This is a genomic window from Arthrobacter sp. 10T425 (genome assembly GCF_056393985.1).
Genome location: NZ_JBFTGZ010000024.1, coordinates 1 through 41,564 on the forward strand (window position 1 = coordinate 1; position 41,564 = coordinate 41,564).

A 41,564-nucleotide genomic window follows, 5' to 3' on the forward strand; every position below is an offset into this window, starting at 1 on the left:
AATGTACTGGGCACGTTCGGTGCCTTGTTCCTGAATCAGGGTATCCAGGGACTCCAGCCATTCGGCGGTCTCTTCCGGATCACGATCAGGCAGCTGGTTTGTCAACCCGCTGAGGATATGGGAGGTATCTTCTCCTGCAGCCACGTCCACCTCACTCTTCATCGTTGAATGGTGATCAATATTTTTCATTATGTGAAAAAACTTTCTTGCATTTCGAGATTATCGAGAGAGGCTGGGACGCGTCAACATCAGCGGCGCATCACCGCGGCCCGGCAGTCACAATCGGTTGGAAGGTCGGTACACAAAGCAACGCGGGGTCAGATGCGGCCCATAAAGCCGCCCGGCATCGGCCGTATCTGACCCCGCGTTGCCTTGGCGGTCAGGCTTAGGTGAGCAGCCTGCCCCACCGCGGGGAGAGCAGCGGGGCGCCGGCCATTTTGAGGCAGTGCCACAGGGTCACGGCCACCGAATCGAGCACGGGAACGCCCATGGCCGCCTCGATTTCCTCCGCGATGTTGGCACCGTAGAGATTGGTGCAGAGGTACACGAGCGCGTCCGGGTTCTGTGCCGCGAGTTCCAGGGATCCGGGCCGCATCTCGGCGTCGGAGACCCGGGCGAATGATTCGTTGTCGCTCAGGCCGAGGAAACGGTGGTCAAGTGTTTTGATCCCGTCCCGTTCGTAGGACGCCACGATCCGTTCGTTGACGTCCTCCGTGTACGGGGTGAACAGCCCGATCCGCTCGGTGCCGAAGGACCGGAAGGCCTCCATGTAGGCCAGTGTGGAGGTGGTGGCGGGAATGCCGGTGGCGTCCTGTATTCCCTTGACGAGTTCGCGGTCGTGATCGGCGCCGAGCCACGATCCTGAAGTGCCGTTCCACGCGATGACGTCGACGTCGGCGGTCGCCAGGATCTCGGCGGCAGCCCGCATTGCCGGGGCATCAAATTGCCGGTCGGAGGAATCGTCGAGGGCGATCCGCGTGACCTGGATCCTGGCGAAGTGGATTGTCACGTCGTCGCGGTCGCCGAGGATCCGGTAGCTTTGCGGCTCGAGGCAGGTGTTGGAGGACGGCACGATCATGCCGATACGGGTGGGGCGGGTTGCGGAAGGCATGGGTGCTCCTAGCGGGCAGCGGGGTAGACAGCGGCGGGGGCGGGGGTGGCGCTGACGGGGGCGGTGGCCGCGGCCGCCTGGTGCTCGCGGAAACCGTTTCGGGCCACAAACTGGCCCACGGGGCCGGGGTCATGGAAGCCGCCGGCGTCCAGCACGACGCGTCCGGCGGACACCACGACGGCGGGCCAGCCGGCGAGCGTCCTGCCGTCGAACGGCGAGAAATCCGTTCCCATGTGCAGGGCAGCGCCGTCAACGGTGAGTTCCTGTGCGGGATCGAAGACGACGAGGTCGGCGTCGTACCCTGCTGCGATCGTTCCCTTGCCCGGCAGGGCGTTGATCCGGGCCGGACCGGCGGCGAACACTTCCACGAAATCCTCCACCCGGGCTGCCCCGCCGGTGGCGTCCATCATGGCGGTGAAGGTGACAGGCATGCGGGTTTCCACTCCCGGCAGGCCGTGCGGCATGGCGCGGATGTCATCGGATCGCTCGCGTTTTTGCGTGAGGTCGTAGCAGGAGTGGTCCGAGGCCACCGTGTGGATGGCTCCGGCGGCAAGCCGGTCCCGCAGCGCGGCGACGGTCTCGGGGCTGCGCATCGGCGGGCAGCAGGCGTACCACTCGGGGAAGGAGGTGCCGTAGACGGTGTCGTCCAGGGTGAGGTAGTGCGGGCACGTTTCCGAGAAGGCGTCCATTCCGTGGCTGCGGGCCCCGGCGACGAGGTCTACGGCCCCCGGCGTGGACTGGTGCACAAAGTAGACGGGAGCGTTGGTGTACTCGGCCATCGCCAGGGTCTCCTTGACCGAGATCTCCTCCGCGAGTTCGGGCCGGGTCCGGTGCAGGTGTTCGATGCCGATGCGGCCGTCGTCCGCATGCTGCTGGGTGCAGTCGGCAATGATGGGATCGTGTTCGGCGTGGATGTAGGTAAGGCCGTCGAGCCGGACCATCTCGCGCATGACCTTCAGGATGGTGTCCCCGTCGGCCATGGTGGTGCCCCGGTTCGTAGTGTACATCTTGACCGAACGGACACCTTCGGCGGCGAGCTGTTCGAGCTGCCACGGCACAGTCTCGTCCCACTGGACCACCGAGCCGTGCAGGGCGACGTCGCAGCGGGACTCGCGTGCCAGTTCCTTCTTGTGCAACACCGCGGCCAGCGGGGTCTCGCGGGCGTCGCGGGGGATGCCGAAGTCGATAATGGTGGTGGTGCCGCCCCAGAGGGCAGCGGTGGATGTTGTCCGGTAGTCGTCCAGGGTACGGAACCGTCCGGTTACTTGGGCGACATGGCAGTGGCCGTCCACGCCACCCGGAATCACCAGCTGGCCGGCGGCGTCGATGGTCCTGGCGGCAGCGGGGACCGGCTCAGAAGCGTCCACGAGCTGGACGATCGTCCTGCCGTGCACCACGACGTGCACATTCTGGCGGCCGAAACTGTTGACCACGGTGCCGTTGGCAATGACAAGGTCTGGGGTGTGGGACATCGTTGTCCTCCTTCGAGAAAGAAAATTAGTGGGACGGTGCGGGCAGCCGGGTGGCGTGCTGCGCCGTCGTGAGGGCGGCATCGAGGTTTTTCGAAAGCCCCTTGCGGGCCTTGACCGGTGGCGGCGCGAAGGCGCCGGCCCGGTGCGGACCGGACTGGAGGTTGACTACGGACTGGGCCATCTGGATGCCAGCGGAAATGCCGTCCACCACGGGGACGGGGATCTGGCCTTCAAGCTCGCGGGCAAGTCCGGCGAGCGGCGCGCCGGCGAGGATCACAACGTCGGCCCCGTCCTCGGCGACGGCCTGGCGGCTGAGCGCCAGCAGGGTCTCCTTGAAGTCCTGCTGCACGGAACCGATGCCGTTGAGGCTCTCGTTGATGGAGCGGATCGAGGCCAGCCGGCCGGCGAGCCCGAACCGTTCAACGCAGTCCAGATACCAGGGCCGGATACGGTCCGAGATGGCGATGATCGAGAACCGGTGCCCCTGCAGGGCGGCGGCGCAAAGTGCCGCCTCGGTAATTCCGATGACGGGGACGTCGGCGAGTTCCTTCAGCGCCGGCATCCCTGGGTCGCCGAATGCGGCGACCACCACGCCGTCGACGCTGGCGCCGTCGCGAGTGTACTCTGCGATGATTTCGGCGACGGCACCGGCGGCGATCAGCGATTCAAAGCGGGTTTCGATGTATTCGACGCCGTGGCCGGCGGTCCGGACTACCAGTTCGGTTCCGGGCGAGGCTGAACGCCGGGCTTCGGATTCGATCAGCGAAGTGACATCGTTGCTGATGTTGGGGTTGATGACAAGGAGTTTCATTACTTCTTCCGATGAAGGTCGGGTTCCGTCCGGCGGAAATTCTCCGGAAACTGTTCCCGGTATTTGTCGATGTGCGACGCCGACTGGGCAGCCGCCCGGTCAGGGTCACCGCTGGCGATCGCGGTGTAGAGCGCCCGATGTTCTTCGATGAGTTCGGGGAGGTCGCTCACATGCCGGAACAGCCAGTGCATCCGGCCCTGGAGGGGTTCGAGCGCCGATTTGAGGAAGCCGTTGTTGGCGATCCGGGTGATGGCATCGTGGAATTCGCTGTTGGCCCGGTGGGCGTCCATAATGGCGCCCTTGGCTAGAGAGAGCTCGGCCACGTCCAACAAGGCTTCCAGCGCACTGAGGTCCTCCGGTGTGGCGCGGGCCGCGGCCAGCCTGCAGGCCAGCACTTCGAGCGACTGGCGGACGTCGAAGAGATCCTCCACGTCTTTGGGGCTGAGCGAGCTGACTTCGGCCCCGCGAGCGCCGCGGTCGCTGACCAGGCCTTCCTGGCGCAGCATTCGCAGCGCCTCGCGGACCGGGAGGCGGGAGACGTTGAATTCGGCGGCGAGGTCGCGCTCCACCAGCCTGGTGCCGGGAACGTAGTGCCCTTCAAAGATCCTGTTGCGGAGGGTGTCCCGGACAGCCTCCCGGAGGGGGCGTTCCTTGTCCTGGGTTTCTTCTGCGGTAAGCATGGTGCTCCATTTCGGGTTCTTTATGGCACTGCGTTCCCGGCTTCGGGAACTGGTGTTTCGTGGCCTAGCTTAGACAGGGAGCCGCTTGTTGTAGTTCAGGGTCAGCACGGATGCGCCCATGATGATCGCGGATCCCACGAAGTACAGCAGCGCCCAGGTGTATGAGCCGGTGGCACCGACGATCAGGCCGACCGCGATCGGGGTGACGAAGCCGGAGATGTTGCCGCTGAAGTTCATCGCGCCGCCCAGGACGCCGGCGTTGGTCCGGCCACCCAAGATCGAGGGGATGCTCCAGAAGAGGCCCACCCAGCGAAGGAAGAACATGACGACGGAGAGTAGGACTACCGCCGTCGTCGGGTCGGCAACGACGGTGACACCGACAAGGCCGCCGATCACTACGACGCTGGAGGTGCCCAGGAGGGTGCGCATGACGCGGTTGGCCGAGGCGCCAGATGCCCGCCATTTGTCGGCGATGGTGCCGCCGAGGATTTCGCCGACGAAACCGGCGCCGAAGATCACGAACGTGGACCAGCCGATGGTCTTCAGGTCAAAGCCCTTGGCCTGGGCCAGGTAGAGCGGGCCCCAGGTGAGCAGGCCGTAGAAGACGCCGTTGAAGCCCAGCCAGCCGAAGCACATGGCCCAGAAGGAACGGAACTTCAGGTAGGGGAGCAGGGCGCGCTTGCCCTTGCTGCCGTCGAGCTCGGCTTCGGCGTCCTCGGCGGCGTGGGAGGCCTCGATGTACTCGGCCTCGGCGTCGTTGACTCCGCGGTGCTGGCGGGGGTTGTCCCGGACGTACCACCAGACGGCGAGGCCCATGAGGACCGTGGCGGCGCCGGCGATGATGAAGGAGCTCCGCCAGCTGCCCGTCGAGGCGATCAGGCCTGCGATGAGGATGCCGCCGAGCCCGGCGCCCAAAGGGGCTCCGGCGTCAAGGATGGTGGCGCCGCGGCCGCGTTCCGATTTGTGCATCCAGATGGCATTCAGTTTTCCGCCGGCCGGCATGACCCCGGCCTCGGTGACGCCGATGCCCAGGCGGGCGATGAACATGCTGACAAAGCCTCCGGCCAGGCCGGAGGCCGCCGTTGCGGCGCCCCAGCCGACGCAGGACGCGGTCATCACCTTGCGGGGGCCGAACTTGTCGATCAGCCAGCCGACCGGGATCTGCATGAGGGCGTAGGTCCAGAAGAAGGCTGAGAGCAGGAGGCCCACGAGCTCCGGGGCCATGTTGAATTCCTTCTGGATGATGGGCAGGGCAACAGAGATGGATCCCCGGTCGATGTAGTTCACGGACACGAGGACCAGCAGGAGTAGGAACATTTTCCATCGGACATTCGTGCGCCGTTGCACGCCGTCCTTGGAGCTTGTGAGGTCATCGGGCTGTACTGCTGTTTCGGTATTTGGAAGAGACACAACTTCTCCTTGATAGAGAGTAAACATGCCGGCAGGTGATGGGGGATTTGTTTGAGGGTCAGGATGCCGGAGTGTGGGGCGTCCTGTGCGCGGGCCGTGTGTCGATCGCAGCGGTTGATAGGGCTGATGTCAGCGCTGACATCAGGTTCGGATCAGGTGCAGAATCTGGGAGGGCGGGGCCCGGTAAGCTTTCTTGTTTTGGGATCCCGATTTGGGATCCCAAAATTCAGATTAGGAGTGACGTGGGCCACTGTCAAGGGTCATGGGCCGGCTGGGCCGGTTCGCCGCGAAAATGTCGTTTGTGACTGGCCCTGGGGTCCGGGCGGGCTGCGCCGGAACATGGCCGCGCCGGAACATTGCTGCGCCGGAACATGGCTGCGCCGGCCACCAGGCAGGGAGGCCTGTTCCGGGAGCGGTGCCGGGGCCGGTAGGGGTGTGACGTGGTGCTGGCAGCCGGTCTTGGCTGCTCCGGACTTAGCTGCCCCGGTAGGTGGAGTAGGCGAAGGGGCTCAGCAGAAGCGGGACGTGGTAGTGGGCCTGCGCTTCGGACACCGCAAAGGTCAGTGTGACTTCGGGGAAGAAGGTCTCGGTCCCGGCGGCCGCGTAATAGGCTCCGGTATCGAAGCCCAGGCGGTAGGTGCCGGAGCCCAGGCTGTCGGGGCCGAGTGACTTGACGCGGCCGTCATCGTCAGTGGCGCCGGCCGCGATCCTGACCCAGCGTTCGCCGTCGAGCATGTCCAAGGTGACTGCGACGCCTGCGGCGGGCTTGCCGGAACCCGTGTCCAGAACGTGGGTGGTGACGTGGGAAGTGCTCATGCGCCTATCAGTCCTTCGAGTCGGAGTACCGCGATTTCGCGCAGCTGCTGGCCGATGACCACTTGTTCTTCTTCGGGAGTGTGGGCGAGCCGGGCGTTGAGGGCGGCCAGGATCTCCTCGCGGCTCCGGCCGGCCGCGCGGATCAGGAAGACCTGGCCGAATTTCTCTTCATAGCTCCGGTTCCCTGCGGCGATGGCTGCGGCGACGGCCGGATCCGGAGCGCCCAGGCTCGCCTGCTCTGATTGGGAGAGCCGGGCCTCCGCGCTGTCTCCTGCGGCCCGTTCGCCGATGCGGGGATGGTGGGCCAGCGCGGCTTCCACCTCCGCCTCGGTGAACGGTTCCGCCGCGCGGCGGGCGGTTTGGAGGAGGATTTCCGTACTGTCGAAGGGCCTCAAGCCGACGATCTCCTCAATCCATCGCTCGATGTCCAGACAGGGGCGCAGGGCGGCGGCGGCCTCCGCGCGTCCGGCGGCATTAAAGTCGTCCAACAGCATGTGCCAGATCCTTTGTGTCAATGCTGGCATCCACGGTGTAGGGCTATACGGACAAAATATTCGTATCGTGGAACTGTTATTTCAGCATATGCAAAAGATTGAACCGTACCCGTCTGAGCTGTGTCAACCAGGGGCGGCTCCGCGGCGGCCCCGGTCAGCTCGCCAGGAACCGCAGCAGAACCTCGTTGATCTCCGCGGCGTGGGTCCACAGCATGCCGTGCGGGGCGCCGTCGATCTCCACGTACTCGGCACTCGGCAGCGCCTTGGCGAACTGGCGGCCGGCGACGTCGATCGGCAAGATGTTGTCCGCCGTGCCGTGCACAATGAGGGCCGGGACATCGATCTTGGGGATGTCGGCTCGGAAGTCCGTGAGCCAGGTTGGCTGCGCCGCCGACGACGCCGTGGGCCCACCCCCGGTGGCGAGGTTCCAGCCCGCGTTCAGGACCTCCTGGCTGAGCCGGGGAGTGCCCAGGAAAGTGTCGCTGTTGTAGAAGTTCTTGAAGAATTCCGTGAAGAAGGCGTACCGGTCCGCCGTCACGGCCTCCATCAGCCCGTCGAACACCGACTGCGGGACACCGTCGGGGTTGTCCTCGGCCTGCAGCACGTACGGCTCCAGCGAGGCCAGGAACACCGCTTTCGAGACCCGGGCGGACCCGTAGGTTCCGAGGTAGCGGCCCACTTCGCCGGTGCCCATGGAGAAGCCCACCAGCACGGCGTCGTTCAGGTCGAGGGTGGTCAGGAGGGTGTTGAGGTCCGCCGCGAACGTGTCGTAGTCGTAGCCCTCGGTGGGTTTGCTGGACTGTCCGAAGCCGCGCCGGTCGTAGGTGATCACACGGTAGCCCGCGCCGAGCAGCGCCGCGGTCTGCTTTTCCCACGACGAGCCGTCCAGCGGGTAGCCATGGATAAGGACCACGGCCTGGCCGGATCCGTGGTCCTCGTAGTAGAGCTCAACGTCTGTGCTGTTTTCGGTTCCAACCTTGATGTAAGCCATGCCAGCGGTCCTCCCGGTTCGGCGCAATGCGCGGTGGTTCGGTGGTTCGGTGTGGGGTGGTTCGGTGTGGGGTGGTTTCGATCTGGTGTGCAGTCAGTACGTGGGCTCCACTTTAGCGGCCGGAACTCCCGCCGCCAGGGCCTGTTCACCATCCGGAACGAGGAAGTCCTCCGCCAGGTCGGCCCACTGCGGCCGGAAGGAATACAGGCAGCCGAGCCGCAGGCGGGTCGCGGCGGCGTAGGCGTCGAAGCGCGCCGGGGTGACATGCAGTTCCTCGGCCGTTGCGATGACGTGGCGGCGGGCGGTTTGGTACCTTTCGGCGGTCAGGCGGTGTTGGTGCAGGCGCAGCTGAAGGTGCACGGCGATGTTGCCGAGGTCGGCGGCGGCCTCGGCGCGGCAGGCTTCATCGAAGTCCAGCAGGCCCAGGGGAGCGCCGGGATCCAGGGTGAAGATCTGCTTGTCGTGAAGGTCCCCGTGCGACCAAACCAGCGGATCCGGATCGGTCCGGAGCAACTTTTGGGCGGCCTGCCCCGCGGCCCCGCGGACGGCCGCGCGCTCCGCTTGCGCCGCCGGAATGTCCCCGGCGTGCACCAGCCACAGGTGCACCGTGTGTTGCAGTCTCGCCAGTTCGACGGCGGCCGTCCGGACAGGGAGCGCCTCGAGAGTGGGGCGGTGCGCGGGCGCCAAGGCCAGGGAATGCTGCCGGACCCAGGCCCGGGACCATTTTTGCCAGGCATTTTCAAAGACCACATCGCTGACCGCGGGGTCGATTCCCAGCTCGAACAGGGAACGGCCGGGCAGCGTCATGAGGGTGAGGCAGCCAGGGGTGGAGGAAACAATTTCCGGGGTGAGGAAGTCCCCTGCGCCGAGGAGCTCGTTCATCCGTTCGTGCCTGCCCACCGCTTCGTCGGACTGGCGGGCCCGGAAGAGCTTGAGGTGGTGCTCCCCGGCTCTGACCACGGCACGCTTGTAGGCCCGGTGCACCACCACCACCCCCAGCGGCGACGCGCGCTTCAGGGCGGGGAGACGCCGGTCGCGGCCGTCCCGCAGGAGCTCCAGCTGGCCCGCCCGGAGGTGGGCTGCCCGGACCCCTGCCCGGCCGGGAACCCCCAACTCCAGGACGTAGTCCTCCGCGGAGTCGTCGGGCCAGGAGCGGATGACCTGCCATTCGGTGTTGTCAGCATCCAGGATGGCGGCCGGGACGGGCGGGTGCCAGCCCATGTGGATCAGCTCCGGGATCCGAGGGGCCGGCTGCTGGCCAGGACGGTGGATCCGAAGGACTGACGATGCCTTACCCGGTCCTCGAGAACGCGGGTCGCCAGCGATGAGCCCGAAGGGAGCGAAGAACAGGCCAGTCGCAGCCAGCGTGCGTCCGAGTAGGCATCGAACCGATCCGGGCTGACCTGCAATTGCTCGGCCACGGCCAGCACCTTTGTGTGGGCCTTAAGGTATCGCGCCGGCGTCAGGTTACTGCGCCACATGCGCCGCTCCAGATGGAAATCCAGGTAGGCGAGGTCGCGGGCGGCCTCGGCCCGGGCAGTATCGTCGAAGTCCAGCAGCCCGAACGGGGACCGGCCGTCGCCAGCGATGATCTGCCGGTCATGCAGGTCTCCGTGGGCCCATACCAGCGCGTCCGGTACCGAGCCGAGCAGGTTCGCCGTGACGTAATCTGCCATGGCGATCAAGGTGCCGCGTTGGGTGGACAATTCCGGAACATTCTCTGTGTGGCGCAGCCATAGTTTCAACCAACGGGCCACGCCCCTCGCTTCCACCTCCGGTGAATGGACCGGCAGGGCGCCCAGAACGGTTTGTCTGCTGACGTCAGACGCCGCGCTCAGCTGGGCGAGCCAGGCGCTGGACCATTCTTCCCATGCGCCGGCAAACTCCTTGTCGCCGATCGTGACGTAGTCCTCGCCGATTTCGCCGAGCGTCGGTCCGGAGAGGGCGCTCAAAACGAGGGTGTCCGGGGAGCTCTGAAGCACCTCGGGCGCCGTAAAGGCGCCGGCGTCCAGCAGGAGGTCCATCTGGGCGTACCGTTCGGCCGGGACCGCGGCCCTGCCGGGCCGGAAGACTTTGATGTAGCATCCCTCCGCCCGGATGATCGCCCGCGTGTAGGGCCAGTGGGAAATGATTTCCCCGCGCTGTCTTTCGGTCCGAAGGGCCGGCAGTTCGGGATCGTCCTCCGGCAGGATCTCAAAGTGGCCACGGCTCAGATGTGCTCCCCGAACGCCGGGCCGTTCTGCAGTCCGGACCTCAAGCAGGTATTCTCCGGGTTCTTTATCGGGCCACGCGTTGTGGACGCGCCACGCCGTGCCGGCGTCGTCGGTGTATTTCCAAAGCGGCGGGTGCCAGCTCATGCGATCAACTCCAGGGCCCGGCGGATATGCCAGCTCGTGTCGGCCGGCCAGTCGCTGGCCCGGTTCCTGAACGGGTCGACGCTGTTCAGGAACAACCGGAAGGCCGCCCAGGTCTCCACCCTGGCCTGCGATACGTGCCCGCCGGCCTCGCGGTAACCGTCGATCAGCTGGGCCGTCTTGCGGCCGCCGGCGACGGGCCCGACGCCGGCGGGGTCTGCGATGTCCTCCACCGCGGCAAAGGACCCAAGGTCCCTGGCCGGGTCGGAGGTCCTGACTCGGTCGAAATCGATGATGCGGACGGCCGGGCCGTCCACCAGTACCTGGTCCGCCGAAAAGTCACCATGGACCATCACCGGCTGTTGCCTTCGAGGGCCGGCGGCGCCGACAGCTGCCAGGAGCCGGCCGGTGAGCGCGTCCACCGGAGCCTCGAGCCCGGGGAGCAGGCAAGTGATCATGGACCGCGTGGCCATGAGCTGGCGTACAAGGTCCTCCATGTCCGCCATCGGGTCCGCTCCGGTTCCCGCGTCCATTCCATGGATCGCCGCCAGGGCTTGGCCGGCCCGGTAGGCGGCCGGATCGTTGTCGACGCCGCCCAGGTCTCCGTGGCCCCAGTCCGGGGAGGCGCTGATGCCGTGCGCAGCGCATTCCGGGTCGGCGAGTTCGGGCAGGACCGGGATGCCGTGGCTCTGAAGCCGCTGCCGCAGGCGGAGGCCTTCGGCAGCTTCGTCAGCTTGGACGGCGGTCTTGACGACGACGGGCAGTGTCGCCGATGGGATCCTGACAACGAGCCTGCGCTCCGGGTTGTATCTCAGCACGCTGACCGGGGGGTCCAGGAAGCGCCCTGCCGCGGGGAGCGCTCCGAGCCGTCCGAGTCCTTGGTCCCGGAGCCACCGCAGATTCGGGCGCAGCGGCCAGTCCTCTTCGATGGGGCCGACAGCCACGACGACGTCACCGTGCGGACGGTCGGGCTGGACAAGCCGGATGCCGCCGTCGCGCTTTTGCGAGCTGTCTGCCCGCTGCTGCAGTTTCCCGATGTGCTCCGGTGTTGTGGTCAATGCCCAGCCGTAGCTGCCGGCGCCGTTGCCGGTCCGGCGGAAGGCGACGAGGGCGGAGGTGTGCGGTTTGTAGCGGGTCCTGATGATCCGGACACTTTCGCCCAGTAGCTCGGAGAGCAGCTCGTCGTCGAGCACCCAGTTCAGGGCCGGGATCCGGGGGTCACGGGCCGCCAGGGCACGGTCAGCGTCGCGCCGCTGCGCCTGCAGCCACTGTTCCTGCAGTCTTTGTCCCTGCGGGGTGCTCATGTCGGCACCTTGAACAGTTCACCCGGCTCGGGGGTCTGCTGCCTGTGGACCCAGCCGGCAAAGCGGGAATCCGGATCGGCCAGCAATGACTGCGGCGGCCCGTCTTCCAGGATTTGGCCGTCTTCGAGCCAGATCACCCGGTCGCACGATTGGGCCGAGTTGACGTCGTGGGTGATCGTGATGGAGGTCCGGCCCTCGGTGAGTGTGTCCAGGGCGCTGAGGACCGAATCCCGGGATGCCGGATCGAGCCCGGCGGTCGCCTCGTCCAGGATCACGATCGGGGCCTTGCGGAGCATGGCACGGGCGACGGCCAGCCGTTGACGCTGGCCCCCGGAAAGATTGTTGGCCGCCTCGCCAAGGACGGTTTCGTAGCCCTGGGGCAGCGCGCGGATGAAACCGTCGGCCTGGGCGAGGGCCGCCACGGCTTCGATCTCCTCATCGGTGGCATCGAGGCGGCCGAACCTGATGTTCTCCCGGACGGAGGTTCCGAACAGCACGGAGTCCTGGAGCAGGATGGAGACGTGGGCGCGGACGGAAGCGATCTTGAGGTCCCGCAGGTCCTCGCCGCCGAGGCTGACATTCCCCTTCCACGGGTCCACCATCCGAAGGATCATGCTTGCCAGTGTGGACTTTCCGGCCCCGGAGGGCCCCAGCACGGCGCAGTGCTGACCTGCCGGTATGGTCAGGGTGATTCCCTTGAGTACCGCGGTTTCCTCGAAGTGGCCGGCCCAGACGTCATCGAACACAATGTCCGGGTGCGGGTTCCTGAGGGCGACGGCGTGCGGTGACTCGGGCACGTCACTCTGGGCCTCAAGCAGGTCCGCAACCCGTTCCCCGGAGGCCGTCGCGCGGGCGATGCGGCTCGTGTACCTGGCCACATCCTTGAGTGGCCTCAGCCCGGTTTTCAGGTAGGTCAGGAAGACGACCAGATCACCCGGGGTCATCACGTGCTGCATCACCCTCCATCCGCCGGCGGCCAGGACCACCGCCGTCGCGATTCCCGTCAGGACGTCGGTCTTCCGCTGCAGGCTGGCGGCCAGCCGCAGCGTGACCACGCCGGAGCCAAGTGCCGACTGGTTGCTCTTGCTGAAGCCCGAGCTGAGGGTGTCTTCGAGTCCATACGCCTGGACTTCGCGCATTGCGCCCAACGTCTGGGCGGCGGTGGTGGCCAGGGCGCTTTCACCCTTGCGTGACTTGCGGGCCGCGGTAGTAATCGATCCCGAGTTCTTGCGGGACACCAACACGAATATCCCGATGGACACGAACGTCACCAGTGCGATCAAAGGATCGAGCCAGAGCATGATGAACATCATTGCTATCAGCGACACGAAATTGCCGATGAGGGGGAGCCCCGCCGTGACGGCCACATCCTGCAGCCGGGACACGTCTCCGACGAGCCGCTGGACAGTGTCGCCGGTGGAGGCGCGGCTGTGGTGGCGCATCGACAGGCCCTGGAGGTGGCGGAAGGTTCGGGCGCGCAATTCGGAGGAAATCCGGGTACCCACCAGGGCAAACGAAATCGCGGACACGTAGCCGGCCACGGCCCGGATCAGGCAGATGACAACCACCGCACCGGCGCAGAGGAGCAACACCTCCGCGCTCGCCTCCACGCTGAGCGGGGACCTGCGCAGATTGGCGCCGAGTGAGTGTGAGACGGAGTCCAGGACGATTTTCACCGGCCACGGCTCAAGAAGCCGGAAGAGGATTTCCACGGCCATGGCAATGAATCCCCAAGTGATGAGCAGCCTGTGCCCGCGCAAATGCGGGCGGACGCACCGCAAGGTCCGCCGCAGCGGTGAGAGTTCAGCCGGTGGGCTGGTGCGGGTCCGTCGCCATAAGGTCCGCCAGCTGCGGGGGTGCGAATGCCTGGCAGTGGTGGTCATTGCCTGGCCAGTCTGCGTGCAGGCGGCAGCGCCTCGGTGATCCGGGACAGCACCCCGCTCCAGCTGAACCGCTGCACGGCGTCGTTGCGGGCCTCGAGCCCCAGCCTTTCCCGCAAATTCGGGTCTTGGCCGAGCCGGAGGAGGGCGTCCGCGAGCGCGGCGGGGTCCCCGGGCGGGACGAGGATCCCGGTGCGGCCGTCCTGGATGATGGACGGGATCTGGCCCACGGCGCTCGCGATCACAGGCAACCCGGCTGCCATGTACTCAAAAACCTTCAGCGGCGAGAAGTAATCGTCCTGGCCAGGTCCGTCCGGGGGATAGGGTGCGGCGGCGGCGTCGAATTCTGCCAGGAGGCCGGGCACCGCAGCCGGCGCGACCGGGCCCGAGAAAACCGTCGGCACGCCGAGGGATTCGGCGAGGCGTTCGAGGTCCTGCCGGCCGGGGCCGTCACCCACCACATGAAGCTGCCAGCGCAGGCCCGGGTCGGCGGTCTGCTGGTTGGCCAGGGCGACACCGTGCAGCAGGCCGGGGACACCGTGCCAGGGTTTCAAGGTTCCGACGAACCCGACGGTGAGGTGGTCCGGATTCCGGCGGCCGGGGCGGCGGGCCGTGATCCGTTCGACGTTCACTCCGTTAGGCGCCAGCACGGTCCTGGCGGTCGGCACCCGCGCCCGCACCCAGCGGACCACGGGATCCGAGACGCAGGCCACGACGTCGGCCGTCGCGGCGTTGCGGCGGAACACCGTCTCAGCCTTCTTCACGTCGAGCAGCTGGCGGTACCGCTGCTGCTCCTCGATCAGCGGAGCATTGACCTCCAGCACGGACGGCACGTCCAGGATGCGGGCCACCACGGACAGCGCCGGGCTAAACAGCGAATACCGCTCGTAGAACAGCCCGCAACCGTTGCGCAGGACCTCGTCCGCCAGGCCCAGCGCGGCGTCCTGGACCGCCCGTTCCCGCGCGGAGGCGGGGACCGATTCCGGTTTGACTTCGACGACGTCGAGATCGGCAAGATCGCTGGGCCGCTCGGTGCCGAGCAGGGTGCAGTAGACGGTGACGGCGGCGCCGGTGCCGCGCCACGCCCGGACGATTTCCTGGACATGGACGGAGGAGCCCTTGGTGCCGAAGACAGGAACGCCGGGGTCGGCGCAGAGATAGGCCACGCGGGTCATGCGACTCTCCTTTCAGAACGGGAGAGGGACCTCAGGAGCTCGGCCTGGCGGTGGACGTCGTAGTCCTCCTCGATCAGGGCGCGGGCGTTGCGGGACATGGCAAGCCTGTCCGTGGCCGGGGAGCCGAGTGTGCAGATGCCGCGGGCCAGGGCGTGCGGGTTGCCCGGCCGGACCAGGACCCCGGTGGAGCCGTTCCGGACTACTTCGGGGATCCCGGTGACGGACGTGCTGACGCAGGGAACGCCCGTGGCCATGGCCTCGAGCAGGACCGTGGGCATGCCGTCCGCGTTGCCGTCGGCGCCGACCACGCAGGGCGCCACGAAGACATCGGAGGAGTGGAGCAGCTCGTGGACCTGGTCCTGGGTCTGCGGGCCGAGGAGGCGGACATGGGCGCCGAGTCGGAGCTGGCCGATGCCGGCCTCCAGTTCCTCGGCCATGAGCCCGGTCCCGGCGATCCGGAGGTCCAGTTTGACTCCCTGGTCCAGCAGTTCGGCGGCCGCGGGCAACAGATACTGGAAGCCTTTTTTCTCCACCAGGCGCCCGACGGCGGCGATGCGGAGGGTGGCTTCGAGCGGCCGGGGCTCCCGGTACGGGAAACGCTCCAGCTCCAGGCCGTTGCGCACCAGATGGAGCCGGGCTGTCGAGGACGGGAAGCGGCGGCGCAGGTAGCGCATGTTGAACTGGCTGATGGTCACGGCGTGGTGGGCCTGCTCGAGCTTGAGCCGCAGGTCCTCGTCCTGGACCGATTCATGGAAGATATCCACCGCGTGCGCGGTGAACGAGAACGGGATGCCGGTGATGAGGGACGTCAGCCGGGCCACGGTGGTTGATCCCGAGGCGAAGTGGACGTGCATGTGCCGGATGTTGCGGTTCTGCAGCGCGGTGGCCAGATTGATGGCCTGTACGGCGTCGTCTGCCGAGGCGGCGGCGAGTTCGCCCAAATTCCGGCCGACGGCGGCTGTGAGCCCGGCCGCGTCGGCCATCCGGAGGCTCTCCCACAGGGCCACAGTCTTGATGGGGCGGTCAATGTACGTCACCGGTGCCTGGACCCGGGCGAGCTCGGGGTGGAACCGGGGGTCGTCGGTGGGACGGAGCGAGAAGATTTCGATCCGGTCCCCGGCGGCCTCGCGGGCCAGGATCTCCGAAACGATGAACGTTTCGGAGAACCGCGGGTACATCTTCAGGACGTACGCCGTCCCGGGTTCAAACGGCGACACGGCTGGCACCTTTCACGCTCGCTGCGGCCTCGCTTTCGTCCGCGCTGAATTGTTCGGCACTGGCCCGTTCGGCGGCGACCTGATCGGCACCGTCCCGATCCGCTTGGGCCAGCTCGGTAGTGGCCAGCGGCCGCAGCAGCTCGGCGGCCAGCTGCGGAACCCGGATCAGGCCGTCCAGCACCGCACGACGGCGGTCCACGGTGGTGCCGATCCGGGCGGCCAGCCAGGCCGCCAGGATCTCCGGCGTCAGCGTGCCAATCTCGTGTTGCTCCAGGTACCCGGCCGCGGCGAGGGACTCGGCCCGGATCCGCTGCTCGGCGCGCGACTGCGTGCGGGGCACGATCAGGGCCGGGACAGGGGTGCTCATGATTTCGCACACCGTGTTGTAGCCGCCCATGGCCACGACGGCGCCGGCGTGCCGGATGTGGAACACGATGTCATCGACTGTAGCGACCACTTTGACGCCGGGGCGGGCCCGCTGCCGGAGGTCATCGAGCTGCTCGGCGGGCATCTGCGGCCCGGCGACCACGAGGTGTCCCAGCCCGTCCGGGACCGGGGTGGCGACGGCGACGCGGGCCAGGGCATAGCCGTCCGAGCCGCCGCCGACCGTCGTCATGCAGTACCGCCCGGGCATGCAGCTGGTGCCGGAGGCCGGAGGGCGCCCCACGGCCAGGTAGCCCGTGTACCGGATGAGCTTTCGGAGGGCGAACGGTATTTCGCCGGCGGCTACGGGATCGTGGACGGCGGGATCGCCGTAGACCCAGATGGCATCGAACAGGTCCTTCACCACGCGGGGACCGCCCACCCTGGCCCATTCGGCGAGGGCCGCGGCGGGCGAGTCGAGGACCTCGCGGAGGCCCAGCACCACGCGCACGGGCCCGGCGGTGCGGGCGTGGCGCAAGGCTGTTTCGAGTTCGCCATGAACGCCCGTGGCGTGCCGGTCCACCACCACGAGGTGGGGGGAGAAGCCGGCCAGCGTTGCCTGCAGCAGCCTGGCCCGCAACGGCACGAGCTCCCCCATGGGCAAGGTCAGGTTCCGCGGCAGGTAGCCCGCGGAACCCTTCGCCACACCGGGAAGGAGCACCCAGTCCCACCCCTCGGGCAACCGGAACGCCGGTGCGAGGGCTGTGCCGGTGATGAGGATTCCGGTGACGGGGCGGCCGATCAGCCCGGGAAGCTGATTGTTCAGCGCGTGGGCCAGTGCCAGATTCCGACGCACATGTCCCAGGCCCACTGAATCATGTGAGTACAGCACTATCCGCAGTGGCTCCACAACAATCCTCCCCCGCCCCCGGTGCCCCGGACAAGGCCGCGATCGCGACTGTGTCCGGGCAGGTGCTGTCTGATGTTAAGCATCAGCGTGCGCCCCGAGAGTGAGGGTGGGATGAGGGGAAGATTAAGGATTCCTCATCCAAGGGCCCGCTTTTGCGGCGCCGCGCTTAGGCACGGGCACCAGCGGGTGCGGGCCAGAGGCGAGGTGGGGCCAGAGGGCTGGGGCAGGTCAGACGGCGGGGCAGGTCAGACTCGGACCCCGGAGGACTGCAGGGGGATCCGGATCAGGAACGTGGCCCCGTGGCCGTATTCGGATTCCACCGTGGCCACGCCCCCGTGTGCCTGGGCGATGGCCGCGACAATGGCAAGGCCCAGTCCCGAGCCCTCCACGCCGCGGCCCGTGTGCGCCCGGCCGAACCGCTCGAAGATCCGTTGCTGGTCCTCGGCGGCGATGCCGATCCCGTCATCGCGCACCCACAGCACGAGGGTGTCCTGCGGGGGCAGCGAGGTGCCGTCGTTCGCCGTCGGGCGCTCAATCCGGGAGCCGAGCGCGATGGTGGAGGACGGCCCGGTGTACTTGACGGCGTTCGCGGCGAGCTGGACCAGTGCCTGGGTGAGGCGCTGCGGATCCGCCTCCACCACGTAGTCAGCTCTTTCATCGATCTGCCAGTGCCGGTCGGCCAGGACGTGCACCTTCTCCATGACCTGATCCAGGAGCTCCGGGACCCGGACGGGTTCACGCTGGATGAAGCCGATCTCGCCGGAGTTGGCGAGCAGCAAGAGGTCGTCCACCAGGCGCTGCATCCGGTCCACCTCGTCCAGCAGCACGTCCCTGGTGGCTATAACATCGTCCGGGTCATCGACCGTCACGAGCTCGAGGTGCCCGCGGAGAATGGTCAGCGGGGTCCGCAGTTCATGGCCGGCGTCGTCCAGGAACTGCTGCTGTTGCTGGGCGCCCTCATCGAGTCTTTCCAGCATGGTGTTGAAGGTCTTGGCAAGCAGGGTGACGTCGTCCTCGCCCTTGCGCACCGTCACCCTTTGCGTGAGGTCCTCCGGGCCCACCGCCCGGGACGTCTCGCGCATACGGCGGAGCGGATCGAGCAGCCGGCCGGCAACCACGCTGCCGATCACCGCGGCGGCCAGGAGCATGCCGAGGGCCACCAGCGAATACGTCCGGACCGAGCTGGCGTTGTGCTCGCGCTGGTCGCCGGCGTCCCGGCCGACCAGGAAGAATGTCCCGGGGGCGCCCTTCATGGGCACCACCACTGTCCTGAGTGGACGGCCGTCCGAGTTCAGCTCGCCGAAGGACGCGCCGGCCGGGTTGCTGAGCTGGGCAGCATCGGCCAACATGCTGTTGTTCAGGAGGTTGCTGTCCCCGTTGCCTTCAACGGTCCATGCCACATGCCCATCCACTATCCCTGCCATGACCTCGTTGCTGCGCGGCTCGATATCCTCCGCGGCCTCGTGAAGGGCGCTGACGTACGTCCTGTTGGCGTAGTCACCGGACGTTTTCTTCTTTGTCTGGACGACCTTGACCACGGCATTCGCCTTGTCGAGAACCGCCTGGTCGGTCCTGGCATCAGAGTCCTGGAACTGGACCACGAACGTGACCATCCCGGCTGTGACCACCCCGGCGAGCATCATGCCCAGCATGGCGGCCACCACCCGGAAACGCACCGAGTGGATCTTTGCGCCCCAGCCGGACGGGTCCTGGGTTTCCGCCTCAGGGAAGGCAACCGCCGGCGCGGCCTGGCCGTCTTCACTGGGATGTTCATCCAAGGTGGCCACTCTGTTCCCTTCCTGCGCGGATCAGCTTGCTATGCCTAGCTGAGGCGGTACCCGGCGCCGCGGGTGGTGAGGATCCGGTCCGCGCCGAGTTTCATCCGCAACTGGCGCACGTACACATCCACCACGTTGGACGTGCCGTCGAAGTCGTAGCCCCAGACATGGCTGAGCAGTTGCTGCCGGCTCAAGACCTGCCCGGGGTGGAGCAGGAACATTTCCACCAACGCGAATTCGCGGGCAGAGAGTTCCACCATCCTGCCGTCGACGCTGACCGAGTGGGTGAGCAGGTTCAGCTCCAAGTGCCCGTAGCGCATGACGCTTCCCGCCAGCACATCGCCGGTGTCCGACTTGCGGATCCGGGCCTTGATGCGGGCAACGAGTTCCTCGAAGTGGAAAGGCTTGACGATGTAGTCGTCGGCGCCGCCCTCCAGCGCCGCGACGGTGTCGCTGGATGATCCGCGGGCCGTGAGGAAGATGACCGGGATGCCCACCTGGCCGCGGCGCAGCGCCGCGAGGACGGCGTACCCGTCCAGGCGGGGGAGTCCGATGTCCAGGAGCAGGAGATCAAATTCGCCGCTGGAGGCGTAGTCCACGGCCGTGACGCCGTCGGCGACCACCGTGGGCACGTAGCCGGCCGCGCGCAGGCCCTTTTCGATGAAGCGGGAGATGCGTTCTTCGTCTTCTGCAATGAGGATGCGGGTCAAGGTGACTCCCTGGACAGCCCGGCTCCGGAAGGCCCCCCTAGCCGCGCATCTGCACGGTCCTCTTCGCGGGATCCCAGGCCTGCTCCAATACTGCGGCGTCTCCTACATGTGACTGGGAGGAATTCCGGGGCCCCAGCAGCCTCGATCAGCCCGGAGTGCGGGCCGCACCCGTGCCCCGTTGTGTGGGGCCGGCGGTTGAGCTGGTGAGGACCCGTCAGGGCGGCGCCGCGGCCCGTGCGGGACCGCGCGCTGGACAAGAGGCCCCTGCGTCGGGGCGACTGAACGTTCTTGATTCAGAAGGAATGGACATCTGGTGCTCCTCCAGAGGACGGCCCCACGGCGTGGGGTTCCATCGGGCAGCTGCGGCTGAGACTATTCCCGCTTCTTTCATCCTGCCCCCGTAATGGAGCCTGCGCCACCTCTGATCGGTTGATTTTCAGCCTGTTAACAGCTCACTCGCAGGAGTAGGCCCCTGCCGGCCCGTTATTGCCCAAAAAGCGCGCCGGTGAGCTGGCGAGTCAGGTCGTGGATGAGGTCCAGGCGGTCCGCACTGTCGGCGTCGTCCGGGCCCCACGTGTAGATGACCACCGCGTAGGAGCGGTCGGCGGCGCTGAGCAGGGCGGCGTCGTGGACGTAGCCCTGCACCACGCCGTACTTGTGGTGGACCGTGATGCCGGGCGCGACGGCGGCCGGCATGAGGTCCTCGTCATTGGTGTGCTGCATGTAGCCGAGCAGCTCCGCGGTGTGATCGGCGTTGAGCAGCTTGCCCGTGGTGAGCTGCGCCAGGAGCCGCGCCATGTCCGTCGGGGCCAGCAGGTTTTGTTCGGGATCGTAGGTGATGCCGAGGGTGGCGGCGTAGGCGGTGAGGTTGGGGTAGCCGATGTCCCGCATCAGCAGGAGCCATGAGTCGTCGCTGCTGGTGTTGATCATGGCTTTGAGCTGGAACGCGGCATTGAACGCGCCCAGGGGAGCATCGAGTGACTTATCGCCGGTTTCCACGAGGTGGTAGTAGGCGGCGGCCGTCAGGACCTTCGCGGTGCTCGCCGCCGTGTAGGGTGCCACGTCGCCGTAGCTCTGCAGCTGGCCGTCGCGGGTGTCCAGCACGGCGACGCCGATCCGGTGGTCGGGGTGCGCGCCGATGATCCGCTGCATCTCGGCGGGAAGGTCGACGGCGGCGGCCGCCGGGGCTGCCGGTGCGGTCTCCGCCGGCTCCTGCTGCCGGGCGACGGTCAGGACGTCACCGGTCAGGAAGTCGCGGGTCAGGAAGTCACGGGTGTGGGAATCACTGCCGGGTGCGGTGCGGATCGCGCCGAGGACCACGACGGCGGCCAGCACCAGCACGGCGGCGGCCCAGACGAGCACCACGTTCCTGCGGTGGGTGGGAGCGGCCGGCCGGGGGCCCGGATTCGTCATGTACGTGGGCCTTTCCGGACTCGACTGGGTGGTGCCTCCGACGTTAGGCCGGGCCGGGGGCGAAGTCCACGGAGCGCGCGGGGCGCGGCCCAAGTGGGACAAAAATCCCAGATGCGGGTCCACTACGCTGGCATTCATGACCCGGAAAATTACTGTCAGCCTGCCGGACGCCGCGCTGCGTGAGTATCTTCAGCCGCACCCGGACGTCACCGTCCTGGAGTGGGACCTCGCCGGTGAGCCGCCCCTGCCGCGGATCGACATCGTGGTCCCGCCGTACATGGGCGGCCCGGAGGTCCTGCGGAGCCTGGCAGCGGTGGACACGGCCCTGGTGCAGAGCCAGTCGATCGGGTACGACGGCGTGGCGGAGTTCCTGCCGGCCGGGCGGGTCTTCGCCAACGCGTCCGGCGTGCACGAGACCTCCACCGCGGAGCTGGCGCTCGCCCTGATCCTCGCCAGCCAGCGCGAACTGCCCCGCCTGATCCAGAACCAGCAGGAAGGACGGTGGGACGCCCGGCCCACGGCCAGCCTGGCCGACCGCCGCGTCCTGATCGTTGGCTACGGCGGGGTGGGCAAAGCGATCGAGGACCGGCTCCTGCCGTTCGAGACCACCGTGACCCGGGTGGCCAGCACCGAACGGACCGATGACCGCGGCCGGATCCATGGCATCGCCGAGCTGCACACGCTCCTGCCGGAGCACGACATCGTGGTGGTGGGGGTTCCGCTCAGCGACTCCACCCGGCACCTGATTGATGACGCCTTCCTCGCGGCCATGCCGGACGGCGCCCTGGTGGTGAACGTGGCCCGCGGCCCGGTGGCGGACACGGAGGCCCTGGTCCGGCACACCGCCTCCGGCCGGATCCGCGCCGCGCTAGACGTCACTGATCCCGAACCCCTGCCGCAGGACCACCCGCTCTGGCGGACCCCGGGCGTCATCATCAGCCCGCACGTGGGCGGCGCGAGCTCGGCCATGCGCCCGCGTATGGGCCGGCTGCTGCAGCGGCAGATCGAGATCATGCTGGCGGGCGAGCCGCCAGTGAACGTGGTGTTGAACGGCTAGTTGGGCGGCACGGGCCACGGCCCGGGCGTGTCGCTTTAGCCCTCCTGGGTTACGGCCGACATGTCGCCGACGCCAGGGGTGCCGTCGGCGAGCGCGTAGCGCTGCAGCACCGCGCCCTTCGGTGAGGCGACGACCGGCTCGATGAGCCTGAGGTTCGTCGGAACCACCCCGTCCGCGAAGACCTTCTTTCCGCCGCCGAGGAGGATCGGGTACACCCAGAGCGTGAGTCGGTCGAAGAGCCGCTCGGCGAACAGGGTCTGCACGAAGTCGAGGCTGCCGATCACGTGGATGTTCTCGTGCCGGTCGCGCAGTTCGCGCACGGCGGCGACGATATCAGGACCGAGGAGCGTGGAGTCGGCCCACTCGAGGGCAGGCGTCCCACGCGATGCAACATATTTCGGGATGCGGTTGAACAGCCGCGCGATCTCACCGTTGGCGTGCGGCCAGTACCCGGCGAAAATGTCGTAGGTCCGGCGCCCGAGCAGCAGCGCGTCCATCCCCGTCATCCCGGAGGTGACCTGCCCGCCGACCACCTCGTCGATGAGCGGCGCCTGCCAGCCGCCAAACTCGAACCCGCTGTCGGTGTCCTCGTCCGGGCCGCCGGGCGCCTGCGCGACGCCGTCGAGGGTGGTGAACAGGTCGATATGGATCAGTCCCATGCCGTGCTCCTTCTCCGTCGCCCGTCGTCGCCGCGGCGACGGGATCACTTCGAGGCTGGCACACCGTTCCCCTGCGAAGCAACAGGTTTCAACGGCTCCCGGCGGTGTCCACCACGCAGAACCTGTTGCCCTCCGGATCGGCCAGGATCACGTAGTCGGCGTCCGCGGGCCGCTTGCTCCATTCGACCCGGGTGGCGCCCAGGGCCAGCAGGCGCTGCACCTCGGCGTCCTGGGTGTCCGTGTAGAGGTCCAGGTGCAGGCGCGGGGGAATCTGGACGGCCGCTGGGACGCGGTCCAGGGAGACGCAGGTGCCCACGCCGCCCGGCGGCTGGAGGATCACGAAGTCGCCGTCGGGCTCGTAGCGGGGCTCGTAGCCCAGGGCGGCCTGCCAGAAACTCATCTGGCGTTCGAGGTTGTCCACCCGGATGACGATTGAGCCAATGCGCAGCATCCGCATCAAGCTACACCCGGGCCGCAGGCCCGGCAAGCAGTCCAGCCCGGCAAGCAAACCGCGCATTTGAGCATCGCCGCAGGCCCGCCCCCGATTCGCCCTCAGAGGAACCCGGCCCACTCCCGGGTTCGGGACGTAAACTGACCCTCACATCGTTCTGTGTGAGACAGTCTGTGACGCGTGAAGTGGAGACCGGATGCTCTGGAAACTGCTCGTCGAATACCTGAGGCCGCAGCGGCGGCTGCTGTTCGCCGTCGTCGTCTTCCAGCTGGCGGCGTCCATTGCATCCCTCTACCTGCCCACCCTGAACGCGGACATCATCGATCAGGGCGTGGCGAAGGGGGACACCGAGTACATCCTGCGCATCGGCGGGCTCATGCTGGCGGTTACCCTGCTGCAGGTCATCTGCACCGTCGTGGCCGTGTACTTCGGGGCGAAGGCCGCGATGGCGCTGGGCCGGGACGTCCGGGGCGCCATCTTCAGCCGGGTCGCCGCGTTTTCCGAGCAGGAAGTCACGCGGTTCGGCCCGCCCAGCCTCATCACCCGCTCCACCAACGACGTCCAGCAGGTCCAGCAGCTGGTTCTGATGTCCGCCACGCTCATGGTTACGGCGCCCATGCTCTGCATCGGCGGGGTGATCATGGCCATCCGGCAGGACCTGCAGCTGTCCTGGCTGATCGCCGTCAGCGTCCCCGTGCTGCTGGCCGCGGTGGGTTCGATCATTTTCCGGATGGTGCCGCTGTTCCGGGTCATGCAGGCCCGGATCGACACCGTTAACCGGGTGCTGCGCGAACAGCTCACCGGCATCCGCGTGGTGCGGGCCTTCGTCCGGGAGGACGTGGAGACCGCCCGCTTTGCCCGCGCCAACGAGGACGTCACGGACACCGCGCTGCGCGCCGGCCGGCTCATGGCGCTCGCGTTTCCCACCGTGATGCTGGTGCTCAACGTCTCCAGCACGGCCGTGATCTGGTTCGGCGCGTTCCGGATCGAGGACGGCTCCATGCAGGTGGGGACCATGATCGCGTTCCTCAGCTACCTGATGCAGATCCTGATGTCGGTCATGATGGCCACCTTCATGGCGATCATGATCCCGCGCGCCGCCGTGTCCGGGGACCGGATCGGCGAGGTCCTCGGGACCGCATCCAGCGTCCGGCCGCCGCTGCGCCCGGTTTCGCGCGCGGCCGGGCGGGCAGCCCGTGGCGAGCTGGAGATGCGCGACGTCGGATTCGCCTACCCGGGCGCCGAGCAGCCGGTGCTGTCGGACGTGAACTTCACCGCCCGGGCGGGGCAGACGACGGCGATCATCGGCAGCACCGGCTCCGGCAAGACCACCCTGGTGAACCTGATGCCGCGGCTCTTCGACGCGACCTCCGGCTCGGTCCGGATTGACGGCGTGGACGTCCGCGAGCTCCACCCGGATCTGCTGTGGGGGCATATCGGCCTGGTCCCGCAAAAGCCCTACCTGTTCTCCGGCACGGTGCGCAGCAACCTGCTCTACGGCAAACCCGACGCCACCGAGGACGAGCTCTGGCGGGCCCTGAGGATTGCGCAGGCGCAGGACTTTGTGGAGGAGCTGGAGGGCGGGCTGGACGCGCCGATTTCGCAGGGCGGCACCAACGTCTCCGGCGGCCAGCGGCAGCGGCTCGCGATTGCCCGGGCGCTGGTGAAACAGCCCGAGCTGTACATCTTTGACGACTCCTTCTCCTCGCTGGACACCGCTACGGACGCCCGGCTGCGGCAGGCACTCAAGCAGCACACCGCCGGGGCCACCATGGTGATCATCGCCCAGCGGGTCTCCAGCATTGTGGACGCGGACCAGATCCTGGTGCTCGAACGCGGCAGGATCGTAGCGCACGGCACGCACGAGGAACTGCTGGAGGCATCGGAGACGTACCAGGAGATTGTGAACTCCCAGCTCGCGGCGGAGGAGGCAGCATGAGCCGCACCGACAAGGCGCCGACGCCGGCTCCCGCAGCCGCTCCCGCTGCCGGGGCTCCAGCCCCCGCTACGCAGGCGCCGCTGCGGATTCCCCGCCCGGCGGGTGGCCCCGGCCGCGGCGGCCCGTTCGCCGGGATGAACATCCCGGCCGAGAAGGCCATGAACTTCGGCCCCTCCGCCCGGCGGCTGCTGGGGGAGCTGCGGCCCGAACGGCTGTGGCTGGTGCTGGTCCTGCTGCTCGCCGTCGTCGGCGTTACGTTCTCGGTGATCGGGCCCCGGCTGCTGGGCGAGGGCACCAACCTGATCTTCGCCGGCGTCGTGGCCAAGCAGCTGCCGGCCGGGGAGACCCAGGCCCAGGTGATCGCCCAGATGCGCGCCGCCGGGCAGAACCAGCAGGCGGACATGCTCAGCGCCATGACGCTGACCCCCGGCACCGGGATCGACTTCACCGCGCTGGCCACCGTGCTGCTGTGGGCGCTGGTCCTGTACGTGCTGGCCTCGGTGTTCGGCTGGATGCAGGCCTATATCCTCAACGGCGTGGTGCAGCGCACGATGTACCGGCTGCGCGAGCGGATCGAGGCGAAGATCAATAAGCTGCCGCTGCGCTACTTCGACTCCGTGCAGCGCGGCGAGCTGCTCAGCCGGGTGACCAACGACGTCGACAACATCTCCCAAAGCCTGCAGCAGTCCATCAGCCAGGCCGTGACCTCGGTGCTGACCGTGGCCGGGGTGCTGGTGATGATGATCATCCTCTCGCCCACGCTGGCGCTGATTGCGCTGGTGACCATTCCGCTGACCCTGGTGACGACGGCGGTGATCGCCAAGCGCTCCCAGAAGCTCTTCGTGCTGCAGTGGAGGCACACCGGCGAGCTGAACGGGCAGATCGAGGAGACGTACACCGGGCACGCGCTGGTGAAGGTGTTCGGCCGGCAGCGCGAGGTGGAGGAGCGGTTCCGGCAGAAGAACGCGGAGCTGTACCAGGCGAGCTTCGGCGCGCAGTTCATTTCGGGCCTGATCATGCCGGCCATGACGTTCATCGGGAACCTGGTCTACGTGGGGATCGCCGTGGTGGGCGGGCTGCAGGTGGCCTCCGGGGCGATGCAGCTGGGAGATGTGCAGGCGTTCATCCAGTACTCCCGGCAGTTCACCCAGCCCCTGGCCCAGCTGGGGTCCATGGCGAACCTGTTGCAGTCCGGTGTGGCCTCGGCCGAACGGGTGTTTGAGCTGCTGGATACGGACGAGCAGTCGCAGGATCCTTCGCCGTCTGAGGCGCCTTCTGGTGGCCGGGGGCGGCTGGTGTTCGAGGACGTGTCCTTCTCCTATTCGCCGGACAAGCCGCTGATTTCCTCGCTGAGCCTGGTGGCGGAGCCGGGGCAGACGGTGGCGATTGTGGGCCCGACGGGCGCGGGCAAGACCACCCTGGTGAACCTGATGATGCGCTTCTACGAGCTCGACGCCGGGCGGATCACGCTCGACGGCGTGGACGTCACCGCGATGACCCGCGACGAGCTGCGCTCGCGGATGGGCATGGTGCTGCAGGACACCTGGCTGTTCGGCGGGACCATCCGGGACAACATCGCCTACGGCCGGCCTGGCGCTTCGGAGGACGAAATTCTGGAGGCCGCGCGGGCGACATACGTGGACCGGTTCGTCCGGTCCCTGCCGGAGGGCTACGATACCGTGCTCGACGACGAAGGCGGCAACGTCTCGGCCGGCGAGAAGCAGCTGCTGACCATCGCCCGGGCCTTCCTGGCCCGGCCGTCCGTGCTGATCCTGGACGAGGCGACCAGCTCGGTGGACACCCGCACCGAGGTGCTGGTGCAGAAGGCCATGAGCGCGCTGCGGTCCGACCGGACTTCGTTTGTCATTGCGCACCGCCTCTCCACCATCCGCGACGCCGACCTCATCCTGGTGATGGAGGCCGGGCAGATCGTGGAGCAGGGGACGCACGCTTCGTTGTTGGAGGCCGGCGGGGCGTACGCGGCGCTGTACGCGGCGCAGTTCGCGGCTCCTGTGGCGGAGGTTTAAGATGGAGTACAGGCGTTGCACTCGTCCCAGCGCATCAGTCTAGACGGACAGCGCTACGCAGTGCCTTCATTCCAAACGCTGAATGCATCCCGAACGACGTCGTCAATGCCCGTATAGATTGACGGGCGCATACGGACGTATGCCTTGAACATCTCATTGCGAAATCTCACAAGGCCTCGTTTCTGTATGCCGGGTACAAACAGGATGTCTCCAAACTCCGGCTTGCAGAGCTGACCCCGATGAGTGGAACCGCTGCTGACTCCCAATTGGGTTTTGAGGATCTTGTACACCTCGCGCGTTGGTATGTCCGGCTCCGTCCAATGAGCGAAAGCTCTCAGGGCCTTCTCCCTTGCCACCGAATCGCGTACAGCGACTTGATACATATCTGAGAATTGCTGGGCCAACCTGCTGTCGACAACTCCCTGGATGGCATTTTCCACATGAGCTCGTTGGATGGTCTTATAGCCGTGGCGGTCAGCCTCGATTACGCACTGTTGCCCGAGAACGTGCACGAACCATGGAAAGCCAGCCGCAACCTGGATCAGCTTTCCGATTGCGGCGGTAGAGAACTTGATGTCAAAGTTAGCTTCCTGCAAGTAGTTCTGCGCCTTAAGGACAATTTGAGCTAGCTCTTTTACGTCCATGAGTGGCACGCGTACCGGTTGAAGTCTTCGTTCCAGAGATTGGTGGTCCGACAGCAGGTCTGAAACATTGCTTGCTATGCCAACGAGAACGAACTTTAGATTCTTACCCGAAGCAGCCTTTAGAAAACTGGCCAGTCCCTCTGTGCTCTCCATTCGGTCGAGTTCGTCGATCACGAAGAGTACTGGCTGCCCGTAGGTCAGCGTCAGGAGCTCAGATAGCTGAACCAGTTTTTCCTCGAGATTCAAATCTTGATAGCTCAAGCGTTGACTTTCGACAGCGAACTTTTTTGTGCTTTCCACCTCCACAAATTTCAGTGTTAGGCGTCGGCGGGTAACCCTGTCGATAAGTTGAGTCGCATCACCTGATCCAGCTAGCTCTACAGATTCGGCTGCGTTCACCAATGCCTGCAGGAGGTCTTGGAAGGAATTGGTAGCGTCCGTGCATGTTACGTAAAAAGTGAGATAGTTGCCGCCCGCGGGCAATGCGAGACGCTCCGCATTCAACTGATGCAGTAGCTCAACATTACCCATGGCGATTAGTCGAAGTTGAAGGGCCAGGCTCGATTTCCCCAGGCCGCGATCACCATATATGAGTGGTGTGGAACCTAGCAGATGCAAAGAATCGGCTAGTTCGCGGACCTGTTTGCTTCGCCCGGCGAAGCGCTCAGGGTCATCCAGCTCAGTTGCCGGAAGGAAGGCGTTCAGCATGGCAGCCCGGTTGTTCATTTGCTCTTATCTCCCCAATTTCGCTTCTCACCTATAACCTATCCTGCGCGAGCTATGGGCTCATCCCTAGGTTGGCTCCGATCGCTGAGAGCACAAGTTCTGTTAACGTCGGAGAGTGCAATATGTATGGATGACCGTAGCGGCAGGTTCTTAAGCTGGACGATTTCGGCTGCGTGCCGCAACCAGCCGCATGCGGGGATGGAACCGCTGCATTCGCGTACGCAACCGACTGAGTCGACAATCCAACAAGAGGGACTTAAAGTAGCCGTGATATCTTCTTGAAACCGGCGCGGCCCTGCCATGGCAAATGATGAGGAACCATTGGACGGAACCGCGGTGGGCTAGGGCCGCTTCAGACGAGCCTCTGGGTGAGGTTTCACTTTTGCCCTACGCTTTGAGTCGAGGAGTGGCCCACGGCTACGATGCTGAACAGGAGACTCGCAAGAATATCTGGGAGCACAGCAAAGTATGGTCGATTCATTTCGATTGAATAGCGTTACCTATGACGGACTCGAAGGGCAAGAAGTTTGCATCGACACCGTCGGCGAGACGTCCCGTGAGGGGACTTGGACGACGGCCATCACCGGAAAAAATGGAGTCGGCAAGTCTCGGCTCCTGGCGCAAATTGCCACAGTCTTTGACGCGATCGGCTCAAATAAGCCGCGAAGCGGGGCGGCAATCAGTGTCAGCTACTCGATGGGCCCACTGGAGTGTAACGTTTCCCTCTCCAAGGGCCGAGTTGAATCAACTATCGGCGGACTTCAGGTCGAGCCGACATTCTTGCCGGGCCCGAGGGCCGTTGCTGCTGTCACAACTAGCGCCTTTGATAAGTTCCCTCTTCCCTCCGCTAGGTTCCCGGTGGATAGTGCGCCCTATGCCGCGCCCCTTTATCGATACTTGGGGCTGAAAGATCCACGTGGTCGCATCTCGGCAAGTGCCGGGGTTCAGAGGGCGCTAGGGGAAATGTTCGCAGCTGTAGAAATGGACGAGCCTCGACGAAGCCGTATCGCCAATGTATTCAGTGATCTTTCATATGAGCCTCGCATTGAAGTGGCCTATAGATGGACCGGTCGCGGATTGGCTTTTTTGAGGGCGACCGCCGATGGTCGTGAAAAGTCGTATGAATCGTCCGTCGAATCTAAGATTCCTAACGACATCGCCTGGAGCCAGGGCTACATCGAAGACCCAGATATCCGACGCGGCGTATCGAGGGCGTCGGAACTACTTCGTAATTGGGATGCGAGACGCGAGCTGGTATTGATTGCCGACTTCGAGCACCACAAGTTTGCCCACGGAGAGCATCTTATGGCGGCCCAGCTACTAAAACGCTCGGGAATGATCGAGATGAAGAGCGTGACATTGATCCGGGCCGATTCCGGATCCCGCCTCGACCTTAACGATGCTAGCTCGGGTGAGCTCTCTCTGGTGACTGCTGTCCTCGGAATCGCTTCGGCCATAGATGACAAGAGTCTCGTGTTGATCGACGAACCTGAGATCAGCCTCCACCCGGACTGGCAAGGCGGATACTTGGACCTGCTCCGCCGGGCCTTTGAGAGGTACAAGGGAAGCCACTTCATTGTTGCCACGCATTCCCCGCTAATTGTCTCCGGTATCGACGCGAGCCACAGCAACGTGCTCTCGCTGGAGGGTAACCCTAACGATCGGGATACGAAGAATTTGTCAGGCAAGTCGGCGGACGAGGTCTTGATAGGAGCGTTCAATGTTGCCGGAAGAAACAATCTCTACCTGAAGCAGTCCCTCGTTCGGGCGCTACGCATGGCAGCCGACAGAAAATTCAATACCCCCGAGTTCGTCGAGTTGATGGGGCTGCTGAAGCAGGCCACGAGAGCGAGCGGCGTCAACGATGGCGTCCGCGAAGTTGTCGGTGACCTTGAGCGGACCGTAGAGAGAGCTCAGGTGGCCGGCCAGTGATGATTCCACCGTTCGTCTACAGCGTCGGAGAGCAGCTCATTGTCGATGCCTTCGAAGCATTGGTGGTCAAACACGGCGATTATTGGTACGACCCCACATTTACGCAACCAAAATCAAATATAAAGAAGCACTACAAGACGATGCAGGGCTACTCTTGTTGCTACTGCCGACAAATTAACCACGTCGCGCATGGCAGGGCATGGGACACAGAGCATATCGTTCCAAGAACCTCTCATGCCGAGTTTATGTTCACGCCTTTAAATCTCGCTGCGGCATGTCCGGATTGCAATGGAAAAAAATCAGACACTCAGACGCTCGTGGATGTCGTCCAAACAGCTTATCCGACTGCTGGTAAAGATTTCCATATCGTTCACCCGCATTTTGATGAGTATAGTGATCACATAAAATCCGGAAACTTCACATATGTACCGCTTTCAGCCAAGGGCAGTTGGACGATCGATAAATGTGGACTCACGCGATTCGCAGGACGGAAGTTTGGGTGGCCCGAGACTCCGACGGATACGCGATTCGAGGAGTCCGTAGACCGCCTACAATCAGGAGATCTAGCGGCAGTGCCAGCCATCGCATTTGAGCTCAATTCGGAAATGATGAGTGAGGGTGCCTCTTAGGCTTCTCTGCCCTGGTCTCCAGCTACTTAATCCGAATTGAACGGGCCCCCGATTACGCACGCAAAGGAACGCGCCAACCGACGTCAGCGGGGTGGTCGACATAGCGAAACTCTTCCACTCGGGTCCCCATCCAGCGCCCGAGTGGGTCGGTAGCATGTGACGTGTCGAGGACAACCTGCCGGGATGAGATGGTTTCCGTTGCCGCAATGCAGGCGCTGACGCTGGCTGCTGGCGAGGTGTTCGCCACGATGGTTTTCGCCGAATTAGATGGTCCCACTTCGTTGGGGACGAACATGCCTCAGAGAAACTCTGCAGACGCTGGGGGCGCTGACCCCGGCCCCGCAATATCTGACAATTACTTTAATTGGAATCGGGCATATGTCTCATCTCGGCCAGCCCGCTTCTAATGTCCCGATCACCGAAGCGATATGCCCATAGGGGAGTCATCGATGCCGGCAGGCTGGACCACCCGCATTTACTCTTCGACAGCCCTGCCCGTTGACACTCCGCTCAGGGTGTCCATGTAATCCAGCGTTTTGGGACTGACATGCCGCACGGCCCCAAGAGCCTCGCGGAAAGCAGCTCTGTTTTCTTGGTCACCAAGCGCTCCTCGGAGTTCCACTACCGTCTCGATGCCCTGACTCTCGAACACGCGCGTCATGTCCTCTACCTGGGCGAGGCGGCCAGGGGACGGCCAGCTGATAACTTCGGAAAGTGTCCCGGCATCGAGGCGCCGCCGGAATCCACTGGTCGTGGCGGCATCCGGCCAGGCCGTGACCAGAGCGACAACGCGCGGCCTGACGGTCGAGTGGTAGTTCTGTCGCCGCTGCAGGGACGCATCGACAATGATGGCGCCGATGTGGTCCCAACCTCGGCTGACTTCGGTCGAGTCGTCTGCCCCGGGAGAGTCCATTGGCGCCGAGAGGTTGGCAGCATCATTATCGATAGTCATAAGTGAATACTTCCATGTCGCGTACTGCGTCGGCCCGGAGACGCTCCTTAACTAGAGTTGGGGGTCCCAGCTCGCGGCCGAACGCCTCGGCCCGCTGATGCAGGCCACCGTCCCCACCCCCGCCACCGCGGCGCAGCTCGCCGCGTCCATCACGTTCCTGCTCAGCGACGACGGCACCAACATCAACGGCGCCATCCTCGCCTCCGACGGCGGCTGGTCCGCCCTGTAGGGGAGCGGCATCAAACACATACGGACGACGGCGGGAAGTCCCGTCGTCGTCCGCTGGATTTGGATCAAATCCGTCATGGCACCATTGGATCCGCCGGTGCAATCACGTCCACGCATCGCGGGTAAGCCCGGATTTTACGCGGACGGGAAGATGGGCACGTCCGGCCGCCGGCGAGCGGCAATGGATTTGGCCCCCAGCCCCGCCAACGCGATGACCAGAGCCAGCAAGATTTTGGGAGCTGCTCCGCCCTCGGGTCCAAGTGTTGCCGCCAAGATTTGCCGACTCATTAACAGCATCTCCTGCAGGTCGCCAGCCAGGATACGGGTCCCCAGGACGTAGTTGACCGAGATGAACAGGGCGGGAACCAACCACAACAGCGCAAGGTTCACGGCCCACACCGCGGTCCGCCGCGCAGGACGAAGGCCGCACCATGCCAGGGCGCAACCAACGAGGATGGCGGGAATCCAGTGAGCGATTGACGGCACTGCGACGGGGACGTTGATGTGCCCAACGAAGCCGACAACCCACTCCACCGTCCACGAAGCGAACGGCACCGCCACGAGTCCGGCGCCCAATGCCGCCAGGCTCCGGGTCCTTGAACAGAGCAGCAGGTGCGCCACGAGGGCAGCAGCGAGGGATGCGGTCACGCCCGCGAGCAGCCCGGCGAAGTACAGGCTCGCCATTGTTCCGCCCGCCAAGCCGCCGTCGAGCACTGTGAAGGACTGGACGGCAGCCGTGAACTGGACCACAAGAACGCCGGCTGCCGCGCACCACGTCACCAGTCGCCGTCGGGCGGGGGACCAGATGCGCACCGCGAGTCCGGCCGCTGCACCTCCTACGGTGAGGAGGGCTACGATCGTGGTGAGTTCGTACTGGCTCAGCGGCAGTAACGACACAGGCATCTGGTCTGGAACGACCTCTGGGCCCCACAAGTTCTGCAACGGGAGCTGTGCGCCGGATACCAGCCAAGGGCCCAAGCCGAGCAATCCTGCGAGGATCCCGATCAGCCACCCCCAAGCGGCATCCCCGGCGGGAGTCCTGCTTGGTGGTCTGCTGGGAGCTGCCTGTTCCATCGCTTGATCCGGAAGGCTCACGGAGGCTCCTTGCGTATGAGCGCTCTGGGAGGGACGCGCATGAAAATGTAAAGTATCCCGTTCAGAATAATGCACCGAATGGACTAACCCCCTGGGTCCGATCCACGAGGTGGACGACGACCTCTGGGACCGCGTGTTCCGGATCAACGACACGGCCCTCATGCGCCTCACCCACGCAAGCGGACGACGGCGAAGAGCTCCCGCCGTCGTCCGCGGGACAGCGACTCAATTGAAATAAATTTTGCATCCTGCCCGGGAACCGGATAAATTGTGAGCTGTGTCACCGACCAGTGGCACAGCTTATGATCTGCGGCGGGAGAGTCCTGCCGGTACGTTCAGCAGGCGCCGTAGGAGCAAATCCTCCCCAGGAATCTCTCAGGCCCACGTACCGCCGCGGCAAGGCAACTCTGGAAAGCAGTCCGGGCAACCGGGCTCACCGACGGTGCAAGTGGCGCGCTGCTATCAGCAGGGCAAAACGGAAACTCTCAGGTCCAATACAGAGCGGGGAGGAACCCGAATCATCGTGGCGTCTTGATGCCACCTGAATTATGGAGTTCCTCTCATGACGGTTCAATCGTCCCCGTCCACCTTCGCAGACCGCCACATCGGCGCCCGCCGCCAGGCCGACATCGACACCATGCTCAAGGCCGTCGGCTACGACAGCGTTGATGGCCTCGTTGACAACGCGGTCCCCGATTCCATCCGCCAGGAAAAGCCCCTCACCCTGGACAGCGCCCTCAGCGAAGTCCAGGTGCTGGCCGAACTGCGCAAGCTCGCCTACAAGAACAAGACGGCCGTGCAGATGATCGGCCAGGGCTACTACGACACCGTCACCCCGCCGGTGATCCGCCGCAACATCCTCGAAGCCCCCGCCTGGTACACCGCCTACACCCCGTACCAGCCGGAAATCTCCCAGGGACGCCTCGAGGCGCTGCTGAACTTCCAGACCATGGTCCAGGACCTCACCGCGCTCCCGGTCGCCAATGCGTCCCTCCTGGACGAGGCCACCGCGGTTGCCGAGGCCGTGCTTCTCATGCGCCGCGCCAACAAAAACAAGTCCGCTGCCGGGGCCAAGACCGTCCTCGACGCCGACTGCCTCCCGCAGACCATTGCCATCGTCAGGGGCCGAGCGGAGGCGCTGGGCTTCGAGGTGCAGGTCGCTGACCTCTCCGCCGGTCTGCCCGACGGCGACATCAACGGTCTCGTCCTCCAGCAGCCGGGCGTCTCCGGCCGGGTGTGGGACCAGTCCGGCGTGATCGCGGAGGCCAAAGAACGCGGCGCACTGGTCACCGTGGCGGCGGATCTGCTTGCCCTGACCCTGATCACCCCTCCGGGCGAGCAGGGGGCGGACATCGCCGTCGGCTCCACCCAGCGCCTGGGCGTGCCGCTGTTCTTCGGCGGCCCGCACGCCGCGTACATGGCGGTGCGCGAGGGCATGGAACGCACGCTCCCCGGCCGCATCGTCGGCGTCTCCAAGGACAACGCCGGTGTCCCGGCCTACCGCCTGGCCCTGCAGACCCGCGAGCAGCACATCCGCCGTGAGAAGGCCACGTCCAACATCTGCACCGCGCAGGCACTGCTGGCCATCGTGTCCTCGTTCTACGCCGTCTACCACGGCCCGGACGGGCTGAAGGCGATCGCCGAGACCGTCCACAACAACACCCGCGCCCTCGCCGCCACGCTGAAGATCGCCGGCCGGGAACTGGCGAGCGAGTCCTTCTTCGACACCCTCACGGTCCGCGTCCCCGGCAAGGCCGCCAAGGTCATCGCCGCCGCCGAGGCCCGTGGCATCAACCTGCGGCTCATCGACGCGGACACAGTTGGCGTGTCCGTCGATGAAACCACGACGCCGGAGGTCCTCTCCGCGGTCGTCGTCGCCTTTGGCGCCGGTCCGGTGGTGGAGGCCACGGGCTTCGAGCTGCCCGGGAGGGTGCTGCGCACTTCCGACTTCCTGCAGCATCCGGTCTTCAACACGCACCGCTCCGAAACCCAGCTGCTGCGCTACATCCGCAAGCTCTCGGACCGCGACCTCGCCCTGGACCGCACCATGATCCCGCTGGGCTCCTGCACCATGAAGCTGAACGCCACGGCCGAGATGGAAGCGATCTCCTGGCCGGAGTTCGCCTCCATCCACCCTTTCGCGCCGGACTCCCAGACCGAGGGCTGGCGGGAACTCGTCAGCGGCCTCGAAGCTGACCTCGCCGAAATCACGGGATACGACCAGGTCTCGATCCAGCCGAACGCCGGCTCCCAGGGTGAGCTGGCGGGCCTGCTGGCCATTCGCGGCTACCACCTCTCCCGCGGGGACGCCCAGCGCACCGTGTGCCTGATCCCGGCCTCCGCGCACGGCACGAACGCGGCCTCCGCGGTGCTGGCCGGCATGAAAGTCGTGGTGGTGGCCACGGCTTCGGACGGCACGATCGACCACGCGGACCTGACCGCGAAGATCGAGGCGAACAAGGACGCGCTGTCCTGCATCATGATCACCTACCCGTCCACCCACGGGGTGTACGACACAGACGTCCGCGAGGTATGCGACTCCGTGCATGCGGCCGGTGGGCAGGTCTACGTCGACGGCGCCAACCTCAACGCCCTCGTCGGGCTGGCCCAGCCGGGCAAGTTTGGCGGTGACGTCTCGCACCTGAACCTGCACAAGACCTTCTGCATCCCGCACGGCGGCGGCGGACCGGGCGTCGGCCCGGTCGCGGCCAAAGCCCACCTGGCGCCGTTCATGCCAGGGGACGCGAACAAGGTCGAACCGGGAAAGGGAGTTGCCATCTCCGCTTCGCGTTACGGATCCGCCGGTGTGCTGCCGATCTCCTGGGCGTACGTGAAGTTGATGGGCGGCCAGGGCCTCACCGAAGCCACCAAGTCCGCGCTGCTGGCGGCGAACTACATCGCATCCCGGCTGGATGAGCACTTCCCGGTGCTCTACACGGGGGAGAGCGGCCTGGTGGCGCACGAGTGCATCCTGGATTTGCGGGAACTCACCGCCAGGACCGGCGTCACCGCCGAGGACGTGGCCAAGCGCCTCATCGACTTCGGCTTCCACGCCCCCACGCTGTCCTTCCCCGTGGCGGGCACCCTGATGGTGGAGCCCACCGAGTCCGAGGACCTGGCGGAGATCGACCGCTTCATCGAGGCGATGATCACCATCCGCCAGGAGATCGACCAGGTCTCCAACGGAGATTTCACTGTGGAGAACTCCCCGCTGCGCAACGCACCCCACACGGCCGCCGCCGTCGTCAGCACCGACTGGACCCGCGAGTACCCGCGTGAGCAGGCCGCATTCCCCGTCCACACACTCAGGCAGGACAAGTACTTCCCGCCGGTCGGACGCATCGACGGCGCCGCCGGAGACCGCAACCTGGTCTGCTCCTGCCCGCCGCTTTCCGAATTCGAAAACTAAGGATTTTCTGATGAGTGAGAACTACACCGCTCTCTACGAGCAGCACAAAAAGGCCGGCGCCTCCTTCACGGACTTCGGCGGCTGGCAGATGCCGCTGAAGTACAGCTCCGAACTCGCCGAGCACCACGCCGTCCGCAACGCCGCGGGCCTGTTCGACCTCTCCCACATGGGCGAAGTCTGGGTCACCGGCCCGGACGCCGCGGCGTTCCTCGACTACGCCCTGGCCGGGAAGCTGTCGGCCGTGGCCGTCGGCAAGGCGAAGTACTCGCTGATCTGCCAGGAAGACGGCGGCATCATCGATGACCTCATCTCCTACCGCCGCGGTGAGGACAAGTACCTGGTGGTCCCCAACGCAGGCAACGCCAAGGTCGTGGCCGCGGCACTGGCCGAAAGGGCCGGTTCTGTCCAAGAAGGCGGGTTCGACGTGACGGTGGAAGACGTTTCCGCCGAGATCTCGCTGATCGCCGTCCAGGGCCCGAACGCCGAAGCCATCCTGCTGACGCTGGTCCCGGCCGAGCAGCATGTCCTGGTCACCGAGCTGAAGTACTACGCTGCGGTTGAGGTTCAGATCAACGGACAAGATCTGCTCCTCGCCCGCACCGGTTACACCGGCGAGGACGGCTTCGAGATCTACATCTCGAACGAGGATGCGGCAGGTCTCTGGGAAGCACTGCTGGAAACCGGTGCCAGCCACGGGCTCATCCCGGCCGGCCTGGCCTGCCGTGACTCGCTGCGTTTGGAAGCCGGCATGCCGCTCTATGGCAACGAACTCTCCCGCGAAGGCAACCCATACGCAGCAGGCCTGGGCCCGGTCGTCTCGCTCGCCAAGGAGTCGGACTTCGTCGGCAAGGCCGCCCTGAGCGAGCTCAAGGCAGCCGGCGCAGGCTCCACGACCGGCCGCAAACTCGTCGGGCTCAAGGGCCTCGGACGCCGTGCCGCCCGCAGCCACTACCCGGTCCTCAAGGACGGCAACGTCGTCGGCGAAGTGACCTCCGGACAGCCCAGCCCCACCCTCGGCTACCCGGTCGCGATGGCCTACGTCGACATCGAACACGCCGCACCGGGCACAGCCCTGGACATTGACCTCCGCGGCAAGACGGAGCCTTTCGAAGTCGTCGCACTGCCGTTCTACAAGCGCCAAAAGTAGCCGGCCGCCGCTGGCTGAGCCTGCCGAAACCACATACGAACTTAAGGATTGAGATAAATGAGCAAAGTTGTAGCCGAACTGAAGTACTCCGCTGAACACGAGTGGGTTGCTGCCGACGGATCTGGCCCTGCAGGAATTGGGATTTCGGCCGTGGCCGCCGACGCCCTGGGCGACATCGTCTACGTGGACCTGCCCGAGGTCGGTTCCGCGGTGACCGCGGGGGAGACCTGCGGCGAGGTCGAGTCGACCAAGTCCGTCTCGGACCTCTACGCGCCGGTCACCGGCGAGGTGGTGGAGATCAATGACGCCGTCGTGTCCGATCCGGCGCTGATCAACAGCGATCCGTACGGTGCCGGCTGGCTGTTCAAGGTCGCCGTGACCGAAGAGGGTCCGCTGATGTCGGCGCAGGAGTACGCGTCCAAGAACGGCGGCGAGCTGTGAGCGCCGCGACGGGTACCGTCGCGTTTGAGCAGGTCGTCTCGCCGAGCCTGGACGCGGACCTGTCCGCGCTGGATCCGGAGATCGCCGCGAAGATCGACGCCGAGCTGTCCCGGCAGCGTGACGGTTTGGAGATGATCGCCTCGGAGAACCACACCGCCAAAGCCGTGATGCAGGCGCAGGGTTCGGTGTTGACGAACAAGTATGCCGAGGGCTACCCGGGCAAGCGCTACTACGGCGGCTGCGAGCACGTTGACGTGATCGAACAGCTCGCGATCGACCGGGTCAAGGCCCTGTTCGGTCCGGAGTACGCCAACGTGCAGCCGCACTCCGGCGCGCAGGCCAACGCCTCCGTGATGCACGCCCTGATCCGGCCGGGCGACACCATCATGGGCCTGAACCTGGCCCACGGCGGGCACCTGACGCACGGCATGAAGATCAACTTCTCCGGCCGGCTCTACAACGTGATCCCGTACCAGGTCCGTGAAGAGGACCACCGGATCGACATGGCCGAGGTCGAGGCCCTGGCCCTGGAGCACAAGCCGGCGCTGATCGTCGCCGGCTGGTCCGCGTACGCCCGGCAGCTCGACTTCGCCGAGTTCCGCCGGATCGCCGACTCGGTGGGCGCCTACCTGATGGTGGACATGGCGCACTTCGCCGGGCTCGTGGCCGCGGGTCTGCACCCGTCCCCGGTCCCGCACGCGCACGTCACCACCTCCACCACGCACAAGACCCTTGCCGGTCCGCGCGGCGGCATCATCCTCTCCAACGACGCCGAGATCGCCAAGAAGATCAACTCCGCGGTGTTCCCCGGCCAGCAGGGCGGGCCGCTGGAGCACGTCATCGCCGGCAAAGCCGTGGCGTTCAAGATCGCCGCGTCCGAGGAGTTCAGGGAGCGCCAGGAACGCGTCCTGGCCGGCGCCCGGATCCTCGCCGAGCGCCTGGTCCAGCCGGACGTGACCGCCAAGGGCATCAACGTGATCTCCGGCGGCACCGACGTGCACCTGGTCCTGGTGGACCTGCGCGAGTGCGAGCTGAACGGGCAGGAAGCCGAGGACCGCCTCGCGGACATCGACATCACCGTCAACCGCAACGCCGTGCCGTTCGATCCGCGCCCGCCGATGGTCACCTCCGGGCTGCGGATCGGCACCCCGGCGCTGGCCACCCGCGGCTTCGGCGAGGCGGCCTTCGCCGAGGTTGCCGACATCATCGCCGAGGCCCTGACCGCCGACGCCGGCGCCGACCTGTCCGGTCTGCGTTCCCGGGTGGAGGCCCTCGCCGCCGCCCACCCGCTCTACCCCTCGGTTACTAACCTCGCCTAGCGCTCAATGGGCGCATCATCGCACCGGTCCAGGGTCATTGGGGGGCCGGGACCGGTGCGGTGAGCCCCGCCTCTAGTCATTGACCATCATTCTCTTTCTCCGCGGAAGGTACGCATCATGGCAGTTGGAGTCTTCGACCTCTTTTCCATCGGAATAGGGCCATCCAGTTCCCACACCGTTGGCCCCATGCGGGCCGCCGCCGTGTTTGCTGAAGAACTCAAGGCCCTCGGCAAGCTGGCAGAGGCGGCGTCGCTCCGGGTGGACCTCTACGGCTCCCTCGCCGCGACCGGCCACGGCCACGGCACCATGACCGCCATCCTGCTCGGACTCGAGGGCTTCCACCCCGAGCAGATCCTCCCCGAGGAGGTCGAGGAGCGGCTCGCCGCGATCGCCGAGACCGGCACCCTGCAGCTGGGCGGGGCTGTGCCCCTGCCGTATGGGGTGAAGGACATGGTCCTGCGGCCGCTGACCATCCTGCCACGGCACACCAACGGAATGACGTTCACGGTCTCCGACGCCGGGGGCCAGACCCTGCACCAGGCCACGTTCTTCTCCGTCGGCGGCGGCTTCATTGTCCGCGAGGGCGAGGAGGACGCGGCACTGCAGGAACTCGCGGAGTCGAAGAAGGTACTCCCGTTGCCGTTCCGCACGGCCGCCGAGCTGCTGGAACACTGCCGGACGACCTCGCTGAGCATCAGCGAGGTGATGCGGATCAACGAAGAGGACAGCCGGACAGAGGCCGAGATCTGTGCGGGGCTGCTGCACATCTACTCGGTGATGGAAGGCTGCGTCGAGGTCAGCCGCAAGCGCGTTGGGCTGCTGCCGGGCGGGCTCAAGGTCCGCCGCCGGGCCCCGGACTGGCACGAGCGGCTCATGAAGGAGGATAAGGACCGGGACCCGAAGTACTGGCAGGAATGGGTCAACCTGATCGCGCTGGCCGTGAATGAGGAAAACGCCTCCGGCGGCCGCGTCGTCACCGCCCCCACGAACGGCGCCGCGGGCATCATCCCGGCCGTGCTCTACTACGCGCTGCACTTCGCCCCCGGCATGGACCAGGCCACCCAGGCCGACCGGGACGAGACGATCGTCAGGTTCCTGCTGACCGCCGGAGCCATCGGGGTGCTGTACAAGGAGCAGGCCTCGATTTCCGGGGCGGAGGTGGGCTGCCAGGGCGAGGTGGGTTCGGCGTCGTCGATGGCGGCCGCCGGTCTGGCCGAAGTCATGGGCGGCACGCCCCAGCAGGTGGAGAACGCCGCGGAAATCGCGATGGAGCACAACCTGGGCCTGACCTGTGATCCGATCGGCGGGCTGGTCCAGGTCCCGTGCATCGAACGCAACGCGATCGCCGCCGCCAAGGCCATCAACGCCGCCAAGATGGCGCTCTGGGGCGACGGCACGCACCGGGTCTCCCTCGACGAGGTCATCGTGACGATGCGCGAAACGGGCAAGGACATGTCCTCCAAATACAAGGAAACGGCCATGGGCGGCCTTGCCGTCAACGTCGTCGAATGCTGAAGGAAAGAGAACTAATGACACTGGCACCAGAAGGCCGGAAGATGCTGCGCATTGAGCAGCGAAACGCGGCCACACCGGTGGAACGGAAGCCGGAATGGATCAAGGCCAAGGTCCAGATGGGCCCGGAGTTCGTCCAGCTCAAAAACCTCGTGAAGAAGGAGGGCCTCCACACCGTGTGTGAGGAGGCCGGCTGCCCGAACATCTTCGAATGCTGGGAAGACAAGGAGGCCACCTTCCTGATCGGCGGCTCCGAATGCACCCGGCGCTGCGACTTCTGCCAGATCGACACCGGCAAACCCTCGCCCGTGGACATGTTCGAGCCCACCAAGGTGGCCCGCTCGGTCCAGGCCATGGCCCTGCGCTACGCCACCGTCACCGGCGTGGCCCGCGACGACCTCGCCGACGAGGGCGTCTGGCTCTACGCCGAGACGGTCCGCAAGATCCACGAACTGAACCCGGGCACCGGCGTCGAACTGCTGATCCCCGATTTCTCCGGCAAGCCCGA

The 41,564-nt window shown here is 66.0% G+C and carries 35 protein-coding genes, 1 pseudogene and 2 riboswitches; of the genes and pseudogenes, 12 read left to right on the forward strand and 24 right to left on the reverse strand.

Translation table 11 applies throughout. The features are described 5' to 3' along the window. The 19 genes from AC1DDH_RS19795 to AC1DDH_RS19885 all read right to left on the reverse strand — a co-directional run. Window positions 1–189: hypothetical protein (locus tag AC1DDH_RS19795; RefSeq protein WP_476863771.1), on the reverse strand; the 189-nt coding region annotated here is incomplete at its 3' end. Window positions 190–385: 196 nt separating this feature from the next. After that, entirely contained in the window at window positions 386–1,111 is a 726-nt protein-coding gene (locus AC1DDH_RS19800) for a maleate cis-trans isomerase family protein (protein ID WP_476874376.1), read from the reverse strand. An 8-nt stretch (window positions 1,112–1,119) separates the two neighbouring features. After that, entirely contained in the window at window positions 1,120–2,583 is a 1,464-nt protein-coding gene (locus AC1DDH_RS19805; protein ID WP_476948001.1) for an amidohydrolase family protein, read from the reverse strand. 25 nt (window positions 2,584–2,608) lie between these two features. Further along, complete coding sequence (locus tag AC1DDH_RS19810) at window positions 2,609–3,394, reverse strand: aspartate/glutamate racemase family protein (RefSeq protein WP_476956131.1); 786 nt, start codon at window positions 3,392–3,394, stop codon at window positions 2,609–2,611. After that, window positions 3,394–4,074 (reverse strand): GntR family transcriptional regulator, encoded by a 681-nt coding sequence (locus AC1DDH_RS19815; protein WP_476858188.1) that lies wholly within the window; start codon window positions 4,072–4,074, stop codon window positions 3,394–3,396. Before AC1DDH_RS19815 ends, AC1DDH_RS19810 begins: the two co-directional genes overlap by 1 nt. A 69-nt stretch (window positions 4,075–4,143) precedes the next feature. Beyond that, window positions 4,144–5,484 carry an MFS transporter gene (locus AC1DDH_RS19820; RefSeq protein ID WP_476858189.1) on the reverse strand — a complete coding sequence of 447 codons (1,341 nt, stop codon included), beginning with the start codon at window positions 5,482–5,484 and terminating at the stop codon, window positions 4,144–4,146. 474 nt (window positions 5,485–5,958) lie between these two features. Next, window positions 5,959–6,300 (reverse strand): hydroxyisourate hydrolase, encoded by a 342-nt coding sequence (gene uraH / locus AC1DDH_RS19825; protein ID WP_230010411.1) that lies wholly within the window; start codon window positions 6,298–6,300, stop codon window positions 5,959–5,961. Continuing rightward, window positions 6,297–6,794, reverse strand: a complete 498-nt coding sequence (gene uraD / locus AC1DDH_RS19830; protein WP_476956132.1) for a 2-oxo-4-hydroxy-4-carboxy-5-ureidoimidazoline decarboxylase — start codon at window positions 6,792–6,794, stop codon at window positions 6,297–6,299. Before uraD ends, uraH begins: the two co-directional genes overlap by 4 nt. A 154-nt stretch (window positions 6,795–6,948) precedes the next feature. Beyond that, window positions 6,949–7,785 (reverse strand): alpha/beta fold hydrolase, encoded by an 837-nt coding sequence (locus AC1DDH_RS19835; protein ID WP_476849758.1) that lies wholly within the window; start codon window positions 7,783–7,785, stop codon window positions 6,949–6,951. A 93-nt stretch (window positions 7,786–7,878) separates the two neighbouring features. Continuing rightward, window positions 7,879–9,006, reverse strand: coding sequence for a phosphotransferase (locus AC1DDH_RS19840; protein WP_476849757.1), 1,128 nt, complete (start codon window positions 9,004–9,006; stop codon window positions 7,879–7,881). 5 nt (window positions 9,007–9,011) lie between these two features. After that, window positions 9,012–10,142: a phosphotransferase gene (locus AC1DDH_RS19845; protein ID WP_476956133.1), complete on the reverse strand. Its 1,131-nt coding sequence runs from the start codon at window positions 10,140–10,142 to the stop codon at window positions 9,012–9,014. Next, on the reverse strand, window positions 10,139–11,443 hold the full coding sequence (locus AC1DDH_RS19850; protein ID WP_476956134.1) for a phosphotransferase family protein: 1,305 nt from the start codon (window positions 11,441–11,443) through the stop codon (window positions 10,139–10,141). The genes AC1DDH_RS19845 and AC1DDH_RS19850 overlap by 4 nt, the downstream gene beginning before the upstream one ends. Next, window positions 11,440–13,161 carry an ABC transporter ATP-binding protein gene (locus tag AC1DDH_RS19855; protein ID WP_476956135.1) on the reverse strand — a complete coding sequence of 574 codons (1,722 nt, stop codon included), beginning with the start codon at window positions 13,159–13,161 and terminating at the stop codon, window positions 11,440–11,442. Before AC1DDH_RS19855 ends, AC1DDH_RS19850 begins: the two co-directional genes overlap by 4 nt. A gap of 161 nt (window positions 13,162–13,322) precedes the next feature. Next, a complete protein-coding gene (locus AC1DDH_RS19860) occupies window positions 13,323–14,498 on the reverse strand; it encodes a glycosyltransferase (protein ID WP_476849753.1) in 1,176 nt (391 codons plus the stop codon). Then, window positions 14,495–15,715, reverse strand: a complete 1,221-nt coding sequence (locus tag AC1DDH_RS19865) for a glycosyltransferase (RefSeq protein WP_476956136.1) — start codon at window positions 15,713–15,715, stop codon at window positions 14,495–14,497. Before AC1DDH_RS19865 ends, AC1DDH_RS19860 begins: the two co-directional genes overlap by 4 nt. Further along, window positions 15,702–16,934, reverse strand: a complete 1,233-nt coding sequence (locus AC1DDH_RS19870) for a glycosyltransferase family protein (protein ID WP_476947992.1) — start codon at window positions 16,932–16,934, stop codon at window positions 15,702–15,704. Before AC1DDH_RS19870 ends, AC1DDH_RS19865 begins: the two co-directional genes overlap by 14 nt. Window positions 16,935–17,233: 299 nt before the next feature. Next, window positions 17,234–18,766, reverse strand: a complete 1,533-nt coding sequence (locus AC1DDH_RS19875) for a sensor histidine kinase (protein WP_476874387.1) — start codon at window positions 18,764–18,766, stop codon at window positions 17,234–17,236. 44 nt (window positions 18,767–18,810) lie between these two features. Beyond that, window positions 18,811–19,476 carry a response regulator transcription factor gene (locus AC1DDH_RS19880; RefSeq protein WP_223913445.1) on the reverse strand — a complete coding sequence of 222 codons (666 nt, stop codon included), beginning with the start codon at window positions 19,474–19,476 and terminating at the stop codon, window positions 18,811–18,813. A 483-nt stretch (window positions 19,477–19,959) separates the two neighbouring features. Next, window positions 19,960–20,889, reverse strand: coding sequence for a serine hydrolase (locus AC1DDH_RS19885; protein WP_476956137.1), 930 nt, complete (start codon window positions 20,887–20,889; stop codon window positions 19,960–19,962). Window positions 20,890–21,025: 136 nt separating this feature from the next. Here AC1DDH_RS19885 and AC1DDH_RS19890 point away from each other — a divergent pair, with 136 nt between their 5' ends. Next, entirely contained in the window at window positions 21,026–21,946 is a 921-nt protein-coding gene (locus tag AC1DDH_RS19890) for a 2-hydroxyacid dehydrogenase (RefSeq protein ID WP_476956138.1), read from the forward strand. Between the two features lie 35 nt (window positions 21,947–21,981). Here AC1DDH_RS19890 and AC1DDH_RS19895 read toward each other — a convergent pair whose 3' ends face one another. Further along, window positions 21,982–22,605, reverse strand: coding sequence for a dihydrofolate reductase family protein (locus AC1DDH_RS19895; protein WP_476849747.1), 624 nt, complete (start codon window positions 22,603–22,605; stop codon window positions 21,982–21,984). Between the two features lie 88 nt (window positions 22,606–22,693). Then, window positions 22,694–23,056: a VOC family protein gene (locus AC1DDH_RS19900; RefSeq protein ID WP_476956139.1), complete on the reverse strand. Its 363-nt coding sequence runs from the start codon at window positions 23,054–23,056 to the stop codon at window positions 22,694–22,696. A 196-nt stretch (window positions 23,057–23,252) separates the two neighbouring features. Here AC1DDH_RS19900 and AC1DDH_RS19905 point away from each other — a divergent pair, with 196 nt between their 5' ends. Both AC1DDH_RS19905 and AC1DDH_RS19910 read left to right on the forward strand, forming a co-directional pair. Then, window positions 23,253–24,995: an ABC transporter ATP-binding protein gene (locus AC1DDH_RS19905; RefSeq protein WP_476956140.1), complete on the forward strand. Its 1,743-nt coding sequence runs from the start codon at window positions 23,253–23,255 to the stop codon at window positions 24,993–24,995. Beyond that, complete coding sequence (locus AC1DDH_RS19910; protein WP_476956141.1) at window positions 24,992–27,022, forward strand: ABC transporter ATP-binding protein; 2,031 nt, start codon at window positions 24,992–24,994, stop codon at window positions 27,020–27,022. Before AC1DDH_RS19905 ends, AC1DDH_RS19910 begins: the two co-directional genes overlap by 4 nt. A gap of 53 nt (window positions 27,023–27,075) precedes the next feature. On the opposite strand, the gene AC1DDH_RS19915 is transcribed toward AC1DDH_RS19910, so the two are convergent. Continuing rightward, window positions 27,076–28,392, reverse strand: coding sequence for an AAA family ATPase (locus tag AC1DDH_RS19915; RefSeq protein ID WP_476956142.1), 1,317 nt, complete (start codon window positions 28,390–28,392; stop codon window positions 27,076–27,078). 963 nt (window positions 28,393–29,355) lie between these two features. Here AC1DDH_RS19915 and AC1DDH_RS19920 point away from each other — a divergent pair. Together AC1DDH_RS19920 and AC1DDH_RS19925 are read left to right on the forward strand one after the other, a co-directional pair. Next, window positions 29,356–30,324, forward strand: coding sequence for an AAA family ATPase (locus AC1DDH_RS19920; RefSeq protein ID WP_476956143.1), 969 nt, complete (start codon window positions 29,356–29,358; stop codon window positions 30,322–30,324). Continuing rightward, on the forward strand, window positions 30,324–30,953 hold the full coding sequence (locus AC1DDH_RS19925; protein WP_476956150.1) for an HNH endonuclease: 630 nt from the start codon (window positions 30,324–30,326) through the stop codon (window positions 30,951–30,953). The genes AC1DDH_RS19920 and AC1DDH_RS19925 overlap by 1 nt, the downstream gene beginning before the upstream one ends. A 475-nt stretch (window positions 30,954–31,428) precedes the next feature. Here AC1DDH_RS19925 and AC1DDH_RS19930 read toward each other — a convergent pair whose 3' ends face one another. Continuing rightward, window positions 31,429–31,905 (reverse strand): hypothetical protein, encoded by a 477-nt coding sequence (locus tag AC1DDH_RS19930; protein ID WP_476956144.1) that lies wholly within the window; start codon window positions 31,903–31,905, stop codon window positions 31,429–31,431. A 64-nt stretch (window positions 31,906–31,969) separates the two neighbouring features. Between AC1DDH_RS19930 and AC1DDH_RS19935 the strand changes: the two are divergent. After that, window positions 31,970–32,134, forward strand: a pseudogene (locus AC1DDH_RS19935) (short-chain dehydrogenase); the annotation flags it as partial. 134 nt (window positions 32,135–32,268) lie between these two features. On the opposite strand, the gene AC1DDH_RS19940 reads toward AC1DDH_RS19935, so the two are convergent. Next, window positions 32,269–33,036, reverse strand: a complete 768-nt coding sequence (locus AC1DDH_RS19940) for a hypothetical protein (protein WP_476956145.1) — start codon at window positions 33,034–33,036, stop codon at window positions 32,269–32,271. A 495-nt stretch (window positions 33,037–33,531) separates the two neighbouring features. Further along, window positions 33,532–33,629, forward strand: a riboswitch (glycine riboswitch). Between the two features lies 1 nt (window position 33,630). Then, window positions 33,631–33,738: riboswitch (glycine riboswitch) on the forward strand. Window positions 33,739–33,790: 52 nt separating this feature from the next. Here AC1DDH_RS19940 and gcvP point away from each other — a divergent pair. The 6 genes from gcvP to AC1DDH_RS19970 all read left to right on the forward strand — a co-directional run. Beyond that, window positions 33,791–36,637: an aminomethyl-transferring glycine dehydrogenase gene (gene gcvP, locus AC1DDH_RS19945; protein WP_476956146.1), complete on the forward strand. Its 2,847-nt coding sequence runs from the start codon at window positions 33,791–33,793 to the stop codon at window positions 36,635–36,637. A gap of 10 nt (window positions 36,638–36,647) precedes the next feature. Beyond that, the gene (gene gcvT, locus AC1DDH_RS19950; RefSeq protein ID WP_476956147.1) at window positions 36,648–37,784 is read left to right on the forward strand and encodes a glycine cleavage system aminomethyltransferase GcvT; all 1,137 of its coding nucleotides are present in this window, start codon (window positions 36,648–36,650) and stop codon (window positions 37,782–37,784) included. 57 nt (window positions 37,785–37,841) lie between these two features. Then, window positions 37,842–38,225: a glycine cleavage system protein GcvH gene (gene gcvH, locus AC1DDH_RS19955; protein ID WP_476874398.1), complete on the forward strand. Its 384-nt coding sequence runs from the start codon at window positions 37,842–37,844 to the stop codon at window positions 38,223–38,225. Continuing rightward, window positions 38,222–39,544, forward strand: a complete 1,323-nt coding sequence (glyA, locus tag AC1DDH_RS19960) for a serine hydroxymethyltransferase (protein ID WP_476956148.1) — start codon at window positions 38,222–38,224, stop codon at window positions 39,542–39,544. Before gcvH ends, glyA begins: the two co-directional genes overlap by 4 nt. A gap of 117 nt (window positions 39,545–39,661) precedes the next feature. Continuing rightward, window positions 39,662–41,059 carry an L-serine ammonia-lyase gene (locus AC1DDH_RS19965; RefSeq protein ID WP_476956149.1) on the forward strand — a complete coding sequence of 466 codons (1,398 nt, stop codon included), beginning with the start codon at window positions 39,662–39,664 and terminating at the stop codon, window positions 41,057–41,059. 14 nt (window positions 41,060–41,073) lie between these two features. Further along, window positions 41,074–41,564, forward strand: a 491-nt coding sequence (locus tag AC1DDH_RS19970; RefSeq protein WP_476955426.1) for a lipoyl synthase, incomplete at its 3' end; no start/stop codon positions are given.

What these genes read in the sequence shown, in the direction of transcription:
- AC1DDH_RS19895 (WP_476849747.1), bottom strand. Translation starts at nt 22,605, where the DNA reads ATGGGACTGATCCATATCGACCTGTTCACCACCCTCGACGGCGTCGCG.
- gcvH (WP_476874398.1), top strand. Translation starts at nt 37,842, where the DNA reads ATGAGCAAAGTTGTAGCCGAACTGAAGTACTCCGCTGAACACGAGTGG.
- AC1DDH_RS19845 (WP_476956133.1), bottom strand. Translation starts at nt 10,142, where the DNA reads ATGAGCTGGCACCCGCCGCTTTGGAAATACACCGACGACGCCGGCACG.
- AC1DDH_RS19850 (WP_476956134.1), bottom strand. Translation starts at nt 11,443, where the DNA reads ATGAGCACCCCGCAGGGACAAAGACTGCAGGAACAGTGGCTGCAGGCG.
- AC1DDH_RS19925 (WP_476956150.1), top strand. Translation starts at nt 30,324, where the DNA reads ATGATTCCACCGTTCGTCTACAGCGTCGGAGAGCAGCTCATTGTCGAT.
- AC1DDH_RS19905 (WP_476956140.1), top strand. Translation starts at nt 23,253, where the DNA reads ATGCTCTGGAAACTGCTCGTCGAATACCTGAGGCCGCAGCGGCGGCTG.
- uraD (WP_476956132.1), bottom strand. Translation starts at nt 6,794, where the DNA reads ATGCTGTTGGACGACTTTAATGCCGCCGGACGCGCGGAGGCCGCCGCC.
- AC1DDH_RS19890 (WP_476956138.1), top strand. Translation starts at nt 21,026, where the DNA reads ATGACCCGGAAAATTACTGTCAGCCTGCCGGACGCCGCGCTGCGTGAG.
- gcvP (WP_476956146.1), top strand. Translation starts at nt 33,791, where the DNA reads ATGACGGTTCAATCGTCCCCGTCCACCTTCGCAGACCGCCACATCGGC.
- AC1DDH_RS19810 (WP_476956131.1), bottom strand. Translation starts at nt 3,394, where the DNA reads ATGAAACTCCTTGTCATCAACCCCAACATCAGCAACGATGTCACTTCG.
- AC1DDH_RS19805 (WP_476948001.1), bottom strand. Translation starts at nt 2,583, where the DNA reads ATGTCCCACACCCCAGACCTTGTCATTGCCAACGGCACCGTGGTCAAC.
- gcvT (WP_476956147.1), top strand. Translation starts at nt 36,648, where the DNA reads ATGAGTGAGAACTACACCGCTCTCTACGAGCAGCACAAAAAGGCCGGC.
- AC1DDH_RS19915 (WP_476956142.1), bottom strand. Translation starts at nt 28,392, where the DNA reads ATGAACAACCGGGCTGCCATGCTGAACGCCTTCCTTCCGGCAACTGAG.
- AC1DDH_RS19940 (WP_476956145.1), bottom strand. Translation starts at nt 33,036, where the DNA reads ATGCCTGTGTCGTTACTGCCGCTGAGCCAGTACGAACTCACCACGATC.
- AC1DDH_RS19840 (WP_476849757.1), bottom strand. Translation starts at nt 9,006, where the DNA reads ATGGGCTGGCACCCGCCCGTCCCGGCCGCCATCCTGGATGCTGACAAC.
- AC1DDH_RS19920 (WP_476956143.1), top strand. Translation starts at nt 29,356, where the DNA reads ATGTTCGCAGCTGTAGAAATGGACGAGCCTCGACGAAGCCGTATCGCC.
- AC1DDH_RS19800 (WP_476874376.1), bottom strand. Translation starts at nt 1,111, where the DNA reads ATGCCTTCCGCAACCCGCCCCACCCGTATCGGCATGATCGTGCCGTCC.
- AC1DDH_RS19885 (WP_476956137.1), bottom strand. Translation starts at nt 20,889, where the DNA reads ATGACGAATCCGGGCCCCCGGCCGGCCGCTCCCACCCACCGCAGGAAC.
- AC1DDH_RS19835 (WP_476849758.1), bottom strand. Translation starts at nt 7,785, where the DNA reads ATGGCTTACATCAAGGTTGGAACCGAAAACAGCACAGACGTTGAGCTC.
- AC1DDH_RS19910 (WP_476956141.1), top strand. Translation starts at nt 24,992, where the DNA reads ATGAGCCGCACCGACAAGGCGCCGACGCCGGCTCCCGCAGCCGCTCCC.
- AC1DDH_RS19815 (WP_476858188.1), bottom strand. Translation starts at nt 4,074, where the DNA reads ATGCTTACCGCAGAAGAAACCCAGGACAAGGAACGCCCCCTCCGGGAG.
- AC1DDH_RS19965 (WP_476956149.1), top strand. Translation starts at nt 39,662, where the DNA reads ATGGCAGTTGGAGTCTTCGACCTCTTTTCCATCGGAATAGGGCCATCC.
- AC1DDH_RS19930 (WP_476956144.1), bottom strand. Translation starts at nt 31,905, where the DNA reads ATGACTATCGATAATGATGCTGCCAACCTCTCGGCGCCAATGGACTCT.
- uraH (WP_230010411.1), bottom strand. Translation starts at nt 6,300, where the DNA reads ATGAGCACTTCCCACGTCACCACCCACGTTCTGGACACGGGTTCCGGC.
- AC1DDH_RS19860 (WP_476849753.1), bottom strand. Translation starts at nt 14,498, where the DNA reads ATGACCCGCGTGGCCTATCTCTGCGCCGACCCCGGCGTTCCTGTCTTC.
- AC1DDH_RS19855 (WP_476956135.1), bottom strand. Translation starts at nt 13,161, where the DNA reads ATGGCCGTGGAAATCCTCTTCCGGCTTCTTGAGCCGTGGCCGGTGAAA.
- AC1DDH_RS19900 (WP_476956139.1), bottom strand. Translation starts at nt 23,056, where the DNA reads ATGCTGCGCATTGGCTCAATCGTCATCCGGGTGGACAACCTCGAACGC.